This window comes from Microcoleus sp. Pol7_B2, from assembly GCF_036701035.1.
GTDB lineage: Bacteria > Cyanobacteriota > Cyanobacteriia > Cyanobacteriales > Microcoleaceae > Microcoleus.
The window spans coordinates 1-47,333 of sequence record NZ_JAUBQB010000055.1 but is presented as its reverse complement, the minus strand read 5'-3'; the positions used below and the strand labels follow the sequence as shown (position 1 = coordinate 47,333).

32 protein-coding genes, 1 other RNA gene, 1 pseudogene and 1 CRISPR repeat array are annotated in these 47,333 nt (G+C 45.0%); of the genes and pseudogenes, 10 read left to right on the top strand and 24 right to left on the bottom strand.

Translation table 11 applies throughout. The features are described 5' to 3' along the window. Positions 1–776: 776 nt before the first annotated feature. From QUA57_RS19650 to rpmI, 6 genes are all read right to left on the bottom strand, one after another. Positions 777–2,972, bottom strand: coding sequence for a diguanylate cyclase domain-containing protein (locus QUA57_RS19650; RefSeq protein WP_333063127.1), 2,196 nt, complete (start codon positions 2,970–2,972; stop codon positions 777–779). Next, the gene (locus tag QUA57_RS19645; protein WP_333039643.1) at positions 2,969–3,577 is read right to left on the bottom strand and encodes a chemotaxis protein CheC; all 609 of its coding nucleotides are present in this window, start codon (positions 3,575–3,577) and stop codon (positions 2,969–2,971) included. The genes QUA57_RS19650 and QUA57_RS19645 overlap by 4 nt, the downstream gene beginning before the upstream one ends. Next, entirely contained in the window at positions 3,574–3,951 is a 378-nt protein-coding gene (locus QUA57_RS19640) for a response regulator (RefSeq protein ID WP_333039645.1), read from the bottom strand. Before QUA57_RS19640 ends, QUA57_RS19645 begins: the two co-directional genes overlap by 4 nt. A 236-nt stretch (positions 3,952–4,187) precedes the next feature. After that, complete coding sequence (locus tag QUA57_RS19635) at positions 4,188–4,718, bottom strand: tetratricopeptide repeat protein (protein WP_333039646.1); 531 nt, start codon at positions 4,716–4,718, stop codon at positions 4,188–4,190. Positions 4,719–4,990: 272 nt separating this feature from the next. Then, positions 4,991–5,347 (bottom strand): 50S ribosomal protein L20, encoded by a 357-nt coding sequence (gene rplT / locus QUA57_RS19630; RefSeq protein ID WP_006634165.1) that lies wholly within the window; start codon positions 5,345–5,347, stop codon positions 4,991–4,993. 19 nt (positions 5,348–5,366) lie between these two features. Then, the gene (gene rpmI / locus QUA57_RS19625) at positions 5,367–5,564 is read right to left on the bottom strand and encodes a 50S ribosomal protein L35 (protein WP_006634164.1); all 198 of its coding nucleotides are present in this window, start codon (positions 5,562–5,564) and stop codon (positions 5,367–5,369) included. Positions 5,565–5,852: 288 nt separating this feature from the next. Here rpmI and QUA57_RS19620 point away from each other — a divergent pair, with 288 nt between their 5' ends. Next, a complete protein-coding gene (locus tag QUA57_RS19620) occupies positions 5,853–6,311 on the top strand; it encodes an MrcB family domain-containing protein (RefSeq protein WP_333063128.1) in 459 nt (152 codons plus the stop codon). Positions 6,312–6,435: 124 nt separating this feature from the next. Here the strand turns inward: QUA57_RS19620 and QUA57_RS19615 are convergent, their stop codons facing one another. Both QUA57_RS19615 and pdhA read right to left on the bottom strand, forming a co-directional pair. Next, entirely contained in the window at positions 6,436–6,690 is a 255-nt protein-coding gene (locus tag QUA57_RS19615) for a hypothetical protein (RefSeq protein ID WP_333063129.1), read from the bottom strand. Between the two features lie 232 nt (positions 6,691–6,922). Continuing rightward, on the bottom strand, positions 6,923–7,960 hold the full coding sequence (gene pdhA, locus QUA57_RS19610) for a pyruvate dehydrogenase (acetyl-transferring) E1 component subunit alpha (RefSeq protein ID WP_333063130.1): 1,038 nt from the start codon (positions 7,958–7,960) through the stop codon (positions 6,923–6,925). Between the two features lie 446 nt (positions 7,961–8,406). On the opposite strand from pdhA, the gene QUA57_RS19605 reads away from it, so the two are divergent. The 4 genes from QUA57_RS19605 to QUA57_RS19590 all read left to right on the top strand — a co-directional run bounded on the left by QUA57_RS19605 (position 8,407) and on the right by QUA57_RS19590 (position 17,174). Further along, a complete protein-coding gene (locus tag QUA57_RS19605) occupies positions 8,407–10,728 on the top strand; it encodes an IMS domain-containing protein (protein ID WP_333063134.1) in 2,322 nt (773 codons plus the stop codon). Positions 10,729–10,829: 101 nt separating this feature from the next. Beyond that, positions 10,830–12,032 (top strand): glycosyltransferase family 4 protein, encoded by a 1,203-nt coding sequence (locus QUA57_RS19600; protein WP_333063136.1) that lies wholly within the window; start codon positions 10,830–10,832, stop codon positions 12,030–12,032. Between the two features lie 80 nt (positions 12,033–12,112). After that, positions 12,113–14,347: direct repeats of the CRISPR family, unit length 37 nt; unit sequence GTTTCAATCCCTGATAGGGTTTTAGGTTTTTTTCGGC. Between the two features lie 1,081 nt (positions 14,348–15,428). Continuing rightward, positions 15,429–16,175, top strand: coding sequence for a dienelactone hydrolase family protein (locus tag QUA57_RS19595; protein ID WP_333063138.1), 747 nt, complete (start codon positions 15,429–15,431; stop codon positions 16,173–16,175). Positions 16,176–16,274: 99 nt separating this feature from the next. Beyond that, complete coding sequence (locus QUA57_RS19590) at positions 16,275–17,174, top strand: S1 RNA-binding domain-containing protein (protein ID WP_333063140.1); 900 nt, start codon at positions 16,275–16,277, stop codon at positions 17,172–17,174. Between the two features lie 247 nt (positions 17,175–17,421). Here the strand turns inward: QUA57_RS19590 and QUA57_RS19585 are convergent, their stop codons facing one another. Together QUA57_RS19585 and QUA57_RS19580 are read right to left on the bottom strand one after the other, a co-directional pair. Continuing rightward, complete coding sequence (locus tag QUA57_RS19585) at positions 17,422–19,653, bottom strand: polysaccharide biosynthesis tyrosine autokinase (RefSeq protein WP_333063142.1); 2,232 nt, start codon at positions 19,651–19,653, stop codon at positions 17,422–17,424. 25 nt (positions 19,654–19,678) lie between these two features. Next, a complete protein-coding gene (locus QUA57_RS19580) occupies positions 19,679–21,109 on the bottom strand; it encodes an SLBB domain-containing protein (RefSeq protein ID WP_333063144.1) in 1,431 nt (476 codons plus the stop codon). A 33-nt stretch (positions 21,110–21,142) separates the two neighbouring features. Between QUA57_RS19580 and QUA57_RS19575 the strand changes: the two genes are divergently transcribed. Beyond that, positions 21,143–22,498, top strand: coding sequence for an O-antigen ligase family protein (locus QUA57_RS19575; RefSeq protein WP_333063146.1), 1,356 nt, complete (start codon positions 21,143–21,145; stop codon positions 22,496–22,498). A 120-nt stretch (positions 22,499–22,618) separates the two neighbouring features. Here QUA57_RS19575 and QUA57_RS19570 read toward each other — a convergent pair whose 3' ends face one another. Further along, positions 22,619–24,784, bottom strand: coding sequence for an ATP-binding protein (locus tag QUA57_RS19570; protein ID WP_333063148.1), 2,166 nt, complete (start codon positions 24,782–24,784; stop codon positions 22,619–22,621). A 162-nt stretch (positions 24,785–24,946) separates the two neighbouring features. Further along, a complete protein-coding gene (gene purD / locus QUA57_RS19565) occupies positions 24,947–26,227 on the bottom strand; it encodes a phosphoribosylamine--glycine ligase (protein ID WP_333037198.1) in 1,281 nt (426 codons plus the stop codon). A gap of 338 nt (positions 26,228–26,565) precedes the next feature. Here purD and QUA57_RS19560 point away from each other — a divergent pair, with 338 nt between their 5' ends. The 3 genes and pseudogenes from QUA57_RS19560 to QUA57_RS19550 all read left to right on the top strand — a co-directional run bounded on the left by QUA57_RS19560 (position 26,566) and on the right by QUA57_RS19550 (position 29,349). Then, positions 26,566–27,828: a 5-(carboxyamino)imidazole ribonucleotide synthase gene (locus tag QUA57_RS19560; RefSeq protein ID WP_333063150.1), complete on the top strand. Its 1,263-nt coding sequence runs from the start codon at positions 26,566–26,568 to the stop codon at positions 27,826–27,828. A 50-nt stretch (positions 27,829–27,878) separates the two neighbouring features. Beyond that, positions 27,879–28,066: non-coding RNA, 6S RNA (gene ssrS / locus QUA57_RS19555), on the top strand. A 571-nt stretch (positions 28,067–28,637) separates the two neighbouring features. Further along, positions 28,638–29,349, top strand: a pseudogene (locus QUA57_RS19550) (IS1 family transposase). A 300-nt stretch (positions 29,350–29,649) separates the two neighbouring features. On the opposite strand, the gene QUA57_RS19545 reads toward QUA57_RS19550, so the two are convergent. The 6 genes from QUA57_RS19545 to QUA57_RS19520 form a co-directional block, all read right to left on the bottom strand. Continuing rightward, positions 29,650–30,099: an EVE domain-containing protein gene (locus QUA57_RS19545; protein ID WP_333063151.1), complete on the bottom strand. Its 450-nt coding sequence runs from the start codon at positions 30,097–30,099 to the stop codon at positions 29,650–29,652. Continuing rightward, complete coding sequence (locus tag QUA57_RS19540; protein ID WP_333063152.1) at positions 30,096–30,587, bottom strand: SRPBCC family protein; 492 nt, start codon at positions 30,585–30,587, stop codon at positions 30,096–30,098. Before QUA57_RS19540 ends, QUA57_RS19545 begins: the two co-directional genes overlap by 4 nt. Before the next feature lie 59 nt (positions 30,588–30,646). Then, positions 30,647–33,007 (bottom strand): FHA domain-containing protein, encoded by a 2,361-nt coding sequence (locus QUA57_RS19535; RefSeq protein ID WP_333063154.1) that lies wholly within the window; start codon positions 33,005–33,007, stop codon positions 30,647–30,649. 77 nt (positions 33,008–33,084) lie between these two features. After that, the gene (locus tag QUA57_RS19530; RefSeq protein WP_333063155.1) at positions 33,085–34,842 is read right to left on the bottom strand and encodes an ABC-ATPase domain-containing protein; all 1,758 of its coding nucleotides are present in this window, start codon (positions 34,840–34,842) and stop codon (positions 33,085–33,087) included. 135 nt (positions 34,843–34,977) lie between these two features. Further along, positions 34,978–36,018, bottom strand: coding sequence for a M28 family peptidase (locus QUA57_RS19525; protein WP_333063156.1), 1,041 nt, complete (start codon positions 36,016–36,018; stop codon positions 34,978–34,980). A 352-nt stretch (positions 36,019–36,370) separates the two neighbouring features. Continuing rightward, complete coding sequence (locus QUA57_RS19520; RefSeq protein WP_333063157.1) at positions 36,371–36,949, bottom strand: hypothetical protein; 579 nt, start codon at positions 36,947–36,949, stop codon at positions 36,371–36,373. 792 nt (positions 36,950–37,741) lie between these two features. Between QUA57_RS19520 and QUA57_RS19515 the strand changes: the two genes are divergently transcribed. Beyond that, positions 37,742–40,642 (top strand): EAL domain-containing protein, encoded by a 2,901-nt coding sequence (locus QUA57_RS19515; RefSeq protein ID WP_333063158.1) that lies wholly within the window; start codon positions 37,742–37,744, stop codon positions 40,640–40,642. Positions 40,643–40,709: 67 nt separating this feature from the next. Here the strand turns inward: QUA57_RS19515 and QUA57_RS19510 are convergent, their stop codons facing one another. The 6 genes from QUA57_RS19510 to QUA57_RS19485 all read right to left on the bottom strand — a co-directional run bounded on the left by QUA57_RS19510 (position 40,710) and on the right by QUA57_RS19485 (position 46,939). Further along, positions 40,710–41,828: a PepSY-associated TM helix domain-containing protein gene (locus QUA57_RS19510; RefSeq protein ID WP_333063160.1), complete on the bottom strand. Its 1,119-nt coding sequence runs from the start codon at positions 41,826–41,828 to the stop codon at positions 40,710–40,712. Positions 41,829–41,839: 11 nt separating this feature from the next. Next, entirely contained in the window at positions 41,840–42,532 is a 693-nt protein-coding gene (locus tag QUA57_RS19505; RefSeq protein ID WP_333063161.1) for a hypothetical protein, read from the bottom strand. Positions 42,533–42,597: 65 nt separating this feature from the next. Then, positions 42,598–45,312 (bottom strand): TonB-dependent siderophore receptor, encoded by a 2,715-nt coding sequence (locus tag QUA57_RS19500; RefSeq protein ID WP_333063163.1) that lies wholly within the window; start codon positions 45,310–45,312, stop codon positions 42,598–42,600. A gap of 161 nt (positions 45,313–45,473) precedes the next feature. Beyond that, positions 45,474–46,424, bottom strand: a complete 951-nt coding sequence (locus QUA57_RS19495; protein WP_333063164.1) for an AraC family transcriptional regulator — start codon at positions 46,422–46,424, stop codon at positions 45,474–45,476. A gap of 9 nt (positions 46,425–46,433) precedes the next feature. Further along, positions 46,434–46,589 (bottom strand): hypothetical protein, encoded by a 156-nt coding sequence (locus QUA57_RS19490; RefSeq protein WP_333063165.1) that lies wholly within the window; start codon positions 46,587–46,589, stop codon positions 46,434–46,436. A 119-nt stretch (positions 46,590–46,708) separates the two neighbouring features. Continuing rightward, on the bottom strand, positions 46,709–46,939 hold the full coding sequence (locus tag QUA57_RS19485) for a hypothetical protein (protein ID WP_333063167.1): 231 nt from the start codon (positions 46,937–46,939) through the stop codon (positions 46,709–46,711). Positions 46,940–47,333 lie beyond the last annotated feature (394 nt).

Here is a 47,333-nt window from a genome sequence, read left to right as displayed (position 1 = left end):
TTATCTCGAACAATATTCTGATGAAGTGGAACAGTTAATGAAGTTAACTCGAAATAAACGTCGCTTTTATCAACAAGGTATGCGGGCTGCAACCCTGATTCGGTCTATGTCCTAGGCCTCTTTGTCACCCCCCCAGCTTGATACAACTCCATCAGTTTTTTCCGGTCTGGCCTACAGTCTTGTAAGGCTTCATAGACGCGATTGCCATTGACGCTTGAATAATCGATTGAGTGAAAATTCCGCTAAACATGACGCATTTCTGGTGGTCATCACTGCATCCATCAGCTCGAATGTTGCATCCTTGGCGAGTACCAATAACTCGTATGCTGCTTGACGAAAGTCCTTTAATCGTTCACTGTTCATTTAAGGAGTGGATAGGTTTTCTTTTTCACCCTCATTCTCTCCTTAACGGTGGCTCTAGTTCTTCTTTTGCCACCTTTCTCATCTTTGGTTAGTCTAAACTACAGTCATAAACTTGGGATACGCTGTATATCACAGTTTAAATGTACAACAGCTTATCCAACCTATGCTTCTATTTTGGTTGGTTTATCCTTGATAATAAATATTCCCTAATCCTAATTTATTGCTTGGGTGCAACGATTTAATTGATTCAATAAATCAATTCCAACCCTTTTATGTTTGAGCTAGCTTATTTTTTACTTCTTTAATTCGCAGAGTGACAGAACAGGGGTATCAGGGTTTGGATCACGCGCTGACAGGGGCATTTTTTTTGCGGAATGGTATAACTACTCGGAATCCACAAATATGGCAATTCCTCAAGCGCTGGTGGGAGAGGGTAAATTAGTGTTAGGTAGAGAAAAATCTACAGGAAGTATCGAAGTGCTTGTGCCATTTGGCTTGCCAGCAGCAGGATCAGGCTGGTATAGTTGGATACGATCGCGCCCAAGTCGTTTAGCCTGATACAGCGCTTGGTCGGCTGTGGCAATCAGAATTTCGGCTCCCGATTCAGATGCAGGAACAATACTCGCTACGCCAAGACTGAGAGTGACGTATGGGCTCACTTGAGAACCAGCGTGAGGAACCTGCAAAGCTGCGATTTTGAGCTGTATGTGTTTGGCTACCATCACCGCGCCTTGAATCGCGGTATTTGGCAAAATAACAGCAAATTCTTCGCCTCCGTAGCGAGCTACTAAATCGGCGGGTCGATTGACTGCATTGCCGATCGCCCCGGCGACTTGTCGCAAACATTCGTCTCCGCCTTGATGCCCGTAAGTATCGTTGTAACTTTTAAAAGAATCAATATCGCACAGAATTAGGGACATGGGCGTTTGTTCTCGGGCTTGTCTGCGCCACTCCATTTCTAAATACTGATCGAACCGGCGGCGGTTTGCTAGCTGTGTGAGTTCGTCTAAAGTTGCCAAGCGCTCTAACTTGAGGTTGGCTGCTTGCAACTGCTGGTAGAGTTCTGCTTGCTTGATAGCGATCGCCAACTGGGTGGCCAGAGAAGACAGCAACTCTACTTCCAACTGCATCCACTGCCGGGGACTGCACTGGTGGGCCATCAGCAGCCCCCACAAATCGTCTCCTTGCACTAAAGGCACTACCAAATAAGCTCTCACCGCGAATTGTGCGAGCAAGTCAATTTGATATTGCGGCAAATCCGCGGCCAAAACATCGCCGATCGGTCGGATCGATCGATGTTGGTACGCTTCGAGATAGAACTGGTCAAAACAGAAATTTTCCAGGGTTTCCCCCAACATCGGCTGGCAGTTGGGAGCTACAGATTCGACTGTCACCGCCCCCGTCGCCGGACCGGCGCAGAGACTGTCGGTACAGGGGTTAAAGCGCACGATCATCACTCGATCGGCCTGAAGGAACTGACGCACTTCTGTCACTGTCGTGCGGAGCACTTCGCCCAAATCCAGAGACTGGCGGATGTGCTGAGTAATCGTCGCCATCAGTAGTTCTCGTTCGTTCTGCTGCCGCAGCGCCTCTTCTGCCCGCTTGTACTCGGTGATATCTTGAGCGGTGCCGAAAATTTGTTTGGGGCAGCCGTCGGCTGTGCGGGCGAAAACTTGGTCGCGGCAGCGAAACCAGCGCCATTCGCCCGATCGATGTTTGAGGCGATACTCCAGCTCCAAAATATGCCCGTCTTGGGTCGAGGGAAATTTTTGCTGGTGGGCTTTGAGCCTCGGCAAATCTTCTGGGTACACCAAACTGGAGTACAAAGCAGTTTGCATCTGTAAAATTTCTTGGGGAGTGTAGCCCAGCAATTTAGAAGCTTGACCGTTGACGTAGACGTTTCGCTGTTCGGTCAAATCGTAAATGTAGAGCAAATAAGGCGCCGCGTCAGCAATCTGCTGGATGAAATGCTGGCTCGATCGCAATTCTTCCTCCACCCGCTGACGCACTTGCACTTCTTCCAAAGCTTGATCCCGCATTGTGCGGTAAGCTTGGATGCGATGGGTGAGGTCGGTCACGTCTTGAATCACCAGCAGCGCATAGAACGATGGGGAATTGATGCCCGGCCATATTGATGACGAAACTGAGGGTGCAGATTCCCTAGACAAAAAAGCACTTCTTGGTGAGCCGACTCCGACTGTACCGTCTGATGCCAACTCAAGAGTATGGAGAACCCAGTCTCTAATCTCCTGTTCTTCTATGCCAGCCTCTAGGGCCGGCACAGCAGTCACAGTAGTTTGCTGAATTCGCTGCTGGCCGTCTTGCCAAGTTGCCGGAATCAGGTGTTTGTGAATTTGAGAAGAAAAAATTGTTGGCGGGCCTCCTGCAAAGATTTGCTTGAAGCGAGTGGCGTACTTTAACTGACTCAGGTGAGGAAAATGGGTTGTGATCTTTGTTCCCAATATTTGGCTGCGGGGAATTTTAGTCCACTCTTCTAGACAAGTGTTCCAAAACAGCACCACAAAATCATCTTGCAGCAAGCAGGCGCCGACTGGTACGCTGTCGAGAACCCCAAACTTTTCCTTAATACTTTTGCTCTCCTCAATCATAGACCCCCGGCAAGTTGATTGATAGCAGTCAACAAGGTGTCAAAGGAATTAACATTGAAAATAAGAATGATATCTCCTTCAATGTGAAGCCTTTCAATCATGAAACTGGTCTGAGCTAATAAAACAACTGTATCAGTAGCTAAACCGCCAGATACCAGCAAACTAGCAATCGTCCCTTCGCTATAAGTGGGAATTGAGTAGTTCAGGCGCTGCTGAAGTACGTTGCTGATTGCACCCATGACCCCATTAATTACAATATTTCCCACTTCACTCAGCGTACCAATTTTGACTGAATCAAGATCGTGAGTTCCAACTTCTTCCCCTGTAAGCATTGTCACCAGCAGGGCAGCGCTGTTGGTGGGAAAGACTAGCTGGGCAATGCCTCCAAAGGAGCCTGTGAATTTGAGCTGGACAGCGGCGATTTGCTCGCCGTTGAGGTGCTGCTCTAACTCTTCTTCCACGTCAATGGGAGTCAGTATTTGAAGATAGGGGATTTGCAAGCGAATCGGGGAGTCGATCATGTCGTTCAAAACCCCTGCGGCTTGACCGATACCGATGTTGACGAGTTCCTGCAAAGCATCGAGCTGTCGAGTGCTTAATTTCATTGGGTGCTCTCCTCGCTGACACTGAGAGCTTTTTTGATCCACCCGATCAGTTCATCTGAGTTGGGCATTTTGTGAATGACTGCCAGGGCTCCGAGTTCCATGCACTCGGAGCGGGTGCTTGCTTGGATGTCTGCGGTAATTACGATCACTGGAATTTTATATCCTCGATCGCGCATCGCTTGCAGGACTTCTCGACCTTCCATTTCTGGCATCAGCAGATCTAAGAGCATACAGTTTGGGGTTTTAGTGCCGAGCTGTTCTAGAGCTTCTGGGCCGCTGGATGCTTCCCAAGTCTCGTATCCTTCTGCTCGCAAGATTTTGCAGATTACCCTGCGAGTCAACCACGAATCTTCGACAACGAGAATTGATGTCACTACGTTCTCCTCCTTCTATTGTTTAGGACTGACCGGCGTTGCAGGTACTGCTTTTATCTTGACAGTAATTTAAAGTGCTGGGACGGTGTGTGATCGAGCTTCACTCGGAATTCCAGTTCTTAAAAACTAACGCATTAATGTGTGGGATAGTTTAATATCTTGGACTATGTTAAGAAAAAACCCGGTTTCTGAATGAAACCAGGTTTGCGGGATCTCTATTGCTCTAACAAGGGCGCTCAATTATAGATTACCAAACGCTTCCGGAGGGACTCTACTCGCTGTTTTGCCGTGGTATTGTCTGGATGGCAGGCAAGAGCTTGTTCGTACATTTCCAAGGCTTGAGCTGTTAATTTCTTGCGCTCGTAGGCGTGACCCAGATTATTGAGAGATGTAACGTATTCGGGCTGCAACTTCAGGGCTTCTTTGTAGTGGCGGATTGCGATGTCGTACTGTTCTTGGCCAAAGTGTGCAAAACCGAGGGCGTTGTAAATAACAGCTTGATTTTCTTCGCCTTCTAAGTCTTTGGCTTTCAGGGCTTTTTGAAACAGTACGATCGCCTGGGAGTAAAGCTTCTTATCTAGATAGATACTTCCTAATTCGTAGTATTCCTGTGCTGTTCCTTTTTCTACTGTCAGCTTATTTTCTAAGCGTTCCAGAGACATTTCCAGCTTCCGAGTTTTGAGAATTTGGCGCACCACAAACCATGAAGTGCTGCCGAGTATAGCGAGCAGGACTGACAAGTAAACAATGAGTAAATTACTATCCATGTTTTTCTTAAATTTAGGTATGTCTGTGGAAGGTTTTATTTATTTTAATGCGCTAGCAATCTCTAAGATTTGCCTCTGCAACTGTATAAAAAACAAGGAAATAGCGATCGATCGGCCCGATCGCGATTTCTGAAAAAGCAACAGCCCAGAAGTAAGAACAAAGAAGGAAAATTGCTCTCAACCTCCTAAATTCATCAGGAGTTTTCCTTCTCTGGCAGACAGTTAAATCTTTCTTACTTCTGCTTTGTGCATTCTGAAAAGTAACCTAACTTTCAGGCTCCGGCTCGATTAGCCATTTCCACGACTTTACCGAATGTTGCAGGGTCAATAATCGCCATTTGTGCCAGCATTTTGCGGTTGATTTCGATGTTGGCTTTTTTCATGTTGCCGATCAGTCTGCTGTAGCTCGTGCCGTGCTGGCGCGATGCGGCATTGATCCGAGCAATCCACAGGCGACGGAAATCGCGTTTGCGTTTTTTGCGATCGCGATAACCGTTACGCAGGGCTTGCATCACCCGTTGGTTAGCTGTGCGGAACTGTTTCGACTGTGCGCCTCGGAAACCCTTGGCTAATTTGAGAATTTTTTTGCGGCGCGCTCTGGCGACATTACCGCGTTTTACCCGTGTCATCTTTAATTTCCGTTAAACTTTACAAGTATGGAAGCATTAACCGCACGTTAGCATCGTTGGTCTCGTCGATGACGACCAGCTTAGAGAGACGGCTTTTGCGAGCTGAACTTTTGTGCTGTAGCAAGTGGCTTTTGTAAGCTTTGCGGCGCACAATCTTACCGCTGCCGGTCGCTCTAAAGCGCTTTGCGGCTGCTTTGCGAGTTTTGAGTTTTGGCATGGACTGGTGTTATTTGGACACAAGCTTCTACGGTATCACGTTTGTGGTACTTTCTGCAAGGGAGATTTGCGGGTTAGGGGCAGCGCTGTATTTGGGGCAATATACATAATGCGCGATCGGGTAATCTTGCGGTAGTTTGCGGTAGTTTACACCTGGTATAAAATGTTATACCGCAGTTGCGGTATAATTAAGGGTTATATCTCGGGATTATCCGCAGGGTTAATATTTGAAAGCTGCTGGTGAGGCACTATATAAATTAAATTGAAAATGCAAAATTAATTATTGGTTATGGCGCTTAGAGACTCCCTTAAAAAAATCATTTTGGAATATCCATTGATCAGTAATGACAACTTCAAGGGACATTCCTTTGCTAGTTATGTCAAAAATGTAGTGCCGAAATCAATAAGTGCTTCATTGGAATTACCAGAAATATATAGCGTAAAAGGTTCAGCAGGGAATGGTTCTTGGGTTAAAGTTCCTTGGATAGCAATATTTAACAAGCTTGTAACTGAGAGTGTCCAGTCGGGGTTGTACTGTGTTTATTTATTTCGCGCCGACTTCTCTGGCGTTTATCTTTCTCTCAATCAAGGAATAGCAGATCAAAGAAAGAAGTTCGGACTTGGGAAGTCGAGGGACATGGTAAGGGATCAGGGCTGTTTCATTCTCAGGAAAATCGGGATTTTGACTCTTGTAGTGCCAAGAATGTCTACCTCCCCACAGACGACTTCACAGGCGTTTGAGACATAGGGGCAGCCACGGGGGGCAGCCCCTACAAGAGAATGAAACAGCCCTGGGTAAGGGATCAAGCACAACTATTTAAAGATAAGCTTGGTTCTGAAAAGCTCAGGGAATTTTCAGAACCTCTCGATATTCAGCTTGATTCGATATATTTTGCTATTTCTTGACTCCGAATTAAGCCGAGGTGTTCGCCGACTTCTACAAGAATAGCTGTGCGTACTGCACCACTATCTATCAGTGCTTCTGCTTCGTACACGGGCAACAGATTTGGATTGAGAACTCCTAGACTCACTAAGGCTTCATCAATGGCATTCCTTAGCTTGACTTCGGCTCGAACTGCACCCATATTTTTGCTGGGTTGAATTAGATCGCGAGCGAGATTTATCATATCGCCTCTTTTCGTCTAGAAAGTCTACCTTTGATTCTCGCCCTAATTTATGCTTGTAAGGTTCGCAGTGCACACCCTACAGTTAGAGTTTTTAGGTAAGTCTTACAGCGTATTTTCGGTTTAAGAAGTGCAGTAGGGACAAAGGCTTTCGCCGTGTCCCTACTGGGTTCTATCACTCTTGTGGGGTGGGCATCCTGGCTGCCCTAAACATACAAGTTAAATGCACAACAGCTTACTCATCTTCTGCATAGATAAACCGATACAATTCGCTAGGATCTGGCTCAGCGCTTTTCTCAGCAAAATCGACTGCATCATCAATTACTGCTTGAATTTTATTATCGATCTCTTTCAATTCTTCAGCAGTTGCCAAAGTTCGATCGATCAAATCAGCAGCCAACTTCTTAATCGGATCGCGGGGGAACCAATATTCCTTCTCTTCCTTAGAACGCAACTCATCAGGATCTGCCAAAGAATGCCCGCGAAAGCGATAAGTCAAAGCCTCAATCAAAGTCGGCCCCTCGCCGGCCCGCGCCCGCGCCACAGCTTCCTTGGCCACTTCCCGCACCGCCAAAACATCCATCCCGTCAACCTCAAAACCAGCCATGCCAAAAGCATGAGCTTTTTTGTAAATCAGTGGGTCAGAAGTAGCTCGCTCGTGGGCCATCCCGATCGCCCATTTGTTGTTTTCCACGACATAAATAATCGGCAATTTCCACAAAGCCGCCATATTCAAACACTCAAAAAACTGCCCGTTATTTGCAGCACCATCGCCAAAAAAACAAGCAGTCACCCCATCAGAACTCTCATCCCCCAAAGCTTCGCGTCGGTACTTCGATTGAAAAGCCGCCCCCGTAGCTACAGGAATTCCCTCAGCCACAAAAGCATAGCCCCCCAGGAGTCGGTGTTCTGCAGAAAACATATGCATCGAACCGCCGCGGCCCTTCGAGCAACCTGTTTCCTTCCCGAACAACTCCGCCATTACCTCCCGCGCCGGGACGCCCGCGCTCAAAGCGTGAACGTGATCGCGGTAGGTGCTGCTGACGTAATCAGTGTCATCCCGGCGCATCGATCGAATCACGCCAGTAGAGACAGCTTCCTGACCGTTGTACAAGTGGACAAAACCAAACATTTTGCCCCGGTAGTACATCTCAGCACACTTGTCCTCAAAATAGCGCCCCAAGACCATATCCTCGTAGAGCATCAAGCCCTCATCCCGAGAAATGGTTACGCTTTGCGCGTCAAAAACTGGTAAAGTCCGTTCCTGAACCATAAATAATTAATACCCGACGATCGGCTTCCTAGACATCTAAATTTAAACCCAGATGGGACACAACCGCAGCAGAAAACGTTTGATCGTTTTCTGTGCAACAGTTCACCAATTGTTAAAATGAGTTTGGCAGGCGGGGCGGATTGCCCGGAGTCGGAGAACCAACTCCCCTCTAAACCCGATGCAAACGAATGATATAATTCCATTACTCTCAAACCCGAAAATGCTCAAGAGTCAAACCACTCATTTAGCTGACGGGCAGTGGGCCTTTGCATTTTCCTCACTGTAAAACGCTGTAGAGGGAAAAAAATCAGAGGATCTCTACGGCAAGTCCAACATACCGTGAATGGGGCGGTTGGAAGCCAACACCAGAATTTTTGATTTGGTTTGCGGGAGTATGTCACTTAAGATAGGCTAATTCAGTTGCTAGCGCTTTGGGGAAGTGGACAGTGTTAATTCCACTAGATTACTACCGGATTTTGGGTCTACCGATTCAAGCTACTGCCGAACAGTTGCAGCAGGCTCACCGCGATCGAACTTTACAGCTTCCGCGCAGGGAGTATTCCGAAGTTGCGATCGTCGCCCGCAAACAACTGCTCGATGAAGCCTGCGCCGTTCTGTCAGACTCAGAGGGGCGCAAAGCTTACGATGCCAGTTTTTTAGCCAAAACTTACGATCGAGAGTCGGAAGCCGCACAGGAAGCCAAGCACCAGAGGTCAAAAACCTCAGCAGGCACGGCCACCTTCCTGCAAGACGCAGGAGAAACCGCTCCGCCAGAGTCCAAGGCTTTAGAGGCTGCTCCCGACCCCCACACTCCAAGTATTGAAATCGATGACAACCAATTCGTAGGAGCCCTGCTCATACTGCAAGAACTGGGGGAATACGAACTCGTACAGAAGCTGGGTCGCCCGTATCTTAACAATGGCAGCATCGCGATCGCAGAAGGTCGTTTCGGCGACCCCCAGCTCGTGAGGCCAGATATAGTTTTAACCGTCAGCCTTGCCTGTCTAGAACTCGGCCGCGAACAGTGGCAGCAAGGTCAGTACGAAAATGCCGCAAGATCATTAGAAGCAGGTCAAGAATTGCTGCTGCGCGAAAGCCTATTTGCAAGCGTGAGGGGTGAAATGCAAGCCGACATATACAAACTCCGTCCGTACAACATTTTAGAGCTACTATCCCTCCCCGAAGAAAAAGTCGCCGAGCGTCGCCGGGGACTGCAAATCCTGCGAGAAATGCTTCAAGAACGAGGCGGTATCGACGGTTCGGGAGACGATCGATCGGGTTTAGGAATAGAAGACTTCCTCCGGTTCGTGCAGCAAATGCGTAAACACCTAACCAGCAGCGAGCAGCAGGCGCTATTTGAAGCCGAAGCCGGCCGCCCCTCCGCAGTCGCCACTTACCTCTCGGTCTACACCCTGTTAGCCCAAGGATTTGCCGCCAGACAGCCATCGATGATCCGTCGGGCCAAGCTGATGCTGATGCAGCTCGGTCGCCGCCAAGACGTTCACCTGGAAAAAGCCGTCTGTTCCCTGCTGCTGGGCCAGACAGAAGAAGCCAGCCGATCCCTCGAACTCAGTTCGGAAAAAGAACCCCTGGCCTTCATTCGCGAACATTCCCAAGATTCACCCGATTTGTTGCCCGGACTGTGCTTGTACGCCGAACACTGGCTACAAGAAGAAGTGTTTCCCCACTTCCGCGACTTGGCAAACGAGTCAGTGTCCTTGAAAGACTACTTTGCTGACCCGAAAGTACAAGCTTACCTAGAAGCTTTGCCACAAGACGCCGAAACCGCCAACGAATGGGTAGTTGTGCAGCCCCGCTCGGGCAAGCCCCCGGCGCGACTGCAACCAGCAGCAGGCAGATCACCCGCTGCCATACCCCCACAGCCACCCACAGCCAAGCAGGGAGCCAGTACCGTCACCTTGACCCCCGTACCGGGCGACGCTTCCAGCGCAGCCTCGGGGGCGAAATCCCCGACAACGGTGGGCGCGGCGAGCGCTGTTGCCCCCGTCTCTATCCCCATAGCTACAGTGCCACACCCAGCAGAATCGACTTCCAAACATCGCAGACGCCAACATTCAGGGCACAGCGCAGCAAGCGGCAATGGGCTAAAGGGCGATTTGGTCGATCGGGTGCGCACCAAGGCAGCAGAACTTACCGCCCAAGTCAAGTCTATGCCTCCAAACAGGCTGGCTTTGTTTCTAGTCGCAGGTGTCCTGAGCCTGTTACTCCTGTGGTTAATACTCAGTCTGTTGGCTAGCGCGATGCAAGCCCTATCGGGCCCATCCCTCCAAGGAGAGCAAGCCCTCGTCCGCCTGGAAGAACCGCCCCTAGAAATCCCTGCCTTGGCCCCGGCCCCAGAGCCGAGCGCTGCAGGCGCAGTGTCGGGAGAAATCACTGAGGAATCAGCCGGACAAATAGTTCAAAGCTGGCTATCGGCGAAAGCAGCGGCTTTGGGCCCCAATCACGCTGTTGAAGAATTAAAGCAAGTTCTGACAGAACCGGCTTTGTCTCGCTGGCAATTGATGGCAGAAGCTCAACAGCGCAACAACGCGCACCAGCGTTATGTACACAAGCTGGAAGTTAATGGAGTTAAGACGAATCCGACTAATCCCGATCGCGCCCAAGTAGAAGCCCAAGTTGGGGAAAAAGCCGAAGTGTTCGATCGTTCTCAACTCGTTTCTTCGCGCAATGAAAACCTGCGGGTGCGCTACGACTTGATCCGCCAAGAGGGACAGTGGCGGATTATGGATTGGCAAGTGATTAAGTAAGGAATTGGTAATTAGTAATTGGTAATTTCTGCTTTCTATTTGCTAATTACCAATTTCTGATTATTAGTTAAATTTTTAATTCCAAAAGCGGGAGTTTTGAATTGCAGATTATTGTTGAAGGCTGGCGTTTTATTTATCATTCCTATTGCGTAGCCAATCAATTTCAACTGCTGGAAATGCTCGCTCGCCCGCGAGGACAAATTGAGCTTTTCCACCGCGATATGCCCTACATTGACGCGGCTTGGGAGACGAAAATTAGTTTGTTCGATCGCCCAAATGAAACATTACTTCGCAGCATTAAGATCCCAGCGGTAAATCAGTCAGCCGATGTTACCCTGCGAATATACTGCCCGTGGGACTTCTCGGCCTCCCACAGCGCTCAAACTTGGGTATTTGCAGCCACAGAATGGGGGATTGTTACCAGTTCAGTATTACAGGCGATGGGTGTTAAGTCGATCGCCGAAACCCCCGTTAACTCAGAAACGAAAATTATTACACCTTCAGCTTGGTCAAAAGCTGGCTTAATTCGCAGCGGTGTGGAGGCTGATCGCATTGCCGTCGTACCTTTGGGTGTCGATCCTAAGATTTATTATCCTGCTGCGGGCGATCGGCGTCAATCACTGCGCGAAAGCTTCGGCTGGTCAAACTATTTTATATTTTTAAATATCGGAGGACAAACGGATCGCAAAGGTATTCGCCCTTTATTAAAAGCCTTCGCTGCGGTAGTTGACAAATATCCAGATGCGAGATTAGTTTTAAAAGGTTCTGAACTGCTTTATCCGTCGAGAGACGAGATTGCGGAAGCCTGCCGAGTTGTGCTCAACGATGCGGAAAGAGCGAGGGTTTTACCGAGATTAATTTATACTGGTAGCCAGCTATCTTTTGCTCAAATAGCAGAGTTTTACCAAGCAGCAGATGCTTATGTTTCTCCCTATTTGGCAGAAGGTTTTAATCTGCCGGTGTTGGAAGCAGCAGCTTGCGGTTTGCCGGTTATTTGCACTGCGGGCGGCCCTACCGATGATTTGACGCGATCGAACTTTGCACAGCGGATCGAAAGTAAATTTACGGCTGTGGTGAGTGACGGGGAAACCTTATTTATCTTAGCTCCTGAGTGGGAACATTTGACTGATTTGATGCAAAGGGCGATCGAAGAGCCTGGAATCGCTGCGAAAGCGAGGGTTGCGGGCCCGGCTTTTGTGGCTGAAAATTTTACTTGGAGGCGTGTAGTCGATCGATTGCTTGAGGTTATGGGAGGAGATAAAAAGATAGAGGAGAAGTCTATTTTTGAGCCAATAATTTTGTAGTTTGGACGTTTCAAGCCCTAGATGGGGTTTTAGGTTTTTTCCGGCATGAGGAGAATTAATGAAAGTCGGAGAATTAATTGGTTTCAATCCCTGATAGGGTTTTAGGTTTTTTTCGGCTATCTCCTTTAAATCAGGTGGATTTAAAGGGTTCTGGTTTCAATCCCTGATAGGGTTTTAGGTTTTTTTCGGCTCTTGAATTTCTGCAATTAATTCGCCTTGAAGTTCGTTTCAATCCCTGATAAGGTTTTAGGTTTTTTTCGGCCTTGACACATGGTATTCTGCGGGGTGGATCAGTCGTTTCAATCCCTGATAGGGTTTTAGGTTTTTTTCGGCCCGCCAGCGGCTCAAGCCTTGGGTTGGCGGGTAATCGTTTCAATCCCTGATAGGGTTTTAGGTTTTTTTCGGCCTTGATTGTGGCGCGCGCGGGATATTCCCAGGCAAGGCGTTTCAATCCCTGATAGGGTTTTAGGTTTTTTTCGGCGTGTATTTCCAACACTCTAATTTTGTCTGCCACTCGTTTCAATCCCTGATAGGGTTTTAGGTTTTTTTCGGCCAGGGCCGCGAAAAACACGATTAAACCGAGGTTAATTTTTGTTTCAATCCCTGATAGGGTTTTAGGTTTTTTTCGGCGTTTATTGGTAACTTTAATGATTGATGATAATGCGTTTCAATCCCTGATAGGGTTTTAGGTTTTTTTCGGCAATACTCCATCAATTGCTCTTTAATCATACCCCCTAAGTTTCAATCCCTGATAGAGTTTTAGGTTTTTTTCGGCCATAAATTATTTCTGAGCAGATTTGATGAATAGGTTTCAATCCCTGATAGGGTTTTAGGTTTTTTTCGGCATTGAGGATTAAAGCCTTTTACAACAATTTTTGAAGTTTCAATCCCTGATAGGGTTTTAGGTTTTTTTCGGCTGCGTTATCCTTCTCGACAGTTTCGTAGAACTCGTTGTTTCAATCCCTGATAGGGTTTTAGGTTTTTTTCGGCGATCGCCGAGAGCTTCTCTATCATCCAAAATATAGCGCTCAGTTTCAATCCCTGATAGGGTTTTAGGTTTTTTTCGGCAACCAATATTTTCTAAGTTTGTTATATAGTTGAATAGTTTCAATCCCTGATAGGGTTTTAGCTTTTTTTCGGCGAGAGGATAGCCGAATTAGGGTTAGCTCAAATTGTAAGTTTCAATCCCTGATAGGGTTTTAGGTTTTTTTCGGCATATCCCCCCGCTCGCGGTGAAATTACCGCAGAGTTTCAATCCCTGATAGGGTTTTAGGTTTTTTTCGGCAAGGGATGGGTTTTATTCCGCCTGAGTGCATTTCGTTTCCATCCCTGATAGGGTTTTAGGTTTTTTTCGGCAAGAGGGACAGGCATATTATCGGGGGAGGGGTAATGTTTCAATCCCTGATAGGGTTTTAGGTTTTTTTCGGCTATCGAATTGCATCATTGCTCATGCAGAGCTACCAGCTAAAGGTTTCAATCCCTGATAGGGTTTTAGGTTTTTTTCGGCACTTTAGCCCAGACTTTTGCAACCGGATCTGTCGGTTTCAATCCCTGATAGGGTTTTAGGTTTTTTTCGCCTCTATCGTTGTGGGATGCTTGGGTCTTTCGGTTTCTGGGTTTCAATCCCTGATAGGGTTTTAGGTTTTTTTCGGCTTAAATTAGCAGAGCCGATTATTCCCGGCAGTCCGTAGTTTCAATCCCTGATAGGGTTTTAGGTTTTTTTCGGCGCTTTGGGTTGTTATCATCTCGCAATTCCCGTAATTTGTTTCAATCCCTGATAGGGTTTTAGGTTTTTTTCGGCACAAAAGTGCGATCGAACGCTGGACTTGCCAAAAAGTGTTTCAATCCCTGATAGGGTTTTAGGTTTTTTTCGGCCAGATCGTGGGGGGCGAGTTTCCCACCCAAAGAGCGTTTCAATCCCTGATAGGGTTTTAGGTTTTTTCGGCTCTCGACACTGCCCGTCAGTTGTGCCAAGTTAAACGTTTCAATCCCTGATAGGGTTTTAGGTTTTTTTCGGCTTCTTATCTTGGCGAGCCTCTTAGACAGATTAATTGATAAGTTTCAATCCCTGATAGGGTTTTAGGTTTTTTTCGGCATTATCAGGCGCAGCGTCAACAGCAAGTAACTTTGTTAATTGTTTCAATCCCTGATAGGGTTTTAGGTTTTTTTCGGCCTTGTCTGCGAAAGCTTCAAGCTGGTTTACGTCTGTTTCAATCCCTGATAGGGTTTTAGGTTTTTTTCGGAAAATAAATACACTTATCAAGCTTGGACAGCTTATGTTTCAATCCCTGATAGGGTTTTAGGTTTTTTTCGGCCGCCCGTTCCAGAAGCCAGGGTGTATTTGGTTTTCAAGGTGCAGTTGCGTCCATCTAAAAAATTACCATTCCAGCCTTCGGCTTGTCAATACCCGAGTTTCCATACTCACTCCAAAACCTTATCCTCTAAATCTTTCAGACTTTCCGTCAATCTTTTTTTCACACGAGGGGCATCAAACTCTTGCTGCACATGAGTTTGAGCCGAAAAATTTGATACTCGGATTTTAACACCTACCCCTTGACCCAAACTCAGCAAAAAATATTGTGCAATCAACGGGCTCTACGCCACCAATACCTTCAATCTTAGTCTGACAGCAAGCGCACAGCGGAAAAAACAAAATACACTCTTCCTTGGGTTTGATGACTTTGTTCGGCATGGCGATCGTAACTTAGACTTGAGTCCTAGCCTCCATCAATCTCCTCAACTGGTTCGATGACTTTGTTCGGCGTGGCGATCGTAACTTAGATTTTAGTCCTAGCCTGCATCCCTCTTCTCAACTGGTTTAATAACTTTGTTCGGCGTGGCGATCGTAACTTACCATACTCAGTCTCACTCAATTCAGCACACTCAAACACACTGTACTACATCCACTGCCCATAAAGGGAAGCTCAAGGAAAAACCAACAACCTACCGCAATATAGCCCTAAAAGACTAATTAAAATTAGTAAAAGAAACACAACGATTCCGCCCACCAAAAAGCAAATGGATTTAAAATATACTCCGATATAGTAAAAAAAATTAGCTCATATTTAACAGCTAATCGAGTTAGATACTTATCTTAAGAATCTCACGAACAAGCCAGATAAAATGTTCTCAACTCTAGGATTTTCAAAATCTATGTTTGAGCCAATAACAGACCAAAACTTATATTTTACCGATATTTTACCCCAATTAATTGCTAGGAACGATCGAAACCCACTGATTCAGCAAAACCTAAACTTTCAATAAGTAGCGAACTTTTATCTACCATATTTGCGGTATTTGCGCTTTGCGGTTCCGAAAAATATTATTAGCGAATTGCCTAAAAAATCCCCAAATTAACTTAAAATCAGTAGAGTGACATTTACCTTAAAACTCTCTATGACAAAAGCCGAAATTAGCACCAAAAACATCACAGTTCCTAACGGGGATTTGCAAATAGCTGCATACCTAGCCCAGCCAGCCTCCCCAGGGCAATTTCCCGCAGTTATCGTAATTCAAGAAATCTTTGGCGTCAACTCGCACATCCGCGAAGTTACTGAAAGAATAGCAAAAGAAGGATATGTGGCGATCGCCCCAGCCATTTACCAGCGTCAAGCCCCCGGCTTTGAAACCGGCTACACACCCGAAGCCATCCAAATCGGCAGAGAATACAAAGAAAAAACCACAGCTTCCGAACTTCTCGGCGATATCCAAGCCACCATCGATTACCTCAAAACTCTACCCTCTGTCAAACCAGAAGGTTTTGGCTGCATTGGTTTCTGCTTTGGAGGACACGTCGCCTACCTCGGAGCTACTTTGCCCGAAATCAAGGCTACAGCGTCGTTCTACGGCGCCGGTATCGCCACCCAAACCCCCGGGGGCGGAACCCCGACGATCGCCCGCACAGCAGACATTAAAGGCACTCTCTACGCCTTTTTTGGCACTCAAGACCCCAGCATTCCCTTAGAACAAGTTGACCAAATCGCCGCAGAATTGCAAAAACACAGTATTTCTCACCAAATTTTCCGCTACAATGCCGATCACGGCTTCTTCTGCGACCACCGCGGCAGTTACGACGCTACGGCAGCAGCCGACTCGTGGGTGCAGGTGAAGCAGCTATTTCATCAGCAACTTCAACCAGCTTAGAGAGTGGGAGATGGGGAGATAGGGAGATGGGGAGAGTGGGAAAATTTTTTCTACTGACGACTGCCAACTAAATTACTGACAACTGACAACTAAACTGACATGAATTCCAAATCTACAGGTTCTCAAAGCGCAAAAGCATCCTTTTCAATGGATGATTTTGCTAAAGCCCTCGAACAGCACAATTACGAGTTCCAGAAGGGACAAGTAGTGCGCGGCAAAGTGTTCGAGTACGACTCAAACGGCGCGTATGTTGATATCGGCGGCAAGTCTTCGGCTTTTTTGCCGATAGAAGAGGCTGCTTTGAGAACAGTAACTGATTTGTCGGAAGTGGTTCCGCTGGACGAGGAACGGGACTTTTTGATTATCCGCGAACAAGATGCAGATGGCCAAGTTACCTTGTCCCTGCGGCAGTTACAAATTCAGCAAGCTTGGGAAGATTTAATTGAATTGCAGGAAACAGGTAAAGTTCTTCAGGTGCGGGTTTCTGGGGCGAATAAGGGCGGCGTGACTGTAGATGTTCAGGGAATGCGCGGTTTTATTCCTCGATCGCACTTAGTGGAACGCGATAACCTAGAATCGCTGATCGGTCAATCTTTGAGCGTTAATTTTTTGGAGGTCGATCGCGAACGAGAAAAACTCGTACTTTCCCAGCGGATGGCCACTCAATCGAATGCCTTCAAGGACTTGCAAATTGGTCAGTTGGTCGAAGGAAAAGTCAGCAGCATCAAGCCTTTTGGCGTGTTTGTGGACTTGGAAGGAGTTAGCGGTTTGCTGCACATCAAGCAAGTTAGCCAAAAATATATTGATAACCTTGGAAAGGTGTTTGCTCCCGGTCAACCCCTGAAAGCGATCGTCGTTGACCTCGATGAAAGTCGCGGCCGGATTTCGCTTTCTACTCGGGTACTGGAAAATTATCCAGGGGAAATGGTGGATAAAATGGCGGATGTTATGGATACCGCAGAAGAGCGATCGGAACGTGCTAGAAAGACTCTTTCTTAAGTCTTGATCTAATTGCCACCCTGAATTCTTAAAGAAGTCGGGGTGGTAAGAGTGCGATGGTTTTAGGTTTAATTAGGTTGATTTACTTATTTTGCATTTTACATCGGCTTCTTCTACCAGTTTCCAAAAATAATCCCACTATAGGCTAACTGCAAACCCCTATCCAGGAATTTAATACCTCACGCCAACAAAAAAACCCAATAGTCTTACTTCTTCCTTTGGCTATCTAACTTCATTTTAGCGTTAGTTATTTAACCCCATTAGCTACTACTCCCAATACTTTAAAATCGGCTACATTTAGTTGATCTAAAGCTTTGTTTACCAGACCGCGATCGGTTTTTTCTATTTTCACTATCAGCACTGTACCATCCGTTTGAGAAGCTAGTAAATGGCCGTCTGCTAAACCAATCAAAGGCGGCGTATCGTAAATGACTAAATCAAATAAGGCTAGGAATTGTTCCATTAAATAGTGCATCTTTCTCGAAGAAAGTAATTTAATTGGATCAGGGGGAATAGTACCTGCTGTAAGGACAAAAAGATTGTCATCATCTGGTAATCGCTGAATAGCCTCATTTAAGCTTAAATCAGAACTTAAAACATTACTTAAACCTTTCATATTTGATAAGCCAAGGTATGTGTGCAGTTGAGGCACACGCATATTAGCATCCACTAATAATACCCGTTTACCAACAGCAGAAGCAGTTTTAGCTAAATAAAGTGCTACAGTTGACTTACCCTCACCTTTAATGGTAGAAGTGATGGTTAAAGAAGTTATTGGGTGTTCCGCATTTAATAATTGAATATTGGTGTATAAGTAGTGAAATGCCTCGACCACAGGAAAATCTTTGTAATTGGAAACTATTATTCGTTTTAAGCTGGCACTGTTAGTATTTGAACTTACGCTACTGAATTGAGCGGGAACCCTTTCACCTCTACGAGATTTAATTTTCATCGCTTTGGCGATCGGAATGACTCCCAAAAGAGGGCGCTTAGTTGCTGATTTAATTTCTTCGGGAGTATGGAAAACAGTATTTAAAACTTCTACTAGGAAACCTATAGCAATGCCTAGTAAAGTGCTAATAACGAGCGCGATCGCTAGATGGCGACGGGTTGGTTTTTCTGTTACTGGGTAGAGATCACCTTTTTCGTTTGTGACTAATTGTGGTTTAGATATAATTTGCCAAGAGCCATCTATTTGACCAGCATCTAGTTGCAAAGTTTTTTGTTTTTCGATGAACAGTTTGAGATTCTCTTTAGCTAATTCTAGTTTTAATTGTATGTCATCATAGCGAAGTTGAGCTTGAGGCATTTGAGTGATTTTTGCTTGCAGTAAATTTTGGCTATTAGTTATCAATCGCTCGCGAGCTTCCAACTGTTCGAGTTGTGTTTTCATCTGAAAAATGACAGACTCAGCTTCTTTTTTCATTAAATCGTGCAAACTTTGCTGCTTTTCCCGCAAAGATTGAATGGGAAGACTATTTTCATAAAATTGAGTAGAGCTTAAAGCTAATTGCGACTCTATTTCATTTACTTTGCTAATTAAATTTTCATAAGACTTGGGGCTAATATCAACAATCCAACGATAATCGCCTGTTAAAGCTCTTTTATTGTAGCTTTCATATTGGTGCCTACTTTCTGCTAGTTGTACTTGCACTTCTAGGCGACGATTAGTTAAATTATCTAGCTGATCTGATAGGCTGCGGCTGCGTACTTCTGGTTGATTAAAGTTATACTGAACTCTTAACATTTGTAATTCTTGTTGCAATTTATCAACTTTCTGCTGGAGTGGTGGCATTTGTCGATCGATAAAGTCAATACTTTGTTTGTTAACTTTTAAACGCTCTTTATCCATATATTCTAGGTAATATTTGGCAGTTTCATCCAGGACATATTGGATGCGCTTGGGGTCTCGATCGCGATAGCTAATATCTAGGAGTTTAGTACCACCCTGCTTCCCATCTCGCAAGAAAGTAACACGTTGGATGACCAAGCGACTACTGAGACTTTTATAGTCAAACTTTGGATATTTTTTTTGCAATTTATTAACTAATGGTAGTAACACTTCTGGGCTTTTTAAAACCCGCGATAAACTTTGATAATCCACCGAAGAACCTTCTTCTGCTGATGATTTAATTTTGTTCAAGTCGGTGATGCCTAAACTGTTATTTTGAGCTTGAACAAAGAGCTTTGATAGCCGATCCTCAGCCGTAATGGGTTCGGCTAAAACTGTAAATTTTCCTTCATACTCACTAATAGAGTTTTTGGCAGCCCTGAGTACGAAACTACCGCTTAAAGTAGCTATGCTGGCCGCTACTATGCCCATCACCAGAAGGCGACGTTTGACGACAGCTAGTACCCAATTCATATCAAGAACTTGGTCATCCTCTGCTGGGGTACTAGCTAGGTAATTAGCGGAGGGAACAGATAAATATTGACCATTAAGGTCATTCTTGAGGGAAGACAACAGTTTTTTATCCATAGCAAAAATGTATGTTATTTAATTCCTAATTTCCGAATAGTCTGAGTAGCTCTATCAGTCGGGTGGGAACGAGAATTCCACCAATAATATTACTAACTGGTGAGAGAACAGTGTTAATGTTGTCTACAAAGATAGCAGTCCTCGAACGTGCCACTATAATTATGTCATTATCTTGAATCAGTGGGTTGCTTTGAGCGTCAATTCCTTGATTCAAATTAATTGATACTTCCGAGCGGGATATAGTGCCATTAGGATTCAGCCTGATCAGTTCCACATATCTAGAGTTAGCGCGATTTGGTCTGAAACCCCCCGCACTCATAATTGCTTGATTTAAGGTAGTATTAGGAGGTAATTTGAGTCCACCCGGAGTATTGACTTCTCCGATAACACTCACTTGCACAGTCCCTGGAGCAAAGCTAGCAGTAGCTAGAACCGAAACTTCTCCGGGGTCGATCGCGGTCGCTGTCGGCACAAAGATGATATCCCCTTCTTGTAGAATAGTATCTTGAGAGGTATCTTGTTCTTGCAAATATTGCCAGAGGTTAATAGTTCTAACTTGTTGTTTCCCACTTCTAGTATAACGTTGGAGTTGGATTTGGCGAATATCAGCGATTGATGTGATTCCACCAGCTAGTTGTAGAGCACGAATAATTGTCGGCTGTCCGTTGCTTCTTTGACCATTTTGGGTATCACCACCAATCGCTACATATCTACCGGGACGCTTCACCTCTCCGAATACTGAGACAGTACGGGGTTGCTCTGCGGGGATAGAAAAATTAGATTCACTAAGTTGATTTGTTTCTGCTAAATTAATTGTTTCTTGAGGAGGAACCAAGATTTGATCTCCATCTCGCAACGTGATATCTTGGCTGGTCTGACCAGTTTGTAAATAATCCCACAGATTATAAGTTATAGTTATTTCTTTGTTAGCCGTGAGCCGACGCCGCACAATTACTCGTCGAATATCAGCGCTAGCTCGAATACCCCCAGCTTTTTCTAAAGCTTGAGGAAGCGTGGGAAACTGAATAGATGGTCTAGTTCCACCTCCATTAGCTAGGGGCAATAAGTAGGAGCCAGGACGACTTATTTCACCCGATAACCAAATATTAAGCGGGCGGGCAGCTTGTAAGCTGATTGTAACTAAAGGTTTTTTCACAACCTGACCATAAGCTCTAGTGATAACTTGGGCTGCCTGTTCTAAAGTTAATCCTTGAAGGGAAATACTACCAATAATGGGGATTTGAATAGCTCCCCCAGCGGGAATTTGATACTCCCCACTAAGCTGGGGCAGATCATAGATATCAATTCTAATATTGTCTCCACCACCTAGATAGTAGTCAGTATTAATACTTATTGCCACTGCTGGCGACTGAGCGAGGTTGGTTTGAGGGTAGGAGAGAGTGACTACCAGCGCCAGCAGTGGCAGTTGTAAAGCACGTAGAGTAAGCCATTTCATAGGTAGTAACAAATTTATGATAGAGGTAAAGCCATGAAAGATATTTTAAGGGTGCCGATGTTTGCGTTGATGCTATTGTGTTTAACGCTTATCGTCTTTGTGACTATTTATATTTTAGCTGCACGCCATCCCAAATTGGGTGCCACATTAGAAAAGATTTTTGTGGGGATACTTTTTTTTACCATAACTGGTGGATCTGGTATCATAGCCATGCCCTTTACCAAACTCCATCCTAACGTTTTCTACAACGTAGAAACTACACCCCCAACGATGATTGCTCAAATTGCCATTTATGGGGGTATGATATTAATGCTATTTCCCCGTTTAACTAAAACTACCCAAAAAACTGTTTCTATGTGCATTAAGTGGATAGCAGGAGACATTTTTTTAGGTTTGTTTTTGTTAATTATGACTTTATCTGGCTTGTGGTCACAAACCCCTGAAATTACATTTAGGGCTATTGGTGCTATTTGGGGAATAACACTGGTTTCTATTTATGTAGGTAAAGTGTATAGTTGGTTAGAAATTTATGGATTATTGAGATGGCTAACTGGTTTATTAGCTTTGTGGTTACTTGTGAAAACCAATGCAGCGCCGGACGGTTGTTGGACAGGAGTTTTAGGTCATAAAAACCCTTTTTCTTTTCAAATGGCTAATACAGCTTCTTTATGGATTTTATATGCTTTTAAGGATCGCAAGTATCGATATTTATCATTATTTATAATTTTAATAGCTTTAGTAGGATTGCAAAAAGGTTGTAGTGGTGCTAGTAGGATTTTGACAGTGGTATTAATCAGTTTGTGGAGTTATTTAGCCCTCTTAAAAAAATTACCTGTAAAATGGGCTTTTCTCTGCTTTATCTTATTTTTGGTCGGTAGTGTAGGTATAAGTATTTTGGTATTAAATAACTTAGAGGCTATTATTGTGGATGGTTTGAAAAAAGATATGACTTTAACCGGTAGAACCGAGTTTTGGCCTTTAATTATTGAGCGAATTAATCAAAATAATCCCATATTTGGTTATGGAATAAAAGGATTTTGGCAGTGGTGGCGTAGGTCGGAAAATCCCGCTTACGGAATTGTAGTAGCTAAAACTGGTTTTGTGCCACCCCACTCTCACAATGGTTTTATTGATATACTTTGCGAACTGGGTTGGGCCGGACTATTGTTGTTTATTGGGTCATTTTTTAATAATATATTTAGAGGTATAAAGTACCTAGTTAAAGGAAATTTTCCAGAGTCGGGTTTGCCTTTGTATTTATTAACATTTATTCTAATGACCAATTTGACAGAGTCGGGACTATTGGGGGTTGGTACTTATTGGTCTTGGTATGTAGTTTTATCGGTAAAATTGAGCTTAGATAGGACAGCTAAGGAGAATCCACACTGATGAGGTCAGTATTTGGTCAGGCGTATTAGGAGAATCTTTAAACAGAATAGGCCTAGCCCCGACTTCTTTAAGAAGTCGGGGCTTTAACACCGATCGCATTTTACGTTTAATTAAGTGAGATCAGTTAATATGACTCGGAATTGTTTCACTCTCCACCGTTGCTGCCACTGGCCAAGAATTTTCCATCTCTACTGTTTGTTTCGGCTGATAAACTGCCAAGTCGAACCAGAAAGTCGTACCGACATTAACTTCGCTAACTAAATTAATTTTAGTGTGGTGCTTGTCAATAATGTTTCTGACAATAGAAAGACCTAATCCAGTTCCTTCTAAAGTGTGTACTCGGTTTTCTACCCGGAAAAAGCGCTCGAAGATAGCTTGTTGGTCTTCGGGATCTATGCCAATTCCAGTATCAGAAATTTCGATCCGCACTACCGGAAAATGTTTGGCATCCGGTGACAAGTTTTGGTTGACGGATTGACCGTCTTTGTGGGTGGGCGCCTCCGGCTCTAGCAAATACGCTCGAATGGCTACCTTGCCGCCGGACTGAGTAAATTTTAAGGCATTTCCTACTAAATTTGCAAATACTTGCAGTAACAAATCGTAATGACCTAAAGCAGGCGGCAAATACGGGTCAACTTCTTGCTCTAATTCAATGCCTTTATCCTTAGCATTTAACTGATAAGTCCGCAGGGTTTGTTCCACAGCTTGCGGGAGGTCAACAGCTTCCAAGTGATAAACTCGGCAGGATTCCAGTCGCGACAAGTCTAATACGTCGTTAACTAAACGAGTTAGTCGATCCGTTTCTCGATTGGCAATTTCTAGGAATTCCCTGCGCTCACTTTCTAGAAGGTCTTCTCCGTACTCGTGGAGAGTCTCGATAAAAGATTTGATATTAAATAAAGGTGTTCTCAATTCGTGAGAAACATTGCTGATAAAATTGCTCTTAGCCTCATTGAGTTCTACTTCGCGAGTAATGTCCTGCACTGTCATTGCAATGCCTTTGAGACTTTCTCGGTAATTTCCGGAACCTTGATGCTTGGAGGTTTGCTCGTAGAAAGTACACTCTACAGCTAGCGGGCGTTGTGGTTCGGTACAGGTATCTTCCTCATGGCGGATGCAGCTTTTGCACAGCGGTTCTGCACCCGGCGCTTTGTGGAGAATGACTGTAGTTAAAACAATCCGAATTGTACGGTTAACAGGTTCGCTCATCGAGATGCGAAATTCGCCGCCTTCGCGATCGCCCGCAGCTATTTCCTGCAACGGTCTCCCCAACTCCTGCTGCACTTCCGAAGGCAAAATGTTCAGAACATTTACTCCGATCGCCTTTTTACCTTCCCATCCAAAAATCCGCATCCCCGTCGGATTAACTAAAATCACTTGCAAATTTGCGTCTAATAAAAGCGCGCCATCAGCAATCGTTGAAACCAAAGTTTCTAACTTAGCTTTTTCCGCTGTCAGCTCTTCAATATTTTGTTCTTCATAACTTTCGAGTTTCTGGGCCATTTCATTAAAACTGCCGATCAACTCGCCCAATTCTCCCCCTAAAGGCAGGTCAACTCGCTGCTTAAAATTCCCGCTGGCAATGTTTTTGACCCCGAAGACTAATTGTTTGATCGGCTGAGTAATTGTCAGGGCATTAAATACAGCTCCCAAAATTACCATCACCCAAATTGTGACAAATACTGCTAAAGTGACATCCCTAGTAAGATTTGAAGAGATAACTGCTGCCGGATTTGGGTTAATGCCGATCGCCAAAACTCCCAAATATTTGTCTTCATGAATTAACGGCACAAATACATCGGTAACTTCTCCATCTGGCGTCAAATGCTGCCGCACCAAAGGCAAAGAAGTTAAATTTCTCGCCTCAATATCGGCGAGAAAATTATCGGGAAGTTTGATCTGGCGGCGCAGTGTCAGGGAAGTCTCCACCTCGGATTCCGAAAAGGGTATCCCCAGGAAAATATCTCCCGCTTCGTCTGCGTAAAGCATATAGCGGACGCTGGACGTGCTGCTGTAAAATTGGCGGGAAAAGCGGGCCACTTCGGAGCGATCGTTTTTGGCAATCAGCGGCGCCACATTTGCTGCCAACAGCAGGCCCAGGTCTCGGCCGTAACGAGTATCGTTAAGTCGGGCGTCTTGCTGGATAGTATTCACGGCCCAGAAGGTCAGGCCACTCATAATTAACGACACTACGAGGGTAGCAGCGGCCATCAGGCGGGTCTGGAGGGTAAAATCCGACCACCAGCGGGCAATAATTTCTCCGATTTTGTTTAGTATGGCCAGCATTTCACCAGTTCAATATTAAAAGCAAGATCAATTCAGTTGGCTCCCGATCGAATTTTCTGCTGCGACTTGTCCGCTACCGCCACCGCAGAGATACCAAACTTCATTGTTACATTTCTACATTGAGATTGCTTGGCTTTCGGATGGCGGCTGATGTCACAATTCCTAATTTTTATCGCCCAGCGCTCGGCGACCGATGTCCCGGCGGCAGTAGACCCCTTCAAATTGGATACAATCAACTGCTGCATAAGCTTTTGAGATAGCTTGTTCCAAAGTTTCTCCCGTCGCGGTGACACCCAAAACCCGGCCGCCGTCGCTCACCAACTGCTGCTGCTTCAACTGAGTGCCGGCGTGAAACACTTCTGCCCCTTTGGCTTCAGCTTCCTCGATACCTGTAATAACTTTGCCTTTTTGATAACTTCCAGGATAGCCCCCAGAAGCCAAAACTACGCAAACAGAGGCCCCCGACTTCCAGCGAATAGAATATTCACCGAGACGCTGCTGACAGCAGGCCAGCACCAAATCTTCTAAAGGAGTTTCCAGCAACGACAAAACCGCTTGAGTTTCGGGATCTCCGAAACGGCAGTTGAATTCTAAGACTTTGGGTTCTCCGTCGGGGGTAATCATTAAACCTGCGTAGAGTACACCCCGGTAGTCGATTTTGCGTTTTTGCAGTGCTGCGAGGGTGGGTTCGAGAATTTCTTCCTGAATCCTTTCCATGAGTTCCGGGGTGACGATGGGCGCTGGGGCGTAGGCTCCCATACCGCCGGTGTTGGCTCCCTTGTCGCCTTCGCCGATAGCTTTGTGGTCCTGGGCCGGCAGCAACGGTTCCACTGTTATGCCGTCGGTAAGGGCGAGAATCGAGACTTCTTGACCTGTTAAGAATTCTTCGACGACGACTCGGATGTTGTCGGTGCCGAATTCGCCTCGGAAAATGGTGTTGATGGCGCTGTGAGCCATTTTGACGGTGGTGGCAACGGTGACTCCTTTGCCTGATGCGAGTCCGTCTGCTTTGATGACTATTGGGGTTCCTTGTTCTAGAACGTATGCTTTTGCTGCTTCTGCGTCTGTAAATACGGCAGCTTTGGGTGTGGGGATGCCTGCTTCGAGCATCAATTCTTTAGCCCAGGATTTGCTGGATTCAATTTGGGCGCCGGCTTTGGTGGGACCGAAAATCATCATTTTTCGCTGTTGGAAATAGTCGGCGATGCCTAGCGATAGGGGCAATTCGGGGCCGACGATGACTAATCCGATGTTGTTGACCATCACAAAGCGTTCGATGCCTTGGAAGTCGTCGATGTTGAGCGACAGATTTTGACAGCCTTGGGTGGTAGCTGTGCCGCCGTTGCCCGGTACGCAGAATACTTGTTTAATCCGCGTAGATTCTAGCAGTTTTTTTGCGATCGCGTGTTCGCGACCTCCGTTTCCCACAACTAAAACTTTCACAGTATCCTCACCTATAAATTTTGTTCCCTGAATGTCTGATTTTCAGTGTTGGCATCTGTCTATCTGCTTTTTGCAGTGCTGTCAATTATGCCATGCTTGGCGCTAGGGAATTGCTAGATGTGGCACTTTTCTGGAGGAGTGGGGTTCGACGGCTGTTTCTCAATGGCTGCGAGCGTGCAATAATTAAAGACTTTAGCTGCCCAATTTTTATGGGTTCTGCCTCGATTTAATCACGCAATTAAAACTCTTTTCTGGCTTTTAACTCTGCAATTACTATAATTGATTCGGGGACAAATAGCGATAAGATAGGCAGGTTGACTCTGGGGAATTTTACTCACATGAAATCAAATCAAACCGCTGCGAGTTCGTCTGCCAAATTTAAGCGGGTGGGCGTTGTCGGCGGCGGCCAGCTAGCTTCGATGATGGGGGATGCTGCTAGTGCGCTGGGTATTGAATTGGTAGTGCAAACTCCCCATGCTAGTGACCCGGCAGTTTCTGTTGCTGCTGGTGCTGTTTTGGCGGCTGTGGATGATGTTTTGGCTACGGCTCAATTGGCGGCTGGCTGCGATGTTATTACTTTTGAAAATGAGTTTGTGGATTTGGATGGTTTGCGGCCGCTAGAACAGCAAGGTGTGTTATTTCAGCCGAGTTTGTCGTCGCTTTCTCCTTTGTTGGATAAGTACGTTCAGCGCTGTTATTTACAAGGTTTGGGTTTGCCAACTCCGAGGTTTTGGGAATGGGATTGCAGCGCCGATTTGCCCCCAGAATTGTTTAAGGCGGTGGCGATCGACTTTCCGGCAATTTCTGTTTCCGACAGCGTGCAGATGGAAGGAGACTCGGATGCTGGATCGATCGACTTTCCCTTTGTCGTCAAAGTTCGCCGCCACGGTTATGACGGCCAAGGTACTTTTATTGTGAATAATCGAGGGAGTTTGGAGTCAATTCGTGCTAAACTCCAAGGTCAGTCTTTGCTGGTGGAAGAGTTTGTGCCATTCGATCGCGAGTTGGCTGTAATTGCAGCTCGATCAGCAAATGGCGAAATTGCGATTTATCCGATAGTGGAAACTCAGCAGCAAAATCAGGTTTGTCATCTGGTGATTGCGCCCGCTGATATTAGTTTAGATGTGAAAACTGAAGCTTGTGCGATCGCCCGCACTCTCCTCAACAGCTTAGAAGCTGTCGGCGTATTCGGCATTGAATTATTTTTAACCGCTGATAATAAGCTGTTAGTCAATGAAATTGCACCCCGCACCCACAACTCGGGACATTTTACCATCGATGCCTGCGAAACTTCACAATTTGAACAGCATTTGCGCGCCGTTTGTCAACTGCCTTTAGGTAATTCGGCTCTGAAATGTGCAGGCGCTGTCATGGTAAATTTGCTAGGCTACGAGTCGGCCGAGTCCGATTATTTAGCAAAAAGAAAAGAACTGGCACAAATTAGCGGTGCTTTTGTACATTGGTATGGTAAGAAAGAATCGCGTCCCGGCCGCAAACTCGGTCACGTTACAGTTGTGCTTGACGCGGACTTGGTGGCTCAGGGGCGATCGTCAGCAGAGGATCTCGCTCAAACCGTTGAATCTATCTGGTATGCAAGTTAAATTGCTCGAAGCTTGCCAAAATCTGGTTAGTTGGTATATATTAAATAAAGGTTCTACTGCGACGTTGGTGACTGCCAATAATGTTTTTTTGATCTATAACTCTTAACTCTCGGGAATCAAGATGTTTGGACAGCAGTAAACTGGGCTTGTACCCAGAAACTTTAAGTCCGAGCCAACGGTACCCACCTGGTAAAATACCAGGTCAAAAGCTGAGGTAAGACGGCGTTGCGGGGAGCCATTAAAATTTAGATTGAGATAGGCGCTGTGAAATATAGCTAGCCTATTTTTTTTTGAGATAAACGCTTTTACTCATACTTGGAGTTTAGGTGCGATTCGTTTAGTCGAGCGCGACCTGATAAGGTTGTTTAGTATGGAAAGACCACTTTCCTAGCGGATTCACACCCGCTACTCCTACGTAAAAGACTTCATTTGAAGTCCGGTCACGCCTCAAGTAAGCAATGAACGAGATGGAATGCAGACCACGAAAGTAACCGAAACTGCTAGCCTAAAGTGGTAAGCGTGCAAGGAGAATCCTCCAACAGTGAACGCCAGTGAACTATCATTTTAAACTGCGTTATACGAAAAAGAGCCAAATCAGGCTGACAAGCTCTGACCAAAAGGTACAGCGTATTTCAGGTGTATGAAGTACAGTAGCAGCAACTTGTAAACCAGTTTTTGAAGTGCTGGGTATTGACCAAATCAAGCGCCGTAGCAAGTATTACGTCAACCATCGTGGTAGTTGGGTAGTCCTGCATAGTCAGGAGTACCTGTTATAATTTACTTCTTCAATCTGCCTTAACTTTTAGCTTATAAAATGTCCCAGGTGCAATTCTCAATATATTGTGAAAAATGGTCAGACTCACACTGGTAAACAAAACTTTAAATGTCGAGATTGTGACAGACAATTTGTCATGGCTCCCAGACATCAGCAGATTTCGGAAGAAACAAGAGAATTGAGAGATAGACTTTATTAGAAAAGATATCTCTGGCTGGGATTGTTAGGGGAACCGGGGTTTCACAAAGGTGGCTACAATACTATGTTAATGAAAAATTAGGAGCCGTCAAAAGACAAGTGGAAGTGAAATCAAAAAAAGGGGGAAGCTAACAATTCAATGCGATGAAATGTGCTCATTTGTAGAAAATAAGGGTAATAAGCAGTGGATTTGGCTAGCAATTGATGTCTTGACTAAAGAAATTGTAGGAGTATATATTGGCAAAAGAGATAAAGATGGTGCTCGATGACTTGGGAATTTAATGCCTGCAGTATATCGTCAATGTGCTGTCAGTTATACACACTTTTGTCCTTTCTGAGGGAATAGTTTTTCCTAAAAAAAAGACAGAGAGCAGTAGGAAAGCATACTGGTCAGACAAACTATATAGAAAAATTTAATAATACCATGAGACAAAGAATATCTCGATTGGCAATAAAAACCCTTTCATTTTATAAAAAACTCTCCAATCATATAAACAGCTATTTGGTATTTTATTCCTAGCTATAACGCCAATTTATTTATTAAATAAAACCCTTAATTATCATGACTATGCAGGACTACCACCGCACAGCAGCCGACAATACAGTTTCTACCGTTTGGGTTTTGAGCCAATACAGAACTTGGAGTTTTTCGTGGAGAGTCACATCTTTCTCTTTCCTCAGAAGATCTCTCACCTCTTCTGCTGTTTCCCGAATTTCAATCTTGACACAAGACTGACATTATTCTTCCTGATTTTTGGGTAATAAATTACAACAATAACACATACTAACTGTAACTCTATTTTGAGAAATTAGTATTACATTCGCCCCGTATAAAGTGGGTAATAAACTCATCTCATCTTCAAAATCTTCTCGGCAGCAACTTCAGATACCGGCATCACCGATAACCGATTGCCTTTCCTCACCACCAAAATCTCATCAGCACTAAACTTTTGTTTCAGTTCATCCAAAGATATTAACTTAGCAAATTCCTCCACAAACTCAACTTTCACAGTTTGCCAGCGAGGCGCATCAAACTGCGATTTAGCATCATAATATTCGCTATTCATATCAAACTGAGTTGGGTCAGCAATTCCTATTTCAACGACGCGCACTAAGCCGACAATTCCGGGTATTCTAGTATTAGAATGGTAAAAAAATACTAAATCTCCCAGACTCATTTTTCGCATAAAATTGCGAGCTTGATAGTTGCGAACACCATCCCAAAGGGAAGTGCGGTCGTGCTTCAAATTCGCAATACTATAAACATCTGGTTCCGACTTCATTAGCCAATAATTCATACCATCAATTCGCTTGGGTTAGCCAAATATTCTTTAATATTATATAAACACTGCTGCATAGCTTTTTGCATAAAAACCTGAACTAGCAACAACCCAATGGGATAGAATATCGAAGAATTCAGCATGAAATAAAACTCCCAATCAATCTGAGTTCCCTTTGCTGTAGCAGTGAAATTCCAATCTCCGCCACCAGACTTAATGAGTAGAGAAATCGGAAACTTAAACCCTCTAACCAGTCGGTAGGTTTGTCTTTCTGGCTTTTTGAAAGTAATGATTTCTTCATCAATCACCGAAGTGTCGGAATTTTCTATCCGCCGCACGCCGCCTTCACGCATTTCTCCACCATCTGCCATCTCAGCTTTAATAATGGCTGGAATTGGGCCATATCCGCGAAAGACTTTAGGCAGATTTGACAGCGACGTAACAAAATCAAAGACTACTTCAGGCGATGCAGCAATTTCTACTAATGCGTTGGTTTTAACTAACATTGATTCCTCCCCCCATCTGATTTGATAATGAACTGTGAGTTAAAAGTGCGTAATTTTAATTATAAAATATCCTTCCGCTTCTGCAACCACAGAGTCAACATTAAATAAACGAAAATATGCACGCACAAAATACCCCAATTTAAACTCAAATTCTCCCAGGTTGGATCGTAAACAGGAGTAGGCTCAAACGGCTGAGGAAGCGTACTCCCGTCCGGTAATGTAGTAGGCGCGGGAACCATCCCATTCACATTAACTAAAGAGCCGTAAGCACCCACAGACCAGCGGCTTAACATCAGCCAAGAAAATGTGCTCGCGGCACCTTCCATCTTAAACAAAACTCCAGAAAAAATAATCTGAGGCAGCAATAAAAGAGGCAAAGCGCTATTAGCTTGAGAGCTATTTTTAACAATCGCGGAAACGACTAATCCGAGACTTATGCAGCTCATCAAAGTTAGGAATGTGGTAATACTTGCCCCCATCGCCCAGGAAATTAAACTCGGTTCGGGGGATTTAAAAGCACTCAGAATAACTCCTACCATTAACAGTGTTTGCAATACTGCCAAACCAGAAAGTATAAAAATTTTTGAACCTAAATAAGCAAACAATCCTAAGTTAACCAAACGTTCTCGCAAATAAATAGCAGATTCTTTGACAATTTCTTGCAGAGAAGTTGCCAGTCCTACCCAAATAGCCGCGCAGGTAAATACAAATAAAACTCTGAGCGCTAAAGGTGCTAAAGTTGCCTCCGGTGCGCCAATTAACGGGTCTTTATCTCTGACGGCTAGCCGCAGCAAACTAATGCCTATCGGAGCAGTTAAAAGAGCTAAACTCAAGTTAACTAAGTCGCGGGAAACGAGTTGAAAATAGCGCTGCGCCAGCAAAACGAGTTGTTTTACAAAAGATTGAGATTTTGGTACAGAAGGTGCAGAAGGTATTTTGGCATTAGCGTTTCCTGTGCTGAAGTGGTTGACTATATAGCGCTGATAGTAGTGAGATTTATTAAACTTTTCTGCCCAGCTTTGAACGTTGGTTTCTCCTGTTTCTAATTCGTTGTAAATGTCTGCAAAATCGCCTGTTTTGACATCAAAAAAATCCAGCGCTTCCCTAGGCGGGCCGAAGTAACAAAGGCGTCCGCCGCGACCCATAAAAACAATACGATCGCACATCGTGATATTTGCCGTCGCGTGAGTCACCAGAATCACCGTCCGGCCTTGATTTGCCAACTTTCGCAGCAGTTGCATCATCTTCTTATCCAAACCCGGATCGAGTCCTGAAGTCGGTTCGTCTAAAAAGAAAAGTTTCGGATCTGCTAACAGTTCAACTCCGATGCTGACCCGCTTCCGCTGTCCGCCACTAAGCTGTTTTACCAAAGCCTTGCGGCGGTGAGTCATTTCAATATCTTCTAAAGTTTTTGCGACTACCTGCTTGACATCTGTATCGGGAGGTAAGCGCAATTTAGCTGCATAACTCAAGACTTCTTCTACTGTCAAATCTGCGTGCACAATATCATCTTGAGGCACGTAACCGATTTGATTGCGGTAAATATTGAAGTTTTGGCGCAGGTTGTCGCCGTTGAGAAACACAGCGCCGTTAGTAGTTTTTTCAATGCCTAAAAGCGTCCGCATTAAAGTAGATTTGCCAGCGCCGCTACCGCCGACTAAAGCCACAAACTGCCCCGGTTCGATCGCCAAAGTGATGTTATCCAAACGCTTCGGAATCACCAGACTGTCAGCATCCAAACGAATTTGATGGCCGGAGTCTTGCATCTGCAACTCACCGCTGCGGTAAGTTAGAGTAAACGGACCGATCCGAATTGCATCTCCCTCGGACAATTGTACAGAATTTGTCACTCGCTGACCGTTAACAAAAACCCCGTTAACGCTGTGGTCTCGCAAAATATAATTGCCGCGACTGTCTTGATCGATTGTGGCGTGGCGTCTAGAAACGAGCGGCGCATCTAATGGCAGCGAAGCGTTTGGATCGCGGCCCAACAAAACCGACCGATTCTTAAGAAGAATTGACTGCTTGCTAGGGACAGCAACCTGATTCGCCAGCGGATTAAAATAACTCAGCAAAACTTGATTTTGAGGATCGAGACCGATTTTAATTTCTGTGCCGTTTTTCAGACAATAACCGTCATTGGGAGTGATGCGAGTGCGATCGACAAATAAGCCATTAGTGCTCGGCCGCTGGCCGTCACCGTCGTAAATCCAGTAATTATCCCCAATTTGGCGCAAAACAGCGTGAACGCCGGAAACTGCGCGCCAGGGTTCGGGAATGACTAAATCAGCACGAGTGCGATCGCGCCCCAATACGTGCTGCTGCTGTTTTAACTCTAACTGTAAAACCTCGCCTTGATTGCTTAATACTATATACGGTCGATCGCTTAAAGCAGTCAGTTGTCCTCTATTGCCTCTCATACTTCAATCGCGGTTTTTGCACTCACTTTCGCCAGCATATCAAAAGTAGGACAACAATACACTTATATTAAGCAAGTCTACTTAGCCACAAGCGACAAACTGCGAAGCCGATTAATTGCCGCCGCCAATTCAAACCGTCGAAACATGGCAAAATCCCCTTCAGGAAAAGGCGATAAAATATCCATCCCCTGCGCGTCAATATCTGCAATCACCAAATCTATGATTTCCGACAAAGTGCGTTTTCCGTCTATGTATTGCTGCTTAGCATAAACCATTGCTGCTGCGATCGCCCTTAACTGTCCGCTGTCCACAATTTGCTCAACAGCACCCAGATCAATCTCCTCACTTCCGAAAGCCAATTCATCAACATCCCGCACCTTCACCCGCACATCTCGCCGTCCCCGACTCGGATCTAAACTAGCAGGAATCGGCACTCTTTGAGTAATCTTACCAAAATTTTTTCCCCCTTCAGCAGCGCGGCTAATCGAGTAATTTTTAGCAATCTCTTTAGCTTTTTTCGTCACATTATATGCTTGAAAATTATCCAGTGCAATCACCGTACCTGCTACATCAAAATAATCCCCGCTTCCGCCCATGACTAAAATAGTCGATACGCCATAATCCGCATACAAATGTTGAACTTTATCAATAAACGGCGTAATCGGTTCCTTATCCTTAGCGATGAGTTCCTGCATTCGGCGATCGCGAATCATAAAATTAGTGGCCGCCGTATCCTCATCAACCAATAAAACAGGCACTAAATCCTCTTCTGAAGAAGCGACTAATTCCAAAGCCTCAATAATGTTAGCAGCTTGCGACGTGCTACCGCTCGCATTCTCAGTATAAAATTGTGCAGTATCTCTACCTTGTGGCAACTGGTTAATAAAAGGCGAAATATCAACTCCCGCAACACTTCTGCCATCTTCCGCCCTAATTTTAACCGCCGCCGCACTTGTGACCACAAATTCCCGACCATCTCCCGGAATTCGGTTGTAAACTCCCAACTCAATCGCCCTGAGTAAAGTTGATTTGCCGTGATAGCCGCCGCCAACAATCAAAGTAATGCCAGCCGGAATACCCATACCGGAAATCAAACCGCGATTCGGACAATTAAACTCAACTTTTAACGACGGTGGCGACTGAAAAGCCACAGCATTATTTAACAAAGGGCGATCGTCAACACCCGTGCGGCGGGGCAAAATAGAACCTTCAGCCACAAACGCAACTAATCCTTTTTCAGCTAACTGCTGCCGCAGCCAGTTAGCATCTTCTACAGTTTCAACGTGACGGCGACATTCAGCATAATTTAAGTTAGCATACTTCAGAGAATTGCTGACAATTTGCGGAATATCTTCGCACAGCATTTCAGCAGCTTGTCGCCCTAAGATACTGCGTCCGCCCGCTGGAAGTCCGACGGCAAATCGCAGTTCAACTCCTCCTAACTCTTCGATATCTGATGTATTTGAGGAAATGATAAATGCCGAAGTTCGCTCTAAAACTTCTTGCGCGAAGCCAGTCACTGCAATCATACCGCTTTTCCCAGTGCCGCGTTTGCTGCTGATGCTGTGTGCGGCTTTGTCAAACTGGCGAATTAGGTAATCTCGCAAGGCTATTTCTCGACTGCGAGAGTTGAAAAGTTCGCGGGGAATTTGAGCAATGTTTGGCGGAACTATGACTCTAAATTTACTGGGAGAAGCAAACGGATCTCCCTGCACGTAATCAATAATTAATGTAAATTCAGAAAAGTCGTAACTACCTTTAATGTCTTTGTAGGCTTTGTAGCCTCGATTGTCTAGTTGCAGTAAATGCCGTTGCAGGCTTTCTTTGTTAGTCATTAGTTATTAGTTATTAGTTGGCAGTTGGCAGTAGTCAGTTGGCAGTTGGCAGTATCAATAACAGTCATCATGCCCAATGCCCATGCCCGATGCCCCATCCCCAATTCCCAATTCCCCATGCTCAATTACCAATTACTAATTACCTAATTCCAATAATTTAGCCACGGCATTAACAACAATTTGAGCAGAACCGGCGAAAAAAGGTCGATCGATAGTTGCTAATGTATCGCTAGATTGGTGATAGTGGGGCGATCGCAAATTTGCAGTATCTGTCACCAACACAGCACCAATTCCTTTATACCAGAAAGGCGCGTGGTCGCTCCGCAAAACATCGGGAGTCAGCAACCCTTTCAGGGGAACCGGCAGCGCCACCACAGGCGGCAAATCGGCTTTTCCAGACTCTGCAAAACTTTTCAATAGCAGCGGATGTTCCGCATCCCCAATCACAGCGATAAACTCGCCTTTGTCGGGAGAAGTTACCCCCGATGCTTCTAGAAAAGGTTGCGCTGTCAATCCTTCAGGATATTGCTGGCATCCGGGCGTGCGACAGGCATAACCTACCATATCTAGGACGATCGCTCCCTGCAAATTTTTTAACCGCGCGTCGCTACCAGTGAATGCTAAACTGCCTAAAAGTCCGAGTTCTTCCAGGTCGAAAAATGCTACTTGCAGCGTCCGAGGTGTGGCACGAGAACCCAGCAATCTTGCTAGTTCTAAAACTACAGCAACTCCCGTCGCATTGTCATCAGCTCCAGGTGAGTTTGGGACGGTATCATAGTGTGCTGCCACTAAAATTGCACCGGCGTTCGAGTCAGTACCTTTTCTCTCAGCGAAGACGTTGACTCCTCGATCGAACGGCTGCAACTCGGGGGAAAATCCTAATGTTTGCAGTTGTTTGGAAATGTAGTCTCTAGTAAAAGAGCGAGATCGTTCTCCATCCCGTTCTCCTGCTAAACTATCGACGTGTTTCCACAACCGGGATTGGTCAATTTGGGGTTCAAAAACGGCATTTTTTTCAATAGAAAGCGGTGAGGGAGAGGGGTTTTGGGAAATGTGGATATTGGGATCGAGCGAAACTGCGGGTACACTCGACAACCGCTGCCACGAGTCAGAACGCCAACCCACAGCCGCCACCGCAACCATAATAAATAACGCTATCCAAATCAATTGTTTCATCAGTAAGTCTATGTGAGATTTTAGACAGGGCTTACGCACTCCTCGCTCTCATTAACCGGGTTTTTTAGCGGAAGCGAAAGCTGCAACAAAGTCTTTTTGTAAAACCCGGTTGATGCGTCCAGAACTGTTATATTTTAGATTTTAGATTGACACCAGAGTTAAAAATAAACTTCTTTCAAAAAATGAAACTCAAAAATCTTAAAATTAACGGCGCCAGAGGCAGTTTTGTATTTTTCCTCTAAAAAAGCAGGTAAAAGCCTTGGGATGTTGCCGTCGAATCTGTCTTGCTTATGGGATCGTTCGACGGCGACATTCAAATCACTAATTTACCTTTAAAATTCACAAGCCAAAACTACTTTTTTTCCCACTCAATCTCCTTATTCTCCAAGATCAACCCGCTGCTGCTAGGAAAAGCATAAGGAATAGTTTTTGCCGAAAATTCTACTATTTGAGTTGGTTGTTGAAACCACTCTGAATAACTCGGATTGAGTTGGTCGTACAGTGCTTTTAAAGCTTGAATCTCTGCCTCTAGCTGCGCTGCTGCTTGATTGATTCTCCGAGCTTGTGCTTGCAAGCGTTTTTCCCCGGTTTGAACGTGGTTTTCTACTTCTTGCCAGTGCTGTCCGGCCAGCAATTTTTCTAGTTCACCTTGCTTGTAATTGAGTAAAGCCTGTTTTGGCTGCAGTTGCTTTTCAATATTTTTAGTCTCTCGGTCAATTTCCTGGATTTGCTGCAACCACTGCTCCCCAAAAGCAGCAGTTTGCTGGTGGAACTCAGCAATGGCTTGAGGAGTATTATTTTTGGGAAAACTGACTGCCACTCGGCACTCAGAGCGCTGTACGCCAAGTTTTTCCAGCGAGTCTTGCAGGCCGGTAACTTCTGCTTGCAGCGCGCGGACTTCTTTTTCGAGTTGTGGGATGGTCTGACTCATGGGTTCAATTAGTGGACCTCTGCATCGATTTTAAGCTAATTGTTTATTTTTCTAACGAATCCCGGTCGCCTTTTTGCGGGAATTATCTAATTTTAGCGCGCTCCCACGCGGTGTCTAGGCAGAATGGCGGATAATTTGTGGCACAATGGCTGATGACACATTTTAAATTAAGATTAAAATTGTAATTAGTTATAAAGCTAAATTATTAGCTTGGCAAAAATTTATTTACAAATCCACATAAATTAATAGTGGCTGGGTTTGCCCATGATAGAAAAAGTTCGGTTAATTTTTTTTAGATTTATGGCGGCTAAAAAGATTTATTTGAAATTAGGAAGTAGAGCAAATGAAAAAAAAACTCAATTGATGTTGGGATATTTCGCGGTTGCTATTTTTGGTCTGGAATGTGGCATAAATCCAAAAATATTACGGACAACTGTAATAGATGAACCTGGCACTCGCCCTGTAGAAGGGATTTTGGTTCGGTCTCAGAAACATAGCTATTTGCCATCGGCAGCTCGCCCCCTTACTTCTGCAAGCACCGCATTATTTTTGGATAAATTATCCCAAATTGAGCCAGTAAAATTACCCATTTCTAATTATATAGAATCTCAGGAAATTCCTAGAAAAAAAGCTACTCTTAGATGGAAAATAATCGGTTATTATCTGGTTTTTATTTGTGTAGTAATATCATTACTGCTCAGGGGTAAAACAGTAAATAGCTTATCCAAGACGATGAGGTTAATCAAGCCGAAGTCTGAAACAGAAAATGACAAGGTACCAAAAGGAGAAAAAGTGTTGTATCCACCAAAAAAAGAACAGGATATCTGGCATACTATTGCCCAAATGACCCAAGACTTGCAGCAAACTGCCGAATATGCTCTCGATATTTGCGAGGAAATGAACGTCTCGATAATTGCCACCACCCCGGGCGGTCATATTCTGTCGTTAAACCAAGCTACCTCTCAACTTTTGGGATACTCTAAAAAAGAGTTGTTAGGCACACCAATAGCCAGACTGTTTAAGAAAACTGAATCACCAGTCCCGGAATTAGAGTTAGCAAGTTTAACAGCAGAAGGTTCTGTCCGCAACGTCGAAAAAGTCTACCTTTCTAAACATCGAAAAAAAATAATTGTACTGCTTTCTATTTCAATTATTCGCGACGGGCAAGGCAAGGTCAGCGGCAAGTTATATATAGCACAAGATATTACCGATAGAAAGCGGGTTGAAAGAAATTTGCGGCGCAGTGAAAAAAAGTTTCGCCAACTGATAGAAACTGTTAATGCTGTTGCATTTATCTATCACCGCAGACAGTTCCGCTATGTCAATGCTCAGACAGAAGCTCTGACAGGATATACTCGCGAAGAATTACTAGCCTTGGATTTATACGACTTAATTCATCTAGATTTTATAGAAATAGTTAAAAAATGGGGTAAATCCAGCCATGCGCGCTCAACAGCAGGCTCTAAATATGAATTAGTAATAGTCACGAAAACTGGAGAAATGCGCTGGATTGAAGCAACTGTAGATATTATAAAATTTGAAAAAAAAGCCTCAATATTAATCACAGCCTTTGACATCAGCGATCGCAAATTAGCAGAGTCACAACTAGAAACATCTCTTTCGTTGCTTCAAGCAACCATTGAATCTACTGCTGACGCCATTCTGGCGGTTGACAGCGGAGGAAAAGTTATCACCTTTAACCGCAAATTTGCCGAAATGTGGCAGTTGCCGGATTTCCTGGTTGATTCGAGAGATAACAACCAAATTTTGGGGTTTGGAATCAACCAGTTAAAATACCCCGAAATATTTCTCAACCGTGCTAAAGAATTGTCCGATCGCCCAGCAGCAGAAAGTTACGATATCATAGAGTTGACAGATGGCAGAATCTTCGAGCGCTACTCGTTGCCCCAGCGCACGGGAGGCCAAATTACTGGTCGAGTATTCAGCTTTCGGGATGTAACGGAACGCGTGCAATCCGAAGAAAAACTACGCAAAAGCGAAGAACGCTTTCACCTGCTGACGCGGGCGACAAATGATGCTGTATGGGATTTTGATTTGTTAAAAAATGAGTATTGGTTGAGCGCAGAGTTTGAAAACGTTTTTGGATACAAACTCAACGAAACTCAGACGATAGAATTAGAATCCTGGTGGTTAAATATTCATCCCGAAGAACGGGAAAGAGTGATGTTAAGCTTCAACCAAACAATGAACTCAGATGCTCAATGTTGGTCGGAAGAATACAGCTTTCACCGTGCTGACGGGGGATATGTTTTTGTGCTCGATCGCGGCTATATCATCCGCAATGAAAGTGGCCAAGCAGTCAGGGCGATCGGCACGATGATGGATATCACTCAGCGCAAGCAAGCTGAAGAAATTATTCGCTATCAAGCTGTTTATGACCAACTCACAGGTTTACCGAACCGGATACTTTTTAACGAGCGGCTGCTGGCTTCCTTAAAACAAGCTAAACAAACAAAAAAAATGCTTGCTGTGATGTTTTTAGACTTGGACAGGTTCAAAAAGATTAATGATACATTAGGTCACGCTGCGGGCGATCGCCTGTTAGAAGGTTTTGCCGGACGTATCAGCGACACTTTGCGATCGACAGACACTGTTGCCCGCTGGGGAGGCGACGAATTTACCATACTGCTTCCCGATATCAATTGCTTAGAAGATGCCGTTAAAACAGCTCAAAGAATACTCAACAATTTAAAGCCAGCATTTAAACTAGAAGGACAACCGTTTCATGTTAGCAGCAGCATCGGCATTGCCCTTTATCCCGATGATGGTGAAGAGGCCGAAACTTTAGTCAAAAATGCCGATGCTGCCTTGTACTACGCTAAAGAAATGGGAAGAAATAACTATCAGTTATATACTTCAACACTTAATCCCCAAGGCAGCCATTTACTAACTATAGAACACAGGCTGCACGAGGCTTTAGAACAGGGAGAATTTGAGGTTTTCTACCAGCCTAAAGTCAACATTACTACTTGGCAAATTCAGGGCATGGAAGCCCTGCTACGCTGGCAACATCCACAATTAGGTTTAGTTACTCCCGCTACATTTATTCCGATCGCCGAAGAGAACGGGCTCATTGTAACTATTGGGGAATGGGTGCTGCAAACAGCCTGCACTCAAAATAAAGTTTGGCAGGATGCTTTGCAGCCAGATTTGCGGGTAGCAGTCAACGTTTCGGCTCGGCAGTTCCAGCAATTTAATTTATTAGAAATGGTAGCAAAATGCTTGGAAAAAAGCGGTTTAGCACCCAAGTATTTAGAGTTAGAAATTACCGAGACTACAGCCATGCAAGATGTGGATTATACCACAAAAGTTCTCAGGGAGTTGCAGAATATGGGAGTGCAAATTGCGCTGGACGATTTCGGCACGGGTTATTGTTCTCTAAATTATCTCAAAAAGTTTCCCTTGAATATCTTAAAAATAGATAAATCCTTTGTCAGCGGATTGACGACTGATCCGTGCGAACGGGCGATCGCTAAGGCTGTAGCGACCTTGGGGCGAGATTTGAACTTGAGCGTGGTAGCCGAAGGAGTAGAAACTAAAGAGCAGTTGGAGTGTTTGCGATCGCTCCACTGTCCAGAAATTCAGGGTCATTATTTCAGCCCTGCACTATCAGCCAATGATGCTAGTAAGCTATTGGTAAATTCTCAGTTGAGGAAAGTGCAAATTGCGTAAACTACCCACCGCCAAGCTGAGTACATCTGTGGCGCGGGCTTTCAATACTTTATTGACTGAAATTATCCTAAGAAAGCCGATTTGACTGAGTTTCCTCAGCCCACAATTGGGATGCTGATTCCCCTCTTTCCATCCGCCACCGTCTCCGTTTCCAAATCACTAAACCGGTGATTAATAAAACAGCAGGCATTAACCCAATGAAAACATAGAGAATGCGAGTGAAAATCCCGCCAAATGTGCCGTAGTGCAAATTAACAATCACCAACAGAACCTTAAATACGGGATTTGGTTCCAGCACTTTCTCTGCTTTCAACACCTTGCCCGTAAAGCGATCGATCTCCACTGCACTAAAGTCAAAATGTCCCGTTTTTTGTTCGGGAAAACGTTTCTGAATAACCAGCTTATTGGCTTGGTCTTCAGGAAATTGGACGTAGGAAATCTTTCCACCGGGAAGGGCAGCATCGGCTTTTTGAATTAATTGACTCAGTGCAATTGGTGTTTGAGTTTGAGATGGAAGGGGTTTGGCTTCGGGCTGACCCGCTCCACCTAATAAAAATTGCGCTGCAATAATTACTGAGCCAGTAAAAGCAAGGATGCTGAGTAGAATTGTTGTGAGGATACCGCCGACGTTATGCAAGTCGTAATTCAATAGCGGTGCAGGTGCTCTCCAGCGAATTTTGAATCCGATTTTTAAGTTTCGCCAACCCGACCAAAGTAACGTTCCTGTGATAGTGGTCAGCAATAGCAATACAGCCACAAAACCCATTGTCATGTGACCGGGCTTTTTTAGAAAGAGGGTGTAGTGTAAAGTGTGCATAAAACCGATAAACGATCGCTCCCACACTCTCGAACCCAATACCTTTGCTGTATAAGGATTCACATAGACTTCTAAGTGATTTTCGTCGGGTAAATGCCCGCCAAAGTTATAGGTATCTTCGGGTGTTTTGGGAAACCGAATCAACGGATCTCGCAGATTTGGATAGGCTTGCTGGACAGAATCAAAAATCCGGTCGATCGACGCTTTTTTGGGTTGGGGAGTGACCTGCATCAAAGTTTGATTCAATGCTCGATCGGCTTCTTCACGAAAGACGATCGCGCTACCAGTCAAACCACTCATGACAAAAATTAATCCCAGAAATATGCCAATGATGCTGTGAATGTTGAGAACGAAATTCCGAATTTTCATCGCTTTTAACCTCACTCTCCTTTGCCACATTTTGTTTTGCCACCACCGCAATAAGTCGCAAACCAAGGACTGAATTTAGCGGCATCTTCTTTATCGTTGGTCATATTTACAAGCGTTGCAAAGCTAGATGGCTTACTGGCATACCGAAAGTGCATATGTATTGGTTCACCATTTAATTCACCATGCGGCGGAATGAAGCTAAGATACTGGAAGCGATTACAACCTGGATCTTGCTGTTCATCTTTCACCAACTCAAATAAATCCCAAGTCATTTTGTATTCAGCGTAATACTTACCATCTCCAGTTGCACCCATGTAAACATACTGACAATTCCGTGCGATTGGTTTTTTCCCGGCTGCATCTTTGTAGAAAGTGAATTTCTCCATTTTATTGATATCAATGCGTTTGGGGTTGCGCGGATCTTTGACCGAGTTCTGGTGTTCTGTGTTGAGATTAAATACGCCATTAAATCCTAAGTAAGGGACTTTATAAGCGTTCATCGAGATCACTTGAGTAGCTACAGGCGATCGAGGCGTAATTTTTGGGGGGGCTTGCTCCGCAGTCTTTTCAGATCGACTTGCAATGTTTTCTGAGGTTAGTTTCGCCTCAGGTTGATTGACTTGTGCTGAATCTGATACGGGTTGACAAGCGATCGCCATTACCCCAGTTAGAATGAGAATTGGATTAAGTTGAAATCGTTTCATGGTGGAGTCTCCTGGTAGAAAAATTTAGAATGCGAGCGAGTCGTTGCAAAGTTGCAAAATAACTATCAAAACTTCACGGTAAATAAACCAATTACTGTCAATGGTTCACCAGGCTTATTGCCAAACGCTCTGCTACCCGTGACAGCTTGGATGTAGTTGATATTGAACAGATTTTTGATGTTGATACCAAATCGCAAATTATCCCGCTCATAAAAAATTGCGGCATTGCTTAAGAAATAACTATCCGCTTCAAAGCTGTTATCCAGATCCCCTTCTCTCTCTCCAACATAATTAAACCCAACCCCAAAGCCTAAACCCTGCAACTCTCCTCTTTGAATTTGATAAGTTGTCCACAGACTACCGCTATGTTTGGGAGCATTAAACAATCTGTTGCCAACCAAATCGCGGTTGGGATCTGCTGTAACTTCCGCGTTAGTGTAGGCGTAACCACCAATAATATTCCAACCAGGCAAAATTTGTCCCGAAATATCTAGTTCAAGCCCTCGACTCCGCTGTTCTCCACTGGCTATTGAGAATAAAGAATTATTCGGATCGGTGACGGCAACGTTTTGTTTTGTAATGTCAAAATATGCCAAAGTAGCAGCAAGCCTTCTGTCAAGCAACTCCGCTTTGATACCAGCTTCGTAGCCTTTTCCGATTTCGGGTTCGATGATATTGCCGCCGGCTGTTCTTGCCGAACCTGGATTAAACGAGCGCGAATAACTGGCATAAACAGAAAGTTCTGGAATGGGTTGATAAACAATCCCTACACGGGGGGTAAAAGCATCGTAATTTTGAGTTGTTTTGCTTCCCTCTGAGTTGGGATCACCCGGAATCAGTCGGTTTTTTTGATCGGCGGTGTCATAGCGAAGACCTGCTAGTAGCTTTAAATTCTCGAAGATTGAAATTTGATCTTGCACGTAGAAACCATATCGGCTTGTCTTTAGTTCATTTCCTCCAAAACCAGGTAGTGTATCCTCATCTGGCGTGGGAATTTGTCCGTAAACAGGATTGAAAATATTCAGGGAACTCGGTGTTTCAAAATCACCTACTGTGAAAATTCTTTCATTGTTGTAGCTAATGTCTGCACCGAAGATCAGGGTGTGTTTGACTGAACCTGTAGCAAACTCACCTACGATGCTTGTTTGGAGGGCGTAGTTTTTATCTTGGCCGTCTTGAGAAGCAAAGAAGCGAGTAACGTTGCCAGTTTCATCATCAAAGCCAAGTTGCAGAGCGATTACATTGAAATCGTAGTCGTAGGATGAATAGCGAAACCCATTGCGTAGCTTCCAGTTTTCACTGAAACGGTACTCGAAATTGTAGCCAACATTCAAGTATTGGGTTTCTGTTCTATCCTCGGGTTCGCCACCAACGCGATCGGGCGGAACGTCAACCACTCGATTGCCAATTGCAGGCAATCCATTATCAGCAGCACGCCGATCGTTGGTGTATTCCAGAGAAACTGTCAAGTCGGCGCGATTGCTAATTTTCCAGGTCAGCGTCGGTGCAATAAAGAACCGCTGATTGTCTTGGTTAAAGCCCCGATAACTATCACTTGTTTGGTACAATCCGTTGACGCGGTAAAGCAGGCTGCGATCTGAGGTTAAGGGGCCGGAGATGTCAAACCGGGGCCGGACAAAACTCCGGTTTCCCAGTTGCAGTTCTGCTTCGTATAAAGGTTCTGACAGCGGTTGTTTTGATACTAAGTTAATTAAACCCCCTGGTTGAATCTCGCCGTACAAAATTGAAGCTGGCCCTTTCAGAACTTCAACGCGATCGAGGTTGGCGACTTCTGGAAAAGACTGATAATTACCATATCGCCTGAAACCATCTCGCAAGACAGGGGCATTGTCAAAACCCCGAAGCCCGAATGTGGTGCCGCGCCCTGTCAAATCTGATCCCAATGCGACACCGCTAACGTTGCGGAGTGCTTCATCTAAGCGGGTGACTTGTTGATCTTCGATCACTTGTTGAGGTACTACTTGAATCGATTGAGGAATATCTCGAATTGGCGTATCGGTGCGGGTGGCGGAGGAGGCATTGGGGATGCGATAGGGAGTTGCTCGTCTGACTGTTACTATGATTTGAATGTCTTCTTTTGCGCTGGGAGTCACGCCCAAAACTAAACCCCGATCGCTATTTACTACCGAAGCCTCCGGTGCTGCTTTTATTCCTGTTAGACTCACCCGGATGCGATTACCATCCCACTGAGTTACTGTTACCTCTTCAATTCCTTCATCGGGATTAGAGGCGCGAAATTCCCCACCCTCCGGTAGTGCTAGTTGGGCATTTTCGATGTCCGCGATCGCGCTTTTCCCCTCGATTCTGGTTGTAGCTTGCAGCACTTGTCCTTCGGGTGTCTCTAGAATTACCTCTAAACCGCTTGCAATTGTGTTCAATCGCACACCTGTTACTTGTACGACTGATTGAGAGATTTGCACAGTCTCGTCCAAACTTGTAAAACTCCGTACCGACGGACGCAATAGCCCTTGGGCGCTGGTGCTGGGTTGTTCTATTTCGCCCACTTTTGGTATTTCGGCTGTTGGCACTAATGGCTGTGCTGCTGTCGGTTCAATATTAGGAGTAGGGCGATCGGGGCGATCGCGGTCGTACTGTGGAGCAACAGTCAAGTCAGAATTAGGTTTTTGATCTAGGTTTTCTGTATTGTGCTTGACTTCCAACTCCTCCCCTGCCTGCCCTGGCTGCGTCGCCATCAGGCATAGCAGCCCTGCCAACCCCAAACCACCAATCAATCGATACCACTTATTTGTTGCACTCATCCCACCGCATCCTCACTCTAAAACAGCCAGAGATTTTGCAGACCTCATATTGGGAGCGATCCTCTTAGAATCAGCTAACTGCTAATAATTTTCAATTAGATTACTGGAAACTACATCAGCTTTGGAAGGGCAAATGTTCTCGAAACGGAATTGTTTGTTCTTCAAACGGAACTTTTTCGGTTTTGGGTCAAATATTGATGAGGACTGACGCCAAACTGTTTCCGAAACGCTGTGTAAAATGAACTGCGGCTGGCATAGCCGATCGCTTTTGCCACCTGATTCACGTTCATCTCACCGATTGTGAGCAATTGCTGTGCCAGTTCCATCCGGTAATGATGCAAACAGCTCATAGCTGTCATGCCGAACACCTGACGAAAGCCCCGCTTCAGTGTGCAGTCATTCATTCCAACCTGGTGTGCCAGTTCAATCAGCGAAGGAGGTCGATCGAGACGACGCAGTAAAATATCCTTTGCCTCACAAATTTTCTCAATCTCAGGCGATCGCAATACATTCGCCCGAGCCGACAGTTGACTCACCAGGGCAACTTGCTCCAAGCGCAGCGCCACCAGTTCCAATGCTTTGCCTTCTAAATAAATTTGCCGCAGGGTACCCTGATAGGAACACTCCAAAATTTGGCCTAACACCCTCTGCATCGCAGGAGTTGTCAGACTTACGAGTACCTGCCCCAACTCATGAAGCGCCTCTGGGGAAAGCAGCTGCGTTCTCGCTTTGTATGCGGCTGGCAACATTGATGGCATCGTTGTATGGCTCAACACCTCACTTATTGCTAGTTGTGGAGTAGGAGGAACGTGACCAAAGGTGTAAAGATAAATCTGCTCAAAGAATCTCTGTGATAGTTGTTGCAAGGGTGGAGGCATTTGTCCCAGGAAACATTGGAAGTAGCGATCTAAGCGGGGTGGCGTAATGAACACCTCGACCAAACAACACCGGGGTCCGGCTTCTACCCGATCGGTGCCGCTATTGCCCAAGTGCAGCTTGATACAATTGCTGCCAGCATCCATTCCAGTCAGATTGAATTCAAACTCCAGAGACGTACAGTATATCTGACTGTTGAGGGGGAGGTTGCGTTTAAATTCATGGTCAACGATCACCAGCCAGAGTCAATCCCCCAACTCAATTTCCTGCACATACCCATCCCCATCACTGTCCCGCATTCTCCAGATAATGTCTGAGGAGTCAGCATGAAACAGTTGCAGCCCTGCTGAGGTGCTGCGCTCGAAGAATTCACCCATGTGCCGGGGAGACAGAACTGCCATCGCTTTAGAACCTTTACCTACTAAGCTATAAGGCTAGAGGCTATATGAAAACGTTTCATAATTAAACCTCACACACCACTAAATCAATTTGAATAGAAATCATGAAATTTATTCCAGGATTACGGTTTTTCTGCTGTCACTAAAAGACCTAATAGTTGCTTCGAGCTACGAAGGTTGGTAAACCCAATTTGGGTCAACCATTCTAAAATCGTTGGCGGAGGCCAAATGCGTCCGCCACAAGTCACGTAGTAGATTAGAGAAAATAAACTAATTGGTGAACTCAGTTTGCCCCGATCGCCTGGATGAAATACATCATTAATAATTACGCTGCAGCCCGATACACCACACACCGGTAATATTTTTGGGCTGCTACGCAATTAGTAAGGGTCGCGGTCAACAAACCAGCAGTTTGTTGCGAATCTTTTGCATTAACTAGCTCACAATAAAATAACTCTGCTGCCAATGTCAAGTAAATATGCAACTTGTTTGTTCATACAGCCTATTCCAGGTTTATGAAGTGCAGTAGGGACACGTGTCCGGCCGTGTCCCTACGAGGATCGAACGATAGGCGGGGTCTACTTCATAAACGTGGAATCTGCTGTAAGTAGCGAGGACTTGAGCTATAAGCTTCGGACTTAAGTCTTGGAACAGCCTTTCGGCTTAAGTTGGGCTTGCTGAATAATCGAGTGCATATTGCGTCGCGAAAGGTTTCGAGCGCGTGATCGAGAATAAAGTGCAAGATAA

Coding starts and splice junctions, on each gene's coding strand:
- QUA57_RS19530 (WP_333063155.1), bottom strand. CDS start 34,842: ATGACTAACAAAGAAAGCCTGCAACGGCATTTACTGCAACTAGACAAT.
- QUA57_RS19540 (WP_333063152.1), bottom strand. CDS start 30,587: ATGTTAGTTAAAACCAACGCATTAGTAGAAATTGCTGCATCGCCTGAA.
- QUA57_RS19560 (WP_333063150.1), top strand. CDS start 26,566: ATGAAATCAAATCAAACCGCTGCGAGTTCGTCTGCCAAATTTAAGCGG.
- QUA57_RS19580 (WP_333063144.1), bottom strand. CDS start 21,109: ATGAAATGGCTTACTCTACGTGCTTTACAACTGCCACTGCTGGCGCTG.
- QUA57_RS19545 (WP_333063151.1), bottom strand. CDS start 30,099: ATGAATTATTGGCTAATGAAGTCGGAACCAGATGTTTATAGTATTGCG.
- QUA57_RS19570 (WP_333063148.1), bottom strand. CDS start 24,784: ATGCTGGCCATACTAAACAAAATCGGAGAAATTATTGCCCGCTGGTGG.
- QUA57_RS19520 (WP_333063157.1), bottom strand. CDS start 36,949: ATGAGTCAGACCATCCCACAACTCGAAAAAGAAGTCCGCGCGCTGCAA.
- pdhA (WP_333063130.1), bottom strand. CDS start 7,960: ATGGTTCAGGAACGGACTTTACCAGTTTTTGACGCGCAAAGCGTAACC.
- QUA57_RS19505 (WP_333063161.1), bottom strand. CDS start 42,532: ATGAAACGATTTCAACTTAATCCAATTCTCATTCTAACTGGGGTAATG.
- QUA57_RS19650 (WP_333063127.1), bottom strand. CDS start 2,972: ATGATTGAGGAGAGCAAAAGTATTAAGGAAAAGTTTGGGGTTCTCGAC.
- QUA57_RS19590 (WP_333063140.1), top strand. CDS start 16,275: ATGAATTCCAAATCTACAGGTTCTCAAAGCGCAAAAGCATCCTTTTCA.
- QUA57_RS19535 (WP_333063154.1), bottom strand. CDS start 33,007: ATGAGAGGCAATAGAGGACAACTGACTGCTTTAAGCGATCGACCGTAT.
- rplT (WP_006634165.1), bottom strand. CDS start 5,347: ATGACACGGGTAAAACGCGGTAATGTCGCCAGAGCGCGCCGCAAAAAA.
- QUA57_RS19585 (WP_333063142.1), bottom strand. CDS start 19,653: ATGGATAAAAAACTGTTGTCTTCCCTCAAGAATGACCTTAATGGTCAA.
- QUA57_RS19595 (WP_333063138.1), top strand. CDS start 15,429: ATGACAAAAGCCGAAATTAGCACCAAAAACATCACAGTTCCTAACGGG.
- QUA57_RS19500 (WP_333063163.1), bottom strand. CDS start 45,312: ATGAGTGCAACAAATAAGTGGTATCGATTGATTGGTGGTTTGGGGTTG.
- QUA57_RS19510 (WP_333063160.1), bottom strand. CDS start 41,828: ATGAAAATTCGGAATTTCGTTCTCAACATTCACAGCATCATTGGCATA.
- QUA57_RS19575 (WP_333063146.1), top strand. CDS start 21,143: ATGAAAGATATTTTAAGGGTGCCGATGTTTGCGTTGATGCTATTGTGT.
- QUA57_RS19525 (WP_333063156.1), bottom strand. CDS start 36,018: ATGAAACAATTGATTTGGATAGCGTTATTTATTATGGTTGCGGTGGCG.
- rpmI (WP_006634164.1), bottom strand. CDS start 5,564: ATGCCAAAACTCAAAACTCGCAAAGCAGCCGCAAAGCGCTTTAGAGCG.
- QUA57_RS19490 (WP_333063165.1), bottom strand. CDS start 46,589: ATGGCAGTTCTGTCTCCCCGGCACATGGGTGAATTCTTCGAGCGCAGC.
- QUA57_RS19620 (WP_333063128.1), top strand. CDS start 5,853: ATGGCGCTTAGAGACTCCCTTAAAAAAATCATTTTGGAATATCCATTG.
- QUA57_RS19645 (WP_333039643.1), bottom strand. CDS start 3,577: ATGAAATTAAGCACTCGACAGCTCGATGCTTTGCAGGAACTCGTCAAC.
- QUA57_RS19615 (WP_333063129.1), bottom strand. CDS start 6,690: ATGATAAATCTCGCTCGCGATCTAATTCAACCCAGCAAAAATATGGGT.
- QUA57_RS19635 (WP_333039646.1), bottom strand. CDS start 4,718: ATGGATAGTAATTTACTCATTGTTTACTTGTCAGTCCTGCTCGCTATA.